Consider the following 57,671-nt stretch of genomic DNA (forward strand, 5'->3'; position numbering starts at 1 on the left):
CTCTTCCATGAGTTTTTCTGTTGGGAGATCATCAATGTGGCTATGTATATACAGGTAAAGCTCAAGCCATTTACTGTTTATCATGCGGTTTTATTGTCCATACTAAAATATCAGGAGGATTTTTCAGTATAAACAAGGTGGTTAAAAGGTATAAAATACCCCAAAATAGGTAGTATTTATCCCTTTATCAATAATTATGATTTTGATCAAAAGATGATGGTTACTTCTTCAGCAGGGCGTCGTGATATTTTATCTCGTTTCCTATAACGAAGTAGATAAAGTAAAGCCCTTAGCATGATACGCGTAAGGGCTTTTATAAAGTTATTCGTTACTAGGTAGCTAGGTATTAACTCTCAGGTAACCATGTTTGCTCTGAAACAATCTTTTGATTTTTGAACGTCAATTGTTCTACTTTATCGCCGTTATTATTCCAATGAGTGACTGAACCATCTTTAATTTTACCGTTATCATAATTGGCTTGGGTCGCTTTTTTTCCGTTAGCATAGTAGCTAGTGTATTGACCGTCTTTTTGGCCGTCATCATAGCTGATGGTTAAGTTTTTCTCGCCATTGTCATACCAACGAGTTGCCTGACCATCTAGCTGATTATTCTTATAAGTAAATTCAGTTTTCTTTTGACCATTAGCATACCAAGTCTGCATGTGGCCATTTAATTTGCCGTCTTTGTAATTAAGAGTCGACGCCATTTGACCGTTTGGATACCAATTACTTTCAGTACCAATCTCTAAGCCTTTATTGAATTGTGCTTTAGTTGAGATTTGTCCATTATCGTATTTTTGAACGAATGCCCCTGTGTATGGGCTTTCTTGGTTAACTTGATAAGCTACGCCATTACGCATTTGTAAATAATCAACAGTACTGTCTTTTGGTGCTGTTGCTGCGTAACTGGCACCAGACACTGCACTTAGAGCAAGTAGAACAGGAATATATTTCTTCATAGTGGTACCTCATTTTTCGCTAACATTTCATATGAACGGCTATGGTTTTGGCTTATATCGCTCTCATCATTTTTATTATTTTGATGTTTAAAGCTAAGCTGGTATTCAATATTCCACTTATTTTTAGTAATGTCAGTATCGAATTTGGTAGTCATAATTTTCATTTATGAGGTGTTAATTTAGGGAACTTTTCGTGCTTCTTGGGGTAGTACTAGTGGTTTTGTTTCACAAAGTCTAAGAAGGTTCTGTCGGCTTTAGATAGGTAACCGTTCTTTCTCCATGCAATCGAAATATCAAGAAAAATAGGATCACTAAAAGGAATAGAGACAATATCGGGCTCGTTCTCGGTGGCCAGTTCTAACAAGGCACTAATGGCAAAGTCTCGTTTTACAATTTTCAGTATTACTGGTAATAGGTTGGTTTCAAAAGAGAAATTAGCGGTCAGTTTCTGTTGTTGGCAAATGGCATCTAACCTTTCTCTATGAAAATACCCTTGTTTAAACATGACTAATTCTTGAGAGAAAAACGCTTTAAATGACAGCGTTTCTTTTGTTGCAAATTCATGTTCAGGACTCACCACTGCAACCATTTGAGATCGTAATAAATGGTCAGAATCAAGGGCGTCAGGTAAGTTTCTTACTTGAGTAATCCCAAGATCTATCTCCCCATCAAGTAACATTTTTTGAATTGATTGAGCCCCTGCTTCTACCATGGTGAGTTTTAATTTTGGGTATCGGCTTTTAAAGGCCATCAGTACATCTGGAAAGTAATAGGTTCCCATTATGCTAGGTACCCCCAATCGAACTTCGCCTTTTTCTAATCCTCTTAATTCCTTCATGGCAAGGGTCGCATCATCCAATTGTTGAAGAATGAGCTTAGCGTGAATGAGCAACGTTTCACCTTCATGAGTTAACGCTATCTTTCGATCATTACGGCGGAACAAATCGAGTTCTAATTCGTTTTCTAACTTTTTGATGGCAACGCTTAGTGCTGGCTGAGCAATATGGAGGGAATGAGCAGCGTGAGTGATGTTTTTATGCTCTGCAACTGCGACAAAGTATTTCAATAATCGTGTATCCATGAATTAATCACCATAACTAAAAACTATCAAATCGATAATTATTATATATTTTCATTATTTCAATGAACTTGCTACTGTTTTGGTATTGTTTTCCTGATGATGATCACTGAGATGATTGAGTTTCGTAGTAAAGCCTATTACCAAGTAAGTGCCGCATTAGCATTCGGCTCATTTTTAGTTTTTTGTAATTTGTACTTGTTCCAACCAATGTTGCCAGTATTAGCATTGCATTTCTCGGTGTCTGCAACACAGATTAATTGGTTATTAGCCGCAGGGACATTTACTTTAGCCTTAATGTTACTTCCTTGGGCTATTACATCGGAAATAATAGGCCGTCGTAAAGTTCTTTTTATCAGCCTTTTTTTATTACCTGCTATTGGATTAACGTCCTTACTGACTGATGATTTAACGCTATTGATAATTAGTCGTGGGTTAATGGGCATGGCGTTAGCTGGTTTTACTGCGGTGGCTGTCGCTTATATGGCTGAAGAGTTTTCAGCTAAAGCGTTTAGTCATGCTATTGGGGCTTACATTAGTGCTAATTCATTAGGTGGGATCTCTGGGCGTATTTTTGGCGGTATGCTTACGGATCATTTTGATTGGCAAACGGCGGTGGTTTGCATGGCAATACTTAGTTTGATTGGGGCGATTGTCGTGGCTTTAGTATTACCGAAACAAGAACAACCTAGCGTGCCGAGTGCATCATTATCTCAATATCATAGAATTATTTTTCAGCATTTAAGAAACAAGAAGATATTTTTTGCGATGCTTATTGGTGGTGTTAATTTTGCTCTGTTTGTCAATTTGTACACTGTAACGGGTTTTCGATTAGTGAGTGAACCTTATTTTTTACCCATTAGCATCGCTTCAATGATCTTCTTATGTTATCTCTCTGGTACGGTTAGTTCTCGTTTAGTGGGAATATGGAATCACCACTTTACCCCTGTGCTAGGTATGTTTTTTGGTACGTTGATTAGTTTATTAGGAATGCTGGTAGCAAGCAGTGATTCTTTAGTTGTCATTTTGATAGGCTTAAATATATTAAGCTTTGGTTCGTTTTTTACGCATTCATTAGCGTATGGCTGGGTGAGTCAGCAGGCGGATAATGCTAAATCAACAGCAACGGCTTTATATCTTGTTCATTATTATATTAGTGGCAGTTTGGGTGGTTTTTATTTAACGTATTGTTGGCAGCATGGAGGGTGGGATTTAGTCATGTTAGGGTCAAGTTTGTTGTATGGTGCGGTGTTCCTATTTTGCTGGCGCTTGTATCGTTACACCCATACTAATAGGGTATGGGTGTAACGGATGTTTATCGGCTAAATACTTGATATCCATTTTTACCTGAACGCTTAATGTAGTACATCGCTTCATCGGCGTTATGCATTAAGTCGTTGATATTTGAGCCATGTTCAGGATAGAAAGCAACACCGATACTGGTGTTCAACATATGTTGTTCGCCATCAAGTTTTAATGGTTGGTGAGATAAATATAAATAGGCCTCAACTTGTGAAATGATGTCTTTTGTATCTTCTACATTATAAATAAGTATGGCAAACTCATCACCGCCAATACGAGAAACATAAGCATTAATGGAGAATGCATATTCTAGGTTTTTAGAGACCGCTTTTAATGCGAGATCACCAACACTGTGGCCAAAGCTGTCATTTAAATCTTTGAACCCATCAAGATCTATATAGATTAACGCTAATTTTGAACCTGTACGCCGTGCATCTTGTATTTTCCAATGGAATAGTTTTTTGAAATATCCACGGTTAATCAGCCCCGTTAAACTATCATGGTGAGCCAGTTTTCTTATTTCATTATGATCTATGCTCTTTTTAAGCTGCAATCGAGCGATAACATAGGACATTGAGAATGAAAAGAAGACCATGCTGATTAAAATATAGATATCATTGGTCGATGTTTTTTCTAATGGCCACTGGTTTGAATACGGAGAGTACGTAATTAAACGCCAGCACGTATCATTTTTTATAATATGAATGTCTTTGAATGAATCAAGATTCTTAGGGTAAGAGAAAACAGAATCAAACGTTAATACCCCGGAGTCTAGAGCGAACTGCCCCTTTTTGTGTGTGTTTACACAATTAAATTCTTTGGGGAAAATATCTGAAAACGTTTGATTTTTACGTGTAGGGAACATAAACCCAAATTCAAGTTCTGGTCTTTTGTCATAAAATAGGAAGTAATTATTACTATTTATTAACATGTGATGGTCTTTGTTATTTAGATTAAATATTTTTAAGCCATCAAGAAGATGTTTTGCTAAATAGTTAAGAATCACAATGCCACGTTTATGACCGTTTTTATCGTATACAGGTGTGCTCAACCTTATCATCGGTTTATGTGGAAGCTCAATTTTATTGTGTTCAATGTTTAAATCAAGAATGGATATATAGACATCGCTATCGTGTAATTTTAAGCTGTCTTTGAAATAATAACGGTCTGCTTTATTTTGAAGTTGCTCCTTTGGAACAACAGATGGAACGCCATTATTATAGTTAATACGGATGATTTCGTTTCCTTTTAAATCAAGGTAACGAAGTTGATCATAAAGACCTTTACGCAAACTGAGGGCCATTGCATTTAACTCGGCCAATTCGGTCATTTCTTTATTATTTTTGTCATAAGCTTGGTTAATTTCGATAAAGTCAGATAGTAATAAAAGGTCTTGCCCAATACTATTTAATGTCATTGAAATATATTTTTTCTGAGCAGCAACAACGGCTTTTTGTTCATACTTTATTTTATTAAGAGATGTTTCATTTTCAGAGTATTTATAAAAATAGAATACAGAAAGTAGGATGATAAACATCAATAAGGACAAAAGAAGAAAGTTAGGCCAAAAAAGGTATTTATTAGGCTTATTTAATTTCATTATTCTATTCACTTATAAATATAAAAATAAGGTAGTGGTATATAGGTCATTATGAATGAGACATCACTAAATTGTACAAGGAAACTATAAAGGGAGACTTTACCACTCAATAAGCATTTATATCAATATTTTAGAATCGGAAATAGCATCAAAAATTATAATCGTGGTAAGGAATGTTTAAATAACTGAAAGGTTGTTACAGCGTTGGTACAACTGTAACAATATTGGCTATTGATTTCATTGTTAATAACGGTTGTGTATATTTATTGCATATTTTATTTATTATATTAGGTTGACAAAAAATATGTTGAAATTAATCATTTGATTAAATTTTCGGTGGCATAGGATAATTAATACTGACGTATTCAGGCTCTTCTATTCCAGCTTCTTGGTTTAATACGCGTGTTAGCACGAAATAGTAGTTAGCGAGTACATTGGCAAAACGAGGTAGGGTTTCTGGTATCTTTTTTGTGGTTAATTTATCTATTTGAACCAAAGTACGAACCACTTTTTTACTTAAGCTACGACATTGGTGCAGTTGAATTACGGGACCGGTTCCTCTTGGAAGAACAAAGCGTTTTCCTTTATCTTCAACTTGTTTTTTAAACGCGATCATTTCAGCGAGCAGTTCTTGTACGTCTTCTTCAAAAATACCGCATTTACCACGAATTGACCCATTTAAATGAAAGATCTTTGGCTGTAAACGCTCTAGAGATCCTCTTACTTGAACGTGAGTGATTTGAGAAAGTGCTAAACCAGTATAGGCACATAGCTCATCGGTTAGGATCTCAAAATCACACAGTGGACTGTCTTCAAAAATAAAAGGGTATGAAAGCTCACCAACCACACCAGATGCTTTTAGTGCCATAATTAAATCACTTAGTTATCAATAAAGAGTGAACGTACTTTATCACGTATTATCTAGGATTGATTATCCTTTTCTTGGCTTAGTAGCTGTAAAATGTTGTCGTGATTTTTATTCGTCATTTCAAGAGATAGGGCTGAATTTTCGATTGCTTTTGCCATGGTTGAAATATTGGTAGTCGCTTGTAATAAGGTATTTTGTAACGGGCGAAGAATAAACCAATAGAAGCAGGCAATAATCGCGACCAAGGCAAGGACAACGATAGCGAGTAATAAAATGACTTTAAAAGTTAGGTCATCAAAAAATTGTGCACTGGTTGTAGAAAGGGTTTCTTTTGATTCTTTTAAAAAAGTGGGTAACGATTGAAGTGAATCAGATGAAACATCGACAAGGTTATTGATGTTTTCTATTGTTTTATGAATGTTTTGTTGTTGCTCTGGAGTGAGGTTTCTATTTTGTGCGATGAGCTCAAGAGAGTCAGCCATTTTTAGCATTGCTTGTGCGCCTTGTTCGGCAGATTGCTCAATGCCTTTGATATCAATCATGGCGTTAATCGTCACAAGAGGTTGAGTGGTGACGGGTTCTTCTGTATTTGCAAAACTAGCAGAAGTGAACATGGCTATCAGAAACAGCAACGAGTATTTCATTTTTAATCCTTTAAATAAAACATCCTATATAGGGTTACTATAGAAAAAAATGGCTTCTATTACCATTGCTTAACGCTAAGAAAACAAATGCTTTCAAGGTATAAAGATAGAATATATAGCGACAGCGAAGTACAATACCGCATCTTCGGAATACGGTGAAAGTCCGTAACGGGCGCGCCACTGTAAGAGTATATTAAGTACTTAAGTCAGATACGAAGAGCAAGGCTTACAATGAAGTAAGCCATTTTATTAGGTACGCGATTTACAGGAGTTGCCATGCATTGGCCTGCGTTTAAGCATTTTTTTATCTTATCTTTACTTGTTTCATTTCCGTCAATGGCTGAAACGGTATATCCGTTGGCTTTAATTGATGGTTTAGGAAAGCAAGTCATTATCGAAAAAGAACCTAAAAAGATTTCTTCTAAAACCCTTTTTACTGATGCGGTGTTATTAGAGTTAGTCGATGAACATTCGCTATCAAGCCTCACGGATTTAGCCAGTAACCCTAATTACTCTGCGGTAAAAGACATTCTTCCAAAGTCTGTTCCCTTATTGGCTCTAAATGTTGAAATGATCATTGCGAATCGTCCTGATATTGTTTTTGCTGCCAATTGGAGTGATGCGTCAAAATTGGCGATAATTGAAAGTGCAGGCATTCCGGTTTATCGAATTCAAACCCCAAAAACGATTGCTGAGATCGAAGCTGAGATATTACGTGTTGGTGAAATAGTTAATAAAAGCGAAGCGGCTGAAAAAGTCATTACTAAAATGAAGGCACGGTTAGCTCAAGATGTGGTTAAACCGAAACAAAGATTAACGGCACTCGATTATAACCCTTGGGGTACTTCTAGCGGGCAAGATTCCACATGGGATGAAGTATTAGAACAAGCGGGTCTAGATAATGCGATTGAAGGATTAGTGAGTGATAAATACGGACAAGTGCCAGTATCAAAAGAAATGGTGATTGTGATTAATCCTGATGTGTTATTTATTCCTGCCTGGGTTTATGGTGATGACAATGGAGCAGAGCATTTTAGACAAGAAGTTATGTCTGATCCGTCATTGCAATCGGTCACTGCGATTAAAGAAGGGCGTGTGTATCAAATGCCTCATGTATTAAGAAGCGTTTATAGTCAGTACATTATTGATGCTGTTCTTTTTGTTAATCATTCTGCGTATAAGAAACTCTAATGCCTTTTTATCGTTTAACATCATTTCAAATTATTATCTCAGTCAGTCTGTTTATTGGTCTTTTTTTGGCTTACCTCAGCCTTGGAGCAGTGCATATCCCAGTTTTCGATATATTGGCGATGTTTAAGAGTTACTTACTTAATGGTAGCGAACTCGCAGCAAAAGAATACCCATTAGCTTCTGCGATTGTAATGCACATTCGCTTACCTAGAGCGTGTGCCGCTATTCTGGCTGGTGGTGCATTGGCGTTGGCGGGAGCTTGTACTCAGGGCTTATTTAAAAATCCATTAGCCAGTCCTGATGTACTAGGTGTGAGCTCTGGCAGTAGTTTTGGGGCGGTCATCGCTATTGTATCTGGCTTCTCGTTTATGAACCCGATGTGGTTACCTATTTTTACTACGGTGGGGGCATTAGCGGCATCAGCATTTATTTATGTGCTTGCATCTCGTCATTCATCCTCTCAAATCTTGTTTTTAATCTTAACGGGTTTGGCGCTTTCTAGTTTATTGGGTGGCGCTCGAATGGGCTTGTTATTAATGGCGCAACAATACGAAGTCAGCCAATTTGTCTTTTGGGCAATGGGTGGTTTAGATGGGCGTATGTGGCAACATTTATTATGGCCAACCCCTGTTATTATCATCGTTTCAATTTTGCTCTTAAAAGAGAGCCGCGCCTTAAATTTATTAGCATTAGGTGAAGAAAGCGCGCACGGTATGGGGCTTAATGTAAAGCAGACCCGATTCAAATTATTGATGTTCGCTACTTTGTTAACGGCAATGTCGATAGCGATAGCCGGACCAATTGGTTTTATTGGTTTGATGGTGCCACATTTAGTGCGTTTATTGGTTGGGCCTACGCATGAAAAGCTGTTGCCGTTCTCTGCCATTTTTGGTGTTATTTTCTTGCTCGTATGTGATTTGTTAGGCCGTTGGATTATTGCGCCAAATGAGTTGAAAGCGGGGATCATTACCTCGTTTATCGGTGGTTGTTACTTTATCGGTTTGATTATTCGATTCCAAAGAAAAGGGCGTTTAGCATGAGTAAGATGAATTCAAAAGAAGCGCTACTAAACGTATTAAACCTCAGCTATCAAGTCGGCTCTAAAACGCTATTAAAAGGCATTTCGTTTTCAGTGAATGCAGGAGAGTTAGTTGGGATTATTGGCCCTAATGGCGCCGGTAAAAGCACCTTGATGAAATGCATCAGTGGCTTTCAAACGTATTCACAGGGTGACATTTTAATTAAAGGTGAATCGTTATCGAGCCTTTCTCATATAGAACGTGCATTAAGCATGAGTTATTTACCCCAATACAGTGAAGCTGCATTTCCATTTAGCGTGATGGAAACCATTGGGTTAGGGTTTCATGCAAAGCAACAGAAAGAACTTATTTCTAAAGCCGTGATTAAAGAACAAAGCCAAGCTGCCTTAGAAAGAGTCGGGATTGGGCATTTAAGCTCTAGAACCGTGACAGACTTATCTGGCGGAGAAAAACAGCTAGTGCATTTTGCGCGATCATTAGTGCAAGGAACGCCATTAATGCTGCTTGATGAGCCAACCGCCAGTTTGGATATTGGCCATGAATCTCAGTTAATGAATGTACTCCATAAAGAGTGCAAAAATGGAAAATCCGCCTTGGTTGCGATTCATAATCTAAATACCGCCGCCGAGTTTTGTGATCGTCTAATCTTGGTTAACCAAGGTGAAGTGATGGCAGAAGGTAAACCTAATGATGTGCTGTGTGAAGAGAATATTCGAGCTTTATATCAAGATTTAGTGATGGTGTCTCACCATGCGGTGACAGGGAATACGATAGTGTCGCCGTATAAAAAATAATTCAATATTTAGATAGTAACTATAAAAAATCCAGAACCTCGTTTGAGAGCTCTGGATTTTTTTGTTTATTGGTTAGATGAAATTATTCACACGGTGGTGCCATGTGAATTAACGCCAAGCCACCTAAAGAAGTTTCACGGTATTTTCGATTCATGTCTTTACCTGTTTGGTACATGGTATCAATCACTTTATCTAGCGAGATTAAACACTTACTTGTGCGCTTTAAGGCCATACGAGACGCGTTAATTGCTTTCATTGAACCCATTGCATTACGCTCGATACAAGGCACCTGAACGAGGCCTCCAATCGGGTCACACGTCATGCCCAATGAGTGTTCCATTGCAATCTCTGCCGCCATACAAATCTGTTCATTACTGCCACCGCGAAGCGCAGTTAAGCCTGCTGCTGCCATTGAGGATGAAACGCCGACTTCACCCTGGCAACCCACCTCAGCACCAGAAATCGACGCATTGGTTTTGTATAAAATACCAATCGCGCCAGATACCGCTAAGAAGTCTTTTAATTGCTTGGTGTCTAGCTCTTTAATGAAACGATGGTAATACATCAATACACCAGGAATAACCCCCGCCGCGCCATTGGTTGGAGAAGTAACAACTTGTCCACCAGCGGCGTTTTCTTCACTTACTGCAAAAGCAAATAAATTAATCCAATCCATGATCTCCATTGGGTCGTTTTCAATAGAGGCATTTGCTTCCAGTTTTTTTAATAATGCAGGTGCACGGCGGACCACGTTTAAGCCGCCATCAAGAATGCCTTCGGTTTGAAAACCACGTTCCATACACAATGACATTACTTTCCAGATTTGATCTGCTTTCGCATCAATCGCTTCCATTGGTTGGAAGGCTACTTCATTACGTAGTACAAAAGCGCCTAAACTTAATCCTTGAACTTCTGCTTTTTCTAGCATTTCATCCGCTGATTTGAATGGGAATTCAACCTCAACATTAGTGGTGCTTTTTCCATTCGTTAATTCATCTGCGGTTGCAATAAAACCACCACCCACAGAGTAATAAGTTTCGATGGCAAGCTGTTGGCCTGCCGCATCAAAGATTGAAATCGTCATGCCATTTTCGTGCAATGGCAAGTTGGTTTTATGAAAAAGCATATCAGTTTCATAATCAAAAATGATTTCATGATCACCGGCAACGGTAAGTACTTTGTCTTCAATGGCTTTTTTCATCGCCAAATTTGCGCTAGTAATCTTGATGGTGTCAGGGCGGTTGCCTAATAAGCCTAAAATAGTCGCGCGATCGGTGTGGTGGCCGATACCCGTCAGCGAGAGCGACCCATATAAATCAACTTGAACACGAGAAACTTGCGCTAAATGTGGCTGAATAAGTTGGGTGAAGTTGTATCCAGCAATCATAGGACCATTTGTGTGTGAGCTTGATGGCCCAACGCCAATTTTGTAGATATCAAAGATAGACAGCATAAGACATTACCTATTTTAGAGTTGCAAAACCAGGAATATAAATGTGTGAGCGGCATTTACAGGCATTGCTATTATAATTATTAAGTTTAGTTGTTTTGTAGATTTGTGCTGATACCAATTGAATTTCGTTAGTTGGTATCAAAATTAAAAATCCCAAGTACACATAATGATAACTCGGGATTAATGAGGCGGAAAGTAACACGAATATGGAAGGACAAATACCCCAAAAAAGAAGGGGTAAAGGGTTTATTGATTACTTAATCGCTAGGCCTTTGTTATTCAAGTACCCCTTGATATGAGGGCGTGACTCTTGTGACAACTTGCCTGTGATTTGTTCTGACCATGAACTTTGTTTTTGATTACTGCTACGTGTTGCATAGTATGTCGACATGATGTCGTCGTATTCATGGATTTTTCTTTTATCTAATGGCTGATATGTATTTTCATGAACAATGACATCAGGACTTAGACGTGGTTTCTTTTGTGGTGTTTGAGCGGGATGGCCTAAACACATACCAAAGAGAACTGCCGTGTAATTTGGCAACTCAAGTAAATTATCGACTTCTTGCGCATGAGTACGTAAACCCCCAATATACACGCCACCGAGGTTCATTGATTCTGCCGCTAATAAGCAATTTTGAGCCATGATCCCTGCATCAACAGCTCCAATCAGGGTTAGTTCTGTATATTCCGCTTTTACTTCTGAGTTCATTTCATGGTGACGTTGAAAATCAATACAAAAGACCAAAAACTCCGCAGCGCCTTCCACATAAGGTTGCCCACCAGAGAGTTCAACCAGTGCTTTACGTTTCGCTATATCAGTAACACGAATAATCGAATTTACTTGAAGTAAGCTAGAAGAAGAGGCTGCAATACCGGCACTGATGATGGTATCTAATTGTTCTTTAGAGATAGGTTCGTTAGTGAAAGAACGAATAGATCGGTGGTTTAAAATCGTATCGATAACTGGGTTCATAAATAGTCCATCATTAAATAAAGAGTATAAAAAGCTAATTATAGCGTGATTAGTTACCTCTATTATTAACACAATGTTATATCAAAAAAAAAGCCTTGCTAGGAGCTGCAAGGCTTTTGATTATAGGGATTTTGATATTAATCAGTCATTAGTAGCAACTGTTTTTGGGTTAGCCCCATTTTTTGACGCATTTACAAGTAGAATACCAACACTTAATACGATTGAACCACATAGAAGGAAGAGTAGTCGACCTGTTGGTTCGTTTGGAATTAATGCCATCGCTAAGATACCAAAACCTGCGGTGCTGATAAGCTTACCAAGCATAGAGCGTTGTTTTGTATCTAAGTTTTGTTGTTCTTCACCTTCAGCAACAAGCGGTGTGTTCCAGTTAGTAAACAATGTATCAACTTCTTTCTCACGCTCAGCTGATAAAGGTTTATAGAAGAACTGCGTCGCTAAGAAGAAGCCACCAGTGAAGACTACGTGTGCAGCTAAGCTTAAGCCAACTTTAAGATCTGCCCATTCACGGCCAGTTAGATTCTGCTCTAGACCAAATAGGTGCTCAATATCTCCTGCTTGTAGAGAAATACCGAAGATGTAAGAAACAAAACCACCGACAATCAATGTAGTCCAAGCTGACCAATCTGGTGTTTTACGAACAATCATACCTAGGAAGATTGGAATAAGCATAGGGAAACCAATTAACGCACCCACGTTCATTACAATATCAAATAGGCTCAAGTGACGTAACGAGTTAATGTATAGGCCAATCGCAATAATGATTATACCCATTAGAATCGTCGTTAGCTTACTTACAATAACGAGCTCTTTTTGCTCTGCATTCTTACGAAGAACAGGGCTGTAGAAGTTCATTACGAAAATACCAGCGTTACGATTTAAACCTGAATCCATAGAAGACATCGTTGCTGCAAACATCGCTGACATTAATAGACCAACCATCCCTGCTGGCATCACGTTTTGTACGAATGCTAAATAAGCTGCATCACCGGCTTTATCGCCCATTGACGCGTACTCTAATGCAAAATCAGGCATAAATGCACTTACATACCAAGGTGGAAGGAACCAAATAAGAGGACCAACAACCATTAGGATGCAAGCAAGACCAGCGGCTTTACGAGCATTTTCACTGTCTTTAGCACATAAGTAACGGTAAGCATTGATACTGTTATTCATTACACCGAATTGTTTTACAAAGATGAAGACAACCCATAGTACGAATACACTTACGTAGTTGAGGTTATTCCCCAACATGAAGTCACCTTGGAAGTTATCGACAATATTTGTGATACCACCACCGTGAAAGTAAGCGGCAACAGCACAGGTAATCGTCACTGCCATGATAACTAACATTTGCATGAAGTCAGAAGCAACAACGGCCCAAGAACCCCCCGTTACCGACATGATTACTAATACAACACCGGTAAAGATGATGGTTGTTTCCATTGGGATGTTAAATACAGCAGCAACAAAGATGGCTAAACCATTTAGCCAAATACCCGCAGATATTAAGCTGTCTGGCATACCGAACCATGTAAAGAATTGCTCTGAAGTTTTACCAAAACGCTGTCTGATTGCTTCAATTGCAGTCACAACACGTAGTTGACGGAACTTTGGAGCGAAGTACATGTAGTTCATGAAATAACCAAATGCATTGGCTAAGAACAGAATTACAATAACAAAACCATCGGAGAAAGCGCGTCCTGCGGCTCCAGTAAACGTCCATGCTGAGAATTGTGTCATGAAAGCGGTTGCACCAACCATCCACCATAACATTTTGCCGCCCCCTCTAAAGTAATCACTAGTAGAGGTTGTAAACTTTCTAAACATCCAACCAATTGCGATTAAGAAGAAGAAGTAGGCGAGAACAACAAGAGTATCGATAGTCATTTTTTTCAGCCCTTTAAGTATCATAATTAACTGATATCTAGATTACCTTGTTTAAATTTTATTTGTACTACAATATGTCTTTATCGTGATCTGAAACGTATGTTTTTTAATGTTAATAAATGAATAATCTTATGATTTAATATTATCATAATAATTTCAATTACTTAGGGTCTATCTTTATTTTGGATAAATACTTGCTTTTAATTTATATAGTAATACAAATGGGTGATGTCCTATTTTTATAAATTAAAGAGTTTGATGTAAGTATGAAGAGTAGAAAATGGGTAAGATAAAATAAGCAGAATAGTTTACGGAGGTAATATAACAAAAGCGAGCCATTGGCTCGCCTGATAAATAGTAAGAATTTGTTAATTTTTTATTAGTTTACACGAGCAACAGCATCACGCACTAATTCACCTAATTCTTCCCATTTTCCTTCGTCAATTAGGTTTGTTGGGACCATCCAAGTGCCACCACAAGCTAAAACAGCAGGAATAGAAAGGTAGTCATCAATATTTTTTAAACTTACGCCACCAGTAGGCATAAATTGCACAGGATAAACCGCGGTTAATGCTTTAAGCATAGCGACACCACCTGATGCTTCGGCAGGGAAGAATTTCAGTGTACGCAAGCCCATGTCCATTGCTTGCTCAACCAAGCTTGGGTTATTTACACCAGGTACGATAGGCATCTTTTTATCTAAACAATACTGGACTGTACGTGGGTTGAAACCAGGACTAACAATAAAGTCCACACCCGCTTCAATTGCTTGGTCAACTTGTTCATTGGTTAAGATCGTACCAGCCCCAATCAGCATTTCAGGGAACTCATCACGCATAGCACGGATGGCTTCTGCTGCACAGGGTGTTCTAAACGTGATTTCTGCGCATGGCATGCCATTTTCAACTAATGCACGGCCAAGAGGGATGGCATCTTCCGCTTTATTGATTGCAATTACAGGGATAACTTTAAGACTTGCTAGTTGTTCATTTAAGGTTGTCATGATTACACTCTCATGTTGAATTTGATTAACGACACGCACCTAAATCTGAATACTTATTTAGGTAACGCATTAAAAATTATAAAGATAAATCAGGCATGGCATCACTTGGAATGATGGCGCCTTTATATTGGATCACAGTGCCAGCCACAACGTGTCCTGCATACGCCGCTTCAAGCGCGTTGCCGCCACAAAAACGTTTTGCTAAAAAGCCTGCACTGAATGAATCACCAGCGGCTGTTGTATCAATGATTGTTTCTTTCTCTACAGGGTAAGGGGCTACATAATTTGCTTTATCGTTTTGTACGACTAAACAATCCTTACTTCCTCGTTTAATAATGAGTTCATTAACACCCGATTTTGACGTTCTTTCAATGCACTGCTCAAGATGTTCATCACCGTAAAGGGCTTGTTCATCTTCAAAAGTAAGTAATGCAGTGTCTGTAAGCGCTAATATTTTTAAATACCATGACACGGCTTCAGATTGGTCGCTCCAAAGTTTAGGTCGGTAATTATTATCAAACAGAATTTTTCCGCCTTGAGCTTTATATTGCTCTAAAAATGCCAACAGTACGTGACGTCCGTTATCAGTGAGGATAGCGATAGAGATCCCACTGAGATAAATAGCCTCAAAAGAAAAAAGGCGATCTAAAAGCTGTGCAGTATTTTCTTGGTCGAACAGATATTTAGCTGCGGCATCGTTACGCCAATAATGGAAAGTGCGCTCACCCGTATCATCGGTTTCGATGTAATACAGACCAGGCTGTTTGCTATTTAACTGAGTAACAAGATCCGTATTGATCCCTTCGGCGTTCCACTTTTCTAGCATATCAAGACTAAAAGGATCATTGCCTAATGCCGTTACATAACTGACATTAACGCCTTTGCTTTTGGTTAAGCGCGATAAATAAAGCGCCGTATTTAATGTATCACCACCGAATGTTTGTTTAAGCCCATTTTCGTTTTTCTGTAGCTCAACCATGCACTCGCCAATGATCGCTATGTTTAATGATGTCATATGCTTACCTTAGCAACTGAGGTTGCGCTAGTGGTTATTTTAAGAAATCTTCGCGTGCTGGTGAAAACATATCAAGTAAAATACTGTCTTGTTCAAGGGCGACGGCACCATGAATAAAATGTTTAGGAGCAATATAAGCATCACCCGCAGTAAGTACATGCTTCACGCCATCAACTTCAGCTTCAAAACTACCACTAACGACATAACCAATTTGGTCATGGATTTCATGAGAGTGAGGAGCACCGATAGCACCTTTATCAAAGCATAAATGAACAGCCATTAGTTCATCTGTATAGCCGACAATTTTGCGTTTGATGCCGCCACCTAGTTCTTCCCACGGGTTTTCTTGTAATTTAAAAAAATTATTCATAACGCTTCTCCTAATGAAGGTATCAACTAAATTTATTGTTTCGATGGGAAGAACTATAAGCTAATAATTTAATTTGTAATACAATATAGTTTATTTTGTGTGATGTGAATCAAATAAGAATTTACTTACTCTCGATTTTTACGATTATTTAATGACCTGTTACAAAATTCATATCATTTAAAATCAGTTGTTTATATTGTTTTGTGTGATTGTCATCATTGTTTGATAACGCTAAGGTGTTACTAAAGCTAATATTGTATTACTTTATATGAAGTTTGATAATTTAGTTAACGTATAGAAATTAGATACTCTTTATTGAGATTGAGGGTGAAAAAGAATATGACTACACAACCAATTTTACTTACGGATGCCGAAATAGAGCAACTTCATCTAGAAGTTGGGCGTTCTACTTTAATGGGTAACACCATTGAAGCGCATAAAAAAGATGTTGATGCATTTATGCAGCTTCCGTTAGATGTTCCTGGTCACGGAGAGGCGGGTGGTTACGAACATAATCGCCACAAACAAAACTACACTTATATGAACCTTGCTGGCCGTTTGTTTCTTGTCACTAAAGATGAGAAATACGCCAATTTCGTGAAAGCGTTATTAGCAATTTATGCAGATAAATACCTAACATTTGACTTCCATGTACAAAAAAACACAAATCCAACGGGTCGTTTGTTTCACCAAATCTTAAATGAACATTGTTGGTTACTATTTACTAGCCTTGCTTATTCTTGTGTTGCATCAACCATGACAGAAGAAGAGCGAAATACGGTTGTAGAGCGTATCTTTGAGCCAATGCTTGATATGTTTACCGTTAAATACGCACACGACTTTGACCGTATTCATAACCACGGTATTTGGGCGGTAGCTGCTGTCGGTATCTGTGGTTTAGCAATTGGTAAGCGTGAATATTTAGATATGTCAGTTTATGGCATTGAACGTAACGAAACTGGCGGTTTCTTAGCGCAAATATCTGAATTGTTTGCTCCTTCTGGTTATTACATGGAAGGGCCTTATTACCATCGTTACGCGATTCGTCCAACGTGTGTATTTGCTGAGGTTATCCACCGTCATATGCCTGAAGTTGATATTTATAACTTCAAAGGGCAAGTGATTGGCAATACAGTACAAGCAATGCTTTCAACCGCATACCCAAATGGTGAGTTCCCTGCATTAAATGACTCATCTCGTACTATGGGTATCACGGACATGGGCGTTCAGGTGGCAGTGAGTGTTTACAGCAAGCACTATGAACTTGATGAAAATATCTTAGGCATGGCAAAAATACAAGACCGTGTTTGGATGCACGCTTGTGGTTTAGAATTATCAAAAGCGTATGAAAAAGCGTCAGAAAATCATGATATTAATATGCCTTTCTGGCCGAGTGTTGAGCTAAATGAAGGCCCAGATGGTCACTTTGGCGCACAAGGCTTTATCCGTATGCAGGATAAAAAAGGCGATGTATCTCAACTTGTTATGAATTACGGTCAACATGGTATGGGTCATGGTAATTTTGATACGTTGGGTATTACCTTCTTTAATCGCGGTCAAGAAGTGTTGCGTGAATATGGTTTTTGTCGTTGGGTAAACGTAGAGCCTAAATTTGGCGGTCGTTACCTTGATGAAAACAAATCGTACGCTCGTCAAACCATTGCTCATAATGCAGTTACCGTTGATGAGCAATGCCAAAACCACTTTGATGTTGAACGTGCAGATAAAGTACATGGCTTACCTCACTTTTTTAAAGTAGAAGATCCAAGTATTAATGGTATGAGCGCATTTGCTAATGATCATTATGATGGTCTTGATATGCAACGCAGCGTCTTTATGTTGAAGCTTGATGAACTTGAATCGCCACTGTTGCTTGATCTTTATCGCGTTGTTGGTGAAGGAGAGCATCAATACGATTACTCTCACCAGTATGAAGGTCAGATAGTACGTACTAACTTTGAGTATCAAGCAAACAAAGAGCTGAATACGTTAGGCAGTGATTTTGGTTACCAACACTTGTGGAATGTGGCAAGCGGTGCAGTAAGCGATACTGCTCTGGTTAGTTGGCTACAAAACAATACTTACTACACATGGTTAGGCACAAGCTCGAATGCTAACAATGAAGTGATTTTTACTCGTACCGGTGCGAATGATCCAAGCTTTAACTTGCGCAGTGAACCCGCGTTTATTCTTCGTAGTAAAGGTCCATCAACGTTATTTGCATCAGTGCTAGAAACACACGGCTATTTCAACGAAGAATTTGAGCAATCTGTTAATGCTCGCGGCGTGGTAAAAAATATTCAGGTTATTGGTCACACAGTAGTAGGGTCGGTTGTTGAAATTCAGACAGAACACTCTAATGTAACGGTGATGATAAGTAATCAGTTTGGTGCAACAGAGAATACCGCGCACACCGTAGAATTAAATGGAAAATCATACAGTTGGACAGGCTTCTATTCGCTAGAAACGTCTTCATTAGAAAAAAATACGATTAAGCAGGAGAAATAATAATGAGCTATCAACCACTTTTACTGAATTTTGATGAAGCCGCTGAGCTTCGTAAAGAACTTGGCAAGGATAGCCTGTTAGGAAAAGCCCTTACTCGTGATATGAAACAAACAGATGCTTACATGGCAGAAGTAGGTATTGAAGTTCCGGGTCACGGCGAAGGTGGTGGTTACGAACATAACCGTCATAAGCAAAACTACATCCATATGGATCTTGCTGGTCGTTTGTTTTTGATTACAGAAGAAAGTAAATATCGTGATTACATTGTTGATATGCTAACGGCGTATGCAACGGTGTACCCAACGCTTGAAAGCAATGTTAGCCTTGATTCTAATCCTCCAGGTAAACTGTTCCACCAGACATTGAATGAAAATATGTGGATGCTTTATGCCTCTTGTGCGTACAGCTGTATTTACCACACGATTTCAGAAGAACAAAAGCGCTTAATCGAAGATGATCTTCTAAAGCAAATGATTGAAATGTTCGTCGTAACTTACGCGCACGATTTCGATATCGTACACAACCATGGTCTATGGGCGGTTGCAGCGGTTGGTATTTGTGGTTACGCAATCAATGACCAAGAATCAGTAGATAAAGCGTTATATGGTTTGAAAATGGACAAAGTGAGTGGTGGCTTCTTAGCACAACTTGACCAACTGTTTTCGCCTGATGGTTACTACATGGAAGGTCCTTATTACCACCGTTTCTCACTGCGTCCAATTTACTTGTTTGCTGAAGCGATTGAACGTCGTCAGCCTGAAATTGGTATTTATGAATTTAATGATTCAGTGATTAAAACGACATCTTACTCTGTCTTTAAAACGGCATTCCCTGACGGAACATTACCAGCACTGAACGATTCATCGAAAACGATTTCTATCAACGATGAAGGCGTTATCATGGCAACATCGGTGTGTTATCACCGTTATGAGCAAACAGAAACGTTACTTGGAATGGCTGATCACCAACAAGATGTTTGGGTTCATAGTTCAGGTCAAACATTATCAAATGCGGTTGAACAGGCTGATGAAATCAAACCATTTAACTGGGGTAGCTTATTTGTTACTGATGGCCCAGAAGGTGAAAAAGGCGGCGTAAGCATTCTTCGTCACCGTGATGAAAAAGACGACGATACCATGGCGTTAATTTGGTTTGGTCAGCACGGTTCTGATCACCAATACCATTCAGCGTTAGATCACGGTCACTACGATGGTTTACACCTAAGTGTGTTTAACCGTGGTCATGAAGTCTTGCATGATTACGGCTTTGGTCGTTGGGTAAACGTAGAGCCTAAATTTGGTGGTCGTTATATCCCTGAAAATAAAACCTATTGTAAGCAGACAGTTGCTCACAACACTGTAACGGTTGATCAGAAAACACAGAACAATTTTGATACCGCGCTGGCAGAATCAAAGTTTGGTCAGAAGCATTTCTTTATTGCAGATGATCAATCGCTGCAAGGCATGAGCGGCACGATTTCTGATTACTATACTGGCGTAGATATGCAACGCAGTATCATCCTTGCGGATCTCCCTGAGTTTGAAAAGCCATTGGTGATTGATGTGTACCGCATTGAAGCAGATGCAGAGCATGACTATGATTTACCTGTTCACCATTCAGGCCAAATCATCCGTACCGATTTCGATTACCAAGTTGAAAGCACATTGAGACCTTTGGGCGAAGATAATGGGTATCAGCACCTATGGAACGTAGGCTCAGGTAAAGTAGAAGGCAGTTCTTTAGTCAGCTGGTTACATGACAGCAGCTACTACAGCTTAGTAACAAGTGCAGTAGAGGGTAGTGAGGTGATTTTTGCTCGTACTGGCGCAAATGATCCTGACTTTAACTTAAAGAGTGAGCCTGCATTGATTTTACGCCAATCAGGCCAAAATCACGTATTTGCATCCGTATTAGAAACACATGGTTACTTTAACGAATCTATTGAAGCGTCTGTTGGTGCTCGTGGGTTAGTAAAAGCAGTTTCAGTGGTGGGTCACAACGCTATTGGTACCGTTATTCGCATTGAAACGACTTCTGGCAATACTTACCATTACGGTATTTCAAACCAAGCTGAAGACGCACAGCAAGCGCTGCATTCGGTTGAATTTGGTGGCAATACATACACATGGAATGGATCGTTCGCTCAGCTTTAATATAAACGAATGATTTAATTTGTAGATTGGGAAATAAGACCAAACCGGATACTTTCGCATAGAGTATTCGGTTTTTTTTATGGATGACACAATTTTCATATCCCTATGTTAATAAGTAATACAATTGTGTGTATTTTTCTGCTGTTATGGTCACTAATAAGTTTATGAACCCTTCGTGATTGGCTTGGTTTTCTGAAAAAACAAACGACAAAGAGTAAATTTAGATACGTGCATTGAAACTATTTAGTAGTTTTAACACCTTATAATTAGGTGCTTTTTGAGTATAAATGTCTCTGTTTTATTGGCGTGAGTGATAAATTATAGGCGCGTCATCACACTTCATAACTAACAATGCAATGATCAATTAAAAACGGTTGATTAAATATAAATGGGTGGATATTATAATAGGTATATAATCATACAATAACATATTTGGAGTTACACATGACTAAACCAGTAATTGGTTTCATTGGCCTAGGTCTTATGGGCGGCAACATGGTAGAAAATCTACAAACTCGCGGCTACCACGTAAACGTAATGGATCTTAGCGAAGAAGCGATGGCTCGCGTTACAGCTCGCGGTAATGCAACAGCGTTTACTTCTGCAAAAGAATTAGCAGCAGCAAGTGATATCGTTGAGTTTTGTCTTACTACTTCTGCCGTTGTTGAAAAAATTGTTTACGGTGAAGAGGGTGTTCTTGCTGGTATCAAAGAAGGGTCAGTATTAATTGACTTCGGTACTTCTATTCCTGCTTCTACTAAGAAAATTGGTGCAGCACTTGCTGAGAAAGGCGCAGGCATGATCGATGCTCCTTTAGGTCGTACACCTGCACACGCTAAAGATGGTCTTTTAAACATCATGGCAGCTGGCGATATGGATACGTTCAATAAAGTTAAACCACTCCTTGAAGAGCAAGGCGAAAACGTATTCCACCTAGGTACTCTGGGTTCAGGTCACGTGACTAAGCTTGTAAACAACTTTATGGGCATGACAACCGTTGCAACGATGTCTCAAGCATTTGCTGTTGCTAAGCTTGCTGGTGTTGATGGTCAACAACTGTTTGACATTATGTCGGCAGGCCCATCTAATTCACCATTCATGCAGTTCTGTAAGTTCTACGCAGTAGATGGCGAAGAGAAATTAGGTTTCTCTGTTGCAAACGCAAATAAAGATCTTGGTTATTTCCTTGCGCTTTGTGAAGAGTTAGGTACTGAGTCTCTAATCGCTCAAGGTACAGCTGCAAACCTACAAGCCGCTGTTGATGCTGGCCTTGGTCAAAACGACGTACCAGTTATCTTTGACTACTTTACTAAATTAGAGAAGTAATCTAGATAAATATATTAAAGATGATATCTCGCTGATGGTTATCTTGAAAAGTCGTGATTGAAAGTAAGCGGAAAGATAAAATAAGAAGCTGGTTTATAATCAGAAGGACATGCTCTTAAGTCCAGAAAACGGCCTATTAAATTTTAGAACACTCGATGGAAACGTCGAGTGTTTTTTTATGCCTGTAGAAAAAGGGGAGTGAGTAATAATTACTTATAGGGCACTCCTATTTCAAGATATGCCCTAAACGAAAATGATAAGTTAAATAATTATTATGGCTGTGGTTGGTTCAAGTAAATACTCATTTGTCCACCCCATGTACTAATTACATCGACATCTCCATCGTTGTCAATGTCACCCGTTAAAAGTTGTTCAGACGATTTTTTTTCATCTATTAACGTAGGAGTTCCGAAATCAGCTAGACCATCATTAACATATAAATGTATCTGATTTACAGAAGAAGAGTTTACCTTCAAGTTTGCTGCCATGATGATATCTGTACTGCCATCACCGTTTACATCTGCTAATGCTAATGTTTCGTTATTATCAGGTTTATTAAAACTGTGGGTCGCGTCTGTAAAGTTGCCAGCACCATTGTTTAGTAAAAGTCTATGTCGCTCATGATCATATGATGTTTCGGAATAGAAAAACAAATCCTGACTGCCATCGTTATTAAAGTCGTCACTGAGCAAAGTGCCTCTATTTGCTCCTAGTGATACACTTCCATCCTTAGTAAATTCTCCCTTTCCGTTATTTATCCAATTGTCCTTGGCTACAATATCAGGGTATTTATCTCCGTTAATATCAGAAATAACAAATGGCTTATCGGTTGATGTATCAATCACATATTGGAGTACTGAAAACAGCCCTTTAGAATCATTTTTAAATACTTTGGCACTACTTCGATCAATCTTAACAACAAGGTCTAAATCACCGTCACCATCAAAATCAGAGAATTGAGCTAACTTTTTAGAGGCAGAACCATCGTCTTTACCTAAGATAATTTCTTGTCCTGCTGTAAATTTCCCTTTGCCATCGTTATAAAAAAACTGATGTGCATTTCCTGCGGTATATTTTCCTAAAGTAATGAGGTCATTGTCCCCATCACCGTCGATATCAGCAGCAATTACAGCTTCAGATATATGATTAAGTGCAATGGCAGTATCCATGACGGTGAAATTACCTTTGCCGTCATTTAATGCCAATATCATCTCTTTTCTGTTGCGTTGAGGAGCTACATAGTCAAGATCGCCATCGCCATCTAGATCTGTTAATACGCCTAATTCACTCCAGCCATGGGTGATAGTAATCTCTGGTTGAGCAACAAAATGTCCTTTACCGATATTTGGTGATTCTTTTAAATAGAGTACTTTGTTGACTACATCCAATGGGTTCATGTCAATTTTGTCAGATGCTGACAATGGAGAACTTTCCGCTTTTATGTCATGTAGGCCAGGAGTTAAGTTAACTTTAATTGAGCCTGTATTATATGTATCGCCAGTTAAACCAATGAGTTTGTCATTTACATAGACTTTTATACCGAGCGCTGGCTGTAGATCTTCATCTAAGACATTCAGCATCAAAGTGCCTAATATACGGCCAGTAATAATACTTTCGCGTTTGAGTTCAAGTTTACAACCTAAGGTTTGATTTTGTTCAGTACTAATATCAGTATTACAGCTTGCAAAGGGTGTAGTATTGTACCCTTCAGTTGCATCATTGATATTATGGAACGTAAGATAGGCAGTAACTTGTTTTTGACCTCCGGTTTCAAACAAATCGCTTGCGGTATAAATCCCATTTTCTTCTTGAACGATTAATACTTTTTCTTGCACTGGCACATTATGGCCACCAAGACGAACGATCAATGCTAACTCTTCTGCTGAATTGACTTCATTAATAACTTCGGCGGGAATGGTAAAGGTAAACGTTCCCTGATCTTTTAATGGAGTTAGGTTTATATTTACGTCAGCTTGAAGAGGGATAATGTCCATTTTAGCGTCTTCGCCTTCGACAAAGTTCACCGTATTATCTTCTTCTTCGGTTTTTCCTACCATCATATCACCATCATAAAGATGCATTGATAATTGATATTCACCAGGTTCAACATTCATGATCAATTCAGCAATACCAGTCTCTTTATTGATACTGTAAACAGCCTCGTCGTTACCATTAATAGATAAACCAAATTGTGGAGTATTTAACCCAGCAAGATCTTCTGCAGGCCAAGAAAACTTCAACGTAGATACATATGAAATCTGTTCGAAATCGTTAATGGTATCACCTAAATTAGGCAGTAAGATGAAATCAACTTCAGGGCTTTCACCGTCAATAATATCTACGCCTAAAGCCTTCGCCATATATTGGCTTAGCTTAACGTCTTTTGTTGTTAATAGTAGGATGAAATCATAGCTACCTGGTTTTAATGTTAGAGATCGATGAGAAATAGTTTCCACATTTCCATCGCTATCTATCTTTTGGGTAACAGGCCAATCAAACTTATGCTTTTCTTTCGTTAGAAGATTAGTTACTTCCAGAATTCCATCATAGCTTATTGCTGTATTCAAATTTTGAGACTGGCTTTGAATGTTATTCTGCTCTAATGAGGAATAACTTACGGCAACGTGCTCTGATGATGGCTTCTCTATTGTTTGTTGATAGGTTGCAGCAAATGTACTGTTCACCACCAATGGAGCATCCCCTTTAGATGCACTATCTTCGGTGCTATCTCCGCCGCCACAGCCAATTAGTGATAAACTAAGTAATGCGCCGCCTAGCCATTTCTTTCTAATTTTATACATAAGAACTCTTAACAAATATATATTAATAACAATCGATTGCGATGATATAGCATCGCGTTCGCAATAGGCGGTGAGATTAACACAGCTGTAACCCAAAAGAGGCATTTTATTTTTCTAGTTGTTGAATATAAAGGATAAATCTAGTATCTGTCGTTTTTTGTATATTTAATCATCGGCTGTGATTATATTTGAACTCATGATCTAAAAATGGCCAGTATTGATAATTCTGGCCATGAGTAATAAAGCAAAGGGAGGGGAATTAGAGCAGTGTATAAATAGAACTCAGTTCTACGCTATCAATCGTACATGAGCTTACTGGCTTTTTGTAAATCAAATTCTTTTAATGATTTTCTTGCTAGGTGTCGAAACGGATACGCTTTAACGACTTCTTCAAGAGGCTGTATCGCAAATGCCCAAAATATCGAACCATCAAAACCAAAAATAACCAATGCACAAAGCGGGATAGAGATAATCCATTGCCCTGTGAAATTAATTTTAAACACATCCGTTGTCTTTCCTAACGCCCTTAATACATGACCATGAACGGTGTTGTAACCCCTTGCTATGGGTAAGAAAATATAAAGTGGAGCAATGATGATAAGAGCGTCATAAGTGGACGGATCTAAGTCAGGGTAAATATCCGCAATAACAAGGCTAAGCCCTGCGAAGAATAAAGCACAAATAAACGACATACCAACGGCAACATCTATGCTTGTATTTACATTTTTCGTCAGTTCGTCCATTTTTTTAGAACCAATGGCTTGGCTAATTGTAATGGCTGATGAATGTGCCCACGCGGTAATAAATTGCGTACCAGCACGTAACCATGGCATCACTAAAGTAATCGCAACATAAGCATTAATATTAAGTTGAGAATAAAGTAATTGATAAATTGTCGCACCAATCGACAACATAGTTACATTGGCTGCAACAGGGAATATCTCAATAAAATGGTTCCGAATATTGGTAATAAATGCTGTTTTTGTCGTATTGATTTTTATGGAAACATTAGAGTCATAATATACGCATAAGGCTAAGTAAATGAGTCGAATTGTAATAGCAATTAAACTGCCTAACGCAGCCCCTTCAACCCCAATCCCCCCAAATGATGAAACGCCGTGGATCAAAACATAAGATAAAACCGCATTAATAGGCAGTTCAATTAAATAGCCTTTGAAAGGAACATTAGTTCTTCCTAATCCATTAAATAAGGCAATGATCACTTGAGTTAACGCCGTAAAAATCACCAAGTATTTTGAGAAATCAAGATAACTACTGATCTGTAAATGGAGAGATGTATCTTCGGTTAAGGAGTGAAGCAGTGGCTGTTCAAAGAAGGTAAGTAAAATCAAAAATAACAAGGCAACGACAGTGTTTATAGTAAGGCCAGCCCAAAACGCTTTGGATAGTGATGTTTTTACGCCTGATCCTACAGCTCGGCTTAATACCAATTGTGTCCCGTTGGCTAAAGCCATTTGAATACCAAGGATAAATGCGATTATCGTTGTTGCAATACCCATTGCTGCGAGGGGGATTTCACCTAAAGGGGAGACAAGCAAGGTATCGATCATTAGCATTGATTGCATGAGTAATGCGTTAAAAGCTAAAGGCCAAGCGAGCGAAAAATTCTTTTTGATGTAGGATTGGGAAGACAAAATAATACCTTCTGATAATGGTAATCCCCTAACTAATAGGGGAGTTGAGTGTTAGGCAGTTAGTTTTAATTGAGCTAATTTTTGGTTTTCATCATCTAATAAAATGCGGGAACAAGTTCGAGCTTGATTCGCATTTCCTGACATGATTGCATCATAAATAGCTTTATGCTCATCTAAGCAAAAACGGCCGCCTTCTGCTGAGTGGTCGATGAATTGTTTAAAAATGGTAGATAGAATCTTGCCAAATGGGATATAAAATTGATTGCCCGTTGAGAGGAATATAGTCTGATGAAAAAGATGATCGTTAATGGTCCACTCTTCGTAGTCGAAATTATTTGCAGCAAGAGACATCTTTTGAAATAAGACTGACAGCGTTTTTCGCTGTTCCACCGTCGCATTGGTCGCAGCTAAGGCACAGGCTTCGGGTTCTATGGCTTTACGTAGCCCGAGGAACTGAGAAAGGAAAGGTTTAGTGTCTTCTAAGTCTTGAATCCAATCGAGTAGCTGAGGATCCAAGAAATGCCATTGTGAGCGTGGTTGAATACGAGTACCTACTTTAGGTTTTGATTCAATTAAGCCTTTAGCTGACAATAATTTGGTTGATTCTCTAAGTGCGGTTCTACTTACGCCAAAAATCTTACAAAGATCCATTTCGCAAGGTAATTTTTCGTTTTCTTTAATGTCACCAGATAAGATCTTACGAGCGATTTGCCTCGCTACTTGGACATGAATACGGCAGCTTGAATCATCCACCAATGAAAATATTGACATGTACACCACCTGAAATTTAAATATGAAGCATAAGAAAGCCAGCTAAATTGGGCTTTAGGTTTATTTGTACATACGCTTAATTGAACGTTGCACACTTAATAAGTGATTAGTTATTATTGTTATGGGTTATTATAATACAATACTACCTTGCATATTCAATGATGTTATAAGAAAAACGGATGGTTGAAGGGAATAAATGACTAAGTTAAGATTTTTTTGTGATATTGCTCATACAAATGAGGAGTGTTTGTATTGATAAATGAATGAATTGAGTTCCTAAGATCTTAGAGTTTAAGGGAGTTCACGTTCTTATTGTACTTATTTGGAGCATTATAAATTCGGTGCTATAGTAAGGTATAAATAATACATATTAATGAATTGAAGTGAAAATATGTCAGATGCTTTTAAAGTAATCTCAGGCTCAAAACGCAGCCTACACGTCCAAGTTGCTCGTGAGATCGCCCGTGGAATTTTATCAGGTAAATTACCACAAGGTTCAATTATTCCTGGCGAAATGGCGTTATGTGAGCAGTTTGGAGTTAGCCGCACGGCATTAAGGGAAGCGGTAAAACTTCTTACATCAAAAGGGTTATTAGAGTCTCGACCAAAAATTGGTACTCGAGTTGTTGATCGTGCTTATTGGAACTTCTTAGACCCACAGTTAATCGAATGGATGGATGGATTAACCGATGTTGATCAATTTTGCTTTCAATTCTTAGGGTTGCGTCGTGCTATAGAGCCAGAAGCGTGTGCATTGGCTGCAACATTTGCAACGGCAGAGCAACGTATTGAACTTTCTTCAATTTTCCAAACAATGGTTGAAGTATCTGAAGCGGAAGAGTTTGTTCAAGAGGATTGGACATCTATTGATACGAAGTTTCATAGTTTAATTTTTAATGCAACAGGCAACGATTTCTACCTGCCTTTTGGCAATATCCTTACAACAATGTTTGTAAATTTTATTGTTCATTCTTCGGAGGAAGGAAGTACTTGCATTAATGAACACCGTCAAATTTATGAAGCAATTATGGCAGGCAATAGCGACAAAGCACGTCAAGCTTCAGCAAATCATCTGCAAGAATCAAAACATCGATTGGTATAAAAGATAGAACTATTTATTAAAAAGCATACTTAGGTATGCTTTTTTTATGCTTAAATAAATTGTGCTTCTCCTTATAGGTTATATAATAATACTAATTAAATCACGGAGAGTATTATTATGCCTCAATCCCTATTGCCAAATATCATCCAATTTATTGGTCAAATAGACCCTTTTGACAAAATACCAAAAGGAGCGTTACGAGAATTGGCGGCACATATTCAAATCACTTACTTAAGTAAGGGTGAAGTGGTTGAGATGTGTGAAATCGGGAAAGAAAAATCGCTTTATATCATTCGAACCGGTTCTATGGAGCAGAGAAAATCGGATGGAGTTTTACGAGCCAGATTAGGGTCGGAAGATTTGTTTGGTTTTACTTTCCTTAATTCTGATATGGATAACGAGCAAGGGTATAAAGCCACTGCAATAGATAATACGCTGTTGTACATTATTCCTCATTCAGCACTGCAAGTATTGTTTAAAACTTACCCTGCTTGTGCCGAGCATTTTGCGTCCCAAGCGCAAGTTCGTCTGAAATCGGCACTTGATGTGGTCTGGTCAAACAAAGAGAAAGGGCTGTTTATTCGCAAGGTGGAAGATATTGCGAGTGGTCGAGTTGCGGTCGTGACGTCAGATCAAAGTATTCAGCAAGTTGCCCATGAAATGCGCATTGTACATCGAACGTCGTGTGCCGTTATTTATGAAGATGACAAGATCATTGGCTTAATTACGGACAGAGACATGACCAAAAGAGTGATCGCTCATGGTGTGTCGTATGATCGTCCAATACGTGATGTGATGACGCATTCGCCATTAACCATTAAGCCTGATGATTTGGTTCTGCATGCGGCATCGGCAATGATGCAATTTAATATACGTAACTTACCCGTAGTAAAAGACAATAAAGTGGTGGGGCTGTTAACCACCTCTCATCTGGTTCAAAATCACCGTGTTCAGGCTATTTTCTTAATCGAAAAAATAAAATACGCAGGCAGCATAAAATCATTGGCGAGTTTTACGCCTGAGCGCCAAGCGATTTTTGAAGCGTTAGTCGAAGGTAAAGTGTCTCCAGAAATCATTGGTAAAGTAATGACGATGATTATGGATGCATATACTCGTCGAATTATTCAAATAGCGATGGATAAATTAGGCCCTCCGCCGTGTGATTTCTCATGGATCGTTGCAGGTTCTCACGCTCGAAATGAAGTGCATATGTTGTCTGATCAAGACAGTGCGATTGTGCTTGCAGATGATGCGACAGAAAATGATCGAATTTACTTTAAGCATTTAGCGATGATTGTGACGAATGGGCTAGACAGTTGTGATTACCCATTGTGTCCAGGAAAATTCATGGCCGCCACACCGAAATGGTGTCAGCCACTGAATGTATGGAAACACTATTATAAAAAATGGGTCGCGAATCCAGAATACGAACGATTGTTGAACATCAGTGTATTTTTAGAGATCCGCACTGTTTATGGCAACAGTGAATTTGAATCGATATTAAGGGATGAGCTGCACCGTAACATCCGTAATAATCGTGAATTTTTGAGTACCTTAGTCAGAGATGCGATTAATACGAATCCGCCATTAGGTATCTTCAATAGTTTGGTATTAGAAAAATCAGGCGAGAACAAGAAAACACTGAACGTAAAAAAATATGCGATTAATTTGGTCATTGATCTTGCTCGAATTTACGGATTAGCGGTGGAGTGTGACCTGTCTGCTACGGATGAACGTTTTGCAGCGGCGAACGAGAAAGGTATGCTGAGTGATGATGCGTTTAAAAATATTTTGGGTGCATACGAATTTATACTGTCATATCGCTTTAGTCACCAATTAGAAGCGCTCAAAAGAGGTGAAGAACCGAACAATAATATTGATCCAAACAGCTTTGGCAGTTTTGAGCGCAAACATTTAAAAGATGCATTTAGAATTATTGCAGATCTTCAAGAGGGCGCAAAAGTACGCTTTGGGAGCAGATAATGAAGGCGTTATTAACGTATTTTCACCCTTTAGAGGGGATAAAGAGAAAGCGAAAAAAATACATAAATACGGTTAATCTACCTAAAATGTTACGTTGCTTGGTTGAAGAGCCTTGTCCTGAAATTCATGATTTAGCTAAAAATAGTAACTACATTGTCCTTGATTTAGAAACAACTGGATTAGACAGTGAAAGCGATTTGATTTTATCTATGGGTTGGGTTGATGTCATAAACAATAAGATTGATTTAGCTTCCGCGCAGCATTTGTATTTGACGAATGATTCTCAGATAAAACCAGAAACGGTAATTATTAATCATATAACACCACAAATGTTAGAGAAAGGTGCTTCAATTCATGATGCTATGGCTACGTTTTTTGAAGCGGCAAAAGGAAAAGTGATCGTTGCTCATGCTTGTGTGATGGAGCGTAACTTTATTAACCATTATCTATTTCAAACTTATGGATTACGAGAATTACCGCTACTTTGGTTAGATACGCTATGTATTGAAAAGAAATTAGCGAATGCGATCAGTAATCATGAAGATATAGATTTAACACTGTCCGTAACTCGGTCTCGATATGGTTTGCCTGAATATAATGCCCATAATGCACTAGCTGATGCCGTTTCTACTGCTGAACTGCTATTGGCTCAACAAAAAAGAGTAACACCAAATTCAAATGTTTCAATTGGGTTGATGTATAAGCTAAGTATGTAGTGTATTGAAATAATATGCTAAATGAATAAAGCCAGCAGTTATGCTGGCTTTATTTTTTAAAAGAGAGATTAGTAACTATAAGTTAACCCAACACGGCTTCTTAGTTCTCTAGTTGCACTGCTTGATGATGTGCTCACATCTCCGAATTCTACGTAAGGTTGCCATTGTCCCATAATGTGACGGATACTGGCATTCAATTCATAATTTGTGTCGTCATTATCATAGATGTTGTAGCCATCTGCTTTGTAGTAGTTGGCTTCTACACCAAAACGCCAATTTTCAGTTTTATAGTTAACATTGGCAGTTAGACGATGGCGGCGTTGATTCTCTAAGTTACGGTATTGAGGGTCTAGGTTACCGTCTGGATCCAGAATCGGAGTACCATCATCATTAATATAATCCGTTGTATGAGTATTTTGTATCATGTCATAACGGTAACGACCACTTAAACTCAACCCATCAACACTGTCTAAATCATAAGTTAAACGGACTTGTGGTTTAAAAGTAACACCAGAAGAACGACCTTCGATAGGCATTCCTGGTTGTAATGTTAGGTTATCACTTAATTTATAGCGGTAACCAAGATCTAACTCCCAACCATTATTCTTCAAATCTTCAAGAAAATCACCGTCTTCACCTTTGAACTTTAGCTCGCCAGAAAAATAAAAATCGCCAATGCTATTCCCCATTTTTACACGAGTTGCATGTTGTTCTGTGTGGCTCTTGTATTCATGTCGAATATCAAGTGAAGCTGCAGAAACAGAGCTTGCTGCAATTATTGATGTAATCGCTAAGGCTACTTTACTGTGTTTTTTCATTATTTCATTCCACAAGTTAAGGATAATTATAAATTTAGATTTTGTTTAATTCGAGTCGATCTATACTTTGTGTCAGTCATACTTCAGAACTGACATAAGAGGAAAGTAACAAGATATAAGGGTCATTATTTATGGTTCCAATCTAACGAGTCCTTATTAAATAATACAAATATAATACATTGTTTTGATCTCTTGGATCTGTGAATTGACTCCACTTATCAATTAAAAATCATCTCATGGTTTTAGGTGAAAATTTATATGTGAATTATCTATTTGATTTTAATTGGTTTAATATATTTTCTTACATTTATAAATTTTCAAAAATGTGCGTTGTAGCATGAAATTAAAATACAGCACTTTAAAATTATTTGTAATACATTATTATATTTCGTGGTTAAGGGTGATAAACATAATGATGGTGTAATGAAGAGAGTTCATAGGATCTATTATTAGTGTAAACCGATTAAGCTAAAGATTATTAAGGTGTTAAATTAACGTATTAATAGTTGCTCACAACGATTCTAATTATATATCCATGCCTTTGATTAAGAGGCAGGAAACGGTAGTGGCTGAAACTACCCTTGCGTTCATGTTGTACAGGCGGCATGAGCGTATTTTTTTGCCTAAAATTTGAATATTGAGTTCAATGAAGAAAGAAGTGCCGGTTAGATATGGCGTCTCTTTATTATCGGTGAGATTAGTGGAGTCCCATTTGAAACGGTTAATCTTGATCACCCGATAGCGACTTACGAAGTATCAATAAACACGTTCACATTTAGGTTAATCGCTTTTAGTTCATTATAAGCAGAGCATAATTGATTGGATTTAATATTAGCAAGTGTGATCAAGATTCAGAATTACATGGATGAAAAGAGGTCGTAGTCTCATTAATTCAATCAACTCTTTTATTTGTATTATAAGATGATGTAATGTTTATTTGAAGTTAACGTTGATGTTGAGATTAAACACATTGTTCATCATAATTTTTTGGTCTCGATTTCAATTGAAAATACTGCTCCTGTAATATAATAATGGATTTAATATGAAACGAATTATTTTAAAAAGCTTGCTAGCTTCTTCTATCTTATTTGCTGTTGGTTGTACGAGTACCGGATCTCCGACAGTTGACTTTCCTAATAATAAAGAAACGGGTGAGGCAATCCTAACCCCTGTCGCTATTACTGCTAGTAGTCATGATGGCAACGGTCCAGAGCGACTATTTGATCAAGATATTACGTCTCGTTGGTCTGCAAATGGTGTCGGTGAATGGGCAATGCTTGATTATGGTTCAGTGATCGAGATTGATGCAATTCAAGCCTCATTTAGTAAAGGTAATGAACGCCAGTCTAAGTTCGACCTTTTGGTTAGTGTTGATGGTGACAATTGGACAACGATCTTAGAGGGGCAGCTAAGTTCGGGCAAAGCTATAGGTCTAGAGCGTTTTCAGTTTCAGCCTGTGCAAGCACGCTATGTAAAATACGTTGGTCACGGCAATACCAAAAATAGCTGGAACTCAGTAACAGAACTGGCCGCTGTGAATTGTGGCATTAATGCCTGCCCAGTCAGCCACATTATTACTGATGACGTAGTTGATGCTGAGTTAGTTTTAATTGCAGAAATGAATGCAGCAAATAAAGCACTTAAAGAAGCTCGTAAAGACTTACGTAAAGGCGACTTCGGAGCTCCTGCTGTTTATCCATGCGATACAACGGTGAAGTGTAATACTCGCAGTCCATTACCAGTACCAACCAATCTACCAACAACACCACTTGCAGGTAACGCTCCAAGTGAAAACTTTGATTTAACGACTTGGTACCTATCCCAACCGTTTGATCATGATAAAAATGGTAAGCCAGATGATGTCTCTGAGTGGAACTTAGCAAATGGTTACGAGCACCCCGAATTATTTTATACAGCTGATGATGGTGGTTTGGTTTTCAAAACGTTCGTGAAGGGAACTCGTACTTCTAAAAACACGAAGTATGCACGCACAGAAATGCGAGAAATGCTACGCCGCGGTGATCAGTCAATTTCGACGAAAGGGGTTAACGCGAATAATTGGGTATTTAGTTCATCACCGACTGAAGACCTGAAAGCGGCTGGTGGTATTGATGGTGTTTTAGAAGCAACACTTAAAATTGATCACACAACAACAACAGGTGATGCGCATGAAGTAGGCCGCTTTATCATTGGTCAGATCCACGATAAAGATGATGAACCAATTCGCCTTTACTACCGCAAGTTACCAAACCACTCAACAGGAACGGTTTATTTTGCTCATGAAAACACAAATGAAGGTACCGATAATTACTTTAATTTAGTGGGTGATATGACGGGTGATATTGGTGATAAAGGCATTGCCCTTGGTGAAAAATTTAGCTATAAAATTGATGTTAAAGGCAACACCATGACAGTTACTTTGATGCGAGAAGGCAAAGATGATGTTGTACAAGTTGTTGATATGAGTGAGAGCGGTTACGATCAAGGCGGTCGTTACATGTACTTTAAAGCGGGTGTTTATAACCAAAACATCAACGGCGAATTAGATGACTATGCACAGGCTACTTTCTACAAAATTAAAACATCACATGATAAATACCAAGATTAATTAAGTGTCATAACTTATTTATAACGTTATAAAACTAAAGCCTCTTTCTCGTTGAGTTGGAGGTTTTTTTTGTCGGTTATCTCTACATTCCAATCAATTTAGGCAGCATTAGGTCGTTCTTTTTATGACGCAGCTCATTTAGCTAAACTCATTGATAAAGAAGCAGACAGTACCTATTAATGATAATTAGGGATAGTGACAAGTTTAGGTGACGAATAAGCATTAAAATACTTAGGGAGTGCTTTTGTTCAGGAATGAAGGAGGGAGTATGTCACTAGGCGTTATTGATTGGTGCGTTTGGTGATACAGTCGCTAATGAGATAAAAAATGCCGTCGTAATGACGGCATTTAATCAGTAAAAAATGAAGGTGTTTTATTTCGCTGTGTTAAGTGGATCTTGAGCAACTACAGCAGAAAATGTGCTTGAATTGTATGGCGAGGTACTTAAATCTTCACCAATTGTACGTGCGTCAAAGTCATCATTGAAGACTTCTATCGTACCTGAGTCATCTGAATACACTTCATAATTATCAACGAATAAGGTGGTGTTTGCCATATTGCTATTTGATGAGAACTTAACTGTGGTTGCGGTTACTTCAACTCCTGGTGTGATGTTCTGTGAATGATAAGGACCATATTCGGTACCATCGATGTTCACTGAATAAGTACCAACGTCAGTAGTAGATGAGGTATCCCAAGACATCTCTATATCAATCCAGGTATCTGGGGTAAATGTTGCCACTTGTTCAGCTTCACCGCGCAGCGTTATTTTACCTTCATCGATTTTTAATTCACCAATTAAAGAACTGGTTGAATTTTTGGTATCAAAGAGTGCGACATAAGCCGATTCAGTTTCAGTAGCATCATAATACATAGATAGTTTATGCGTTCCGGTAGTCATACCTGAATCAAACTTATAACGAAGTTCACCGGTGTCACCTGTATCTTGATCGGTAATTGCGGCAACTTTGTTATCTGTTGGGTCAGTGGGATCTGTTGGGATATTATCACTACCGATGACGGTCGCTTCAGAACTGTTGTTATTATAAGGCTTACTATTCAATATTTTACCTGCTGAATAGCCATCAAAACTATCTTCAAAGACTAACGTTTCAATGCCACTGTCGCTTGAATAAATTTTTAGGTTATCGGCAATAAGCTCATAGTTATTGGTGCTTCCATTGTCACCTAGTCTTAATGCGATAATTTCAACAGGGCTATTTTCAGGAATTTCATCAGCTAAGTATGAGTACTCGGCGTCATTTACTTTGAAAGTAAAGACATTGGTATCCCAAGTAACGTCAATCTTTAAGGTTTCACCTTCTACATAGCTGCCATCAATTGGGTTTAAAGCTTTTGCGTTGTCACGATATTTAATAACACCGCCCTCTAAAGCAATTTCACCATGTAAGTTAGTCGTAGATGTACCTGTGGTATAAAATGAGACATACGCGTTTTTACTGTTGCTATCACCAATTGAATCCTCATCGGCTTGGTAAATCAAATCTACGGTTAATTTACCTGAGGTAATGTTTGTAATATCGTTGTCTGACAACTTCAGCCTTAACTCTCCGGTATCTGTTGTTAAGGTATCTACGATTTGTACTTGGTTGTTTATACCTGATTCTTCATTTGCTCTTGTTACTGCGTCACTCACGGAAGGATTTCCAGTCTCATCAGAACCTGTCAGGATCCCTTCTGATGCGGTATCAACGCTTAATGTCCCATTCGTTACAGAGTAAGCGCCTGACACATTAGTACTGGTCGAAGTATCTGTCCCGTAATAAGTAAATATAATCGTTTTAGAATCCACATCTTCTGTATAAGTGGTTGTTTTTATTTCGTAGGTGCCTGAAACGGTATCATCGAAGTAATATTTTTGTGTTCCATCAGCAAAAATATAAATATTAGGTAAGTCAGTTGACACGACATTAGAGAATGCGCTTATCGCGGTTGCTGATCCAATTTGCCATAGGCCACCATTTAATGCTGACGCAGGGGTTCCTGGTTCGACTGACGTTTCTGGTGGAATAGGTAAACCATCGCTATTACAACCAAATAAGAAGCCAGTGGAAAGAGCGACAGCGATAGCTATTTTAGAAATCTTCATAATAAACTCTCTTGTACGTTATATTTTTCAGACAAAAGATTTAGGAGTACGCCTTCAGCGTGAATGAATAAAATTTAGCCCTACACTTACGCAGGGCTAGCATCAATCTAATGTCTATTAAGGTGATTAGAATGAGTAAGAAACACCTACACGATATTTAGCTTCACGATCACTTGATGTCGAGCTAATGTCAGACGACCATAGTTCTGCGTAAGGCTTCCAAGATTCGAATTTGTAGCTGACTTTTATACCTGCATCCCATTCCCAATCTTTACTATCATATAGAAGTACGTTATCTAGAGATTTTACGTAGTTTGCTTCATAAGCAAGAGCGAGTTTAGGTAGAGATTTTATTTTATAAGAACCAGTAAGCGTCACTTTCGATTTTTGTGCTGACTCTAGACGTTCACCCGTTTCAGAATCTGTATCACCAAACATATTATAATTACGGAAATCAGCATATTCATGACGGTAACGTAAAGCTGTTGTTAACCCCATCTCAGCTTTGTAACCGACTCGTAATTGTGGTTTATAGGTAATTTTTTTCATTTTCCAGTCGCCATCATTAGCATTAGGCTCATCAAAATCTAATGCGATAGGCATACCTATTTGTAAATACCAATGGTTGTCGATTTTGTAGGTCGCCGTATTATCCATCTCCATACCGTATATGTATAAGTTGCCATTGTAGAAGCTGTTACTGTTTGCACTTTTAACTTCTCCATCATCGACATCATAGTAAGAATCATCGGTATGAAATTTAACCTCTAGACCTGTGGAGTGTTTCCACTTATCAGAAAGAGTAAAGCTCTCGCTTAATTTGACGCGGTGTTGATGGCGAGCATCGACAGATGACTTTTCCGTTTCTCCATTCTTTAGATAATCGGTTGCTGCTCGATATTCGTATCGATAATCCATTGTGGCTGCCGTGGCTGCACTTGCAAAAAGGGTTGAAGCAATAATGGCTGCAATTTTTGTAACAGAATTCATACCTTTGTCTCACTATTATTTATTTTTTGGGTGACTGCTTAGCACGCATTAATTAATGATATTGAATTAATGTATGACAAATATGTTACGAATTATTTTGTTAATTTTCTGTGATTCCAATCAAAAAGTTCATAGCAATTGCCGGTTTTATAACTAATTGCAATGGTTATCCCATTTTTTGTTGATGATTTTGTATTTATATTGATTGTGATCCCATTGATGAAATATTTGTATTTATTTATATTTAAATAATACAAATAATGATTAAATCGTTCCAAAAGAGACGTTTATTAACGAGCTTAAAAGGCGTGGTTAATGTTAATTAATAGTGTTTTTCTTTTTGAGGCGCTGTACCAATTTTTTATAAAGAGTGATTTCAATAAAACGGATTATCTATAAATAATATGCTTCAGCTTCAAGAGAGATTAAATAGCTTATAAATTACCGATTTTCTTTTAATTAATATAATTTCACACTGAGGAGGTAACTCAGTGCTTACTTAATACTAAGGATTGATGGATGTTTAAAAAAAATATATTGGCAGTTGCTTTGTTAGCGGCAGTTCCAATGGTGTCATTTGCAAATAATGGAGTATCGAATCCAGTTCCTGCGGATAAATTTGATATGCGCAATTGGAAGATTACAATTCCTTCAGATATCAACGAAGATGGCCGCGTTGATGAAATTGAAGGCGTGGCAATGATGAGTTATTCGCATACGGACTTCTTCTATTTAAATGCTGATGGTCATGTTGTATTCGAAGTTCATAACAAAGCGGTAACGACAAAAAACTCTAAAAATGCACGTTCAGAATTGCGTCAAATGGCTCGTGGTGCAGATTTCTCTATTGATACACATGATAATTTGAATAACTGGGCACTTTCAAGTCATCCTGATGCAAAAACATTTAGTGCTGTTGGTGGCATACTTGAAGCAACATTAAAAGTTAACCATGTTTCTGAGAATGCTAAATACCCAGAAAGATATCCAGCATACTCAGTCGTGGTTGGTCAGATCCATGCAGAAAAAGATAATGCTCAAATTAAGGCTAAAACGGGTTACGGGCACGGTAATGAGCCGATTAAGATTTTCTATAAGAAGTTCCCAGGGCACAAAATGGGATCTGTCTTTTGGAACTATGAACGTAATCTAGATAAGAATGATCCAAACCGTATTGATATTGCTTATCCTGTGTGGGGGAACACTTGGGAAAACCCAGCAGAACCAGGGGATGCTGGCATTAAGCTTGGTGAAGAATTTAGTTATAAAATAGATGTTAAAGACACCATGATGTATTTAACATTTGAAACTGAACGACATGAAACGGTTACGTATGAAATTGACTTAAGTAAAGGTATTGATAACAAAGATTATCCAACAGGATACGCTAAAGATGCTTTTTATTTTAAAGCTGGCGCTTATGGTCAATGCAGTGTGAATGATTCGCATCCAGTTTGGGGGCCAGGTTGTTCTGGCACTGGAGATTTTGCGATTGATAAGAAAAATGGTGATTATAATAGTGTCACCTTCACTGAACTGAAGTTGAACGGTAAATAATTCGTCGGTATTAATTTATCTGTTGAGGTTCTTCAAACAGATAATCAGGTCACTTAGCTGAAAAGTTAAGTGGCCTTTTTTATGCTTAATTTTCTAACGAGGGCTTCTTTATATCAAAAAGAGATCGCTAATGATTTGCGTTATTTTTGTTTAGCGATAGTCAGCCATTATCTATAAATAGGAATAACATCTAAGATGTAACTCACCTATTGGTAATACAAAATGATCGTTGTGGTGCTTTGGTATATTTATATATAGCAGTAATTCAACCGATGAAAATGAGCTTTGTTCGTTAAATTACTTGAGTTTTGTACGGTTTTTTTATGTGTTTAGGTGTTTTTTATGTCTTTTTTGTAGTGATTTAGGTGTAAAAAAATCTGATGGTTTTATGAAATAGGTCACTTGTATGATTATATATTTATCAAATAAACAATCTCGATCACTAATTTGAGGTATCGTACTACAAATAGACCCCGTTAAAATGATACGGTTTTGTAACAAATCATTATTACAAAAGGTCAAAAGATGGAACTCAATACTCTGATCGTCGGTATCTACTTCTTATTTCTAATCGCAATTGGTTGGATGTTTAGAAAGTTTACTAGTACAACAAGTGACTACTTCCGCGGGGGCGGTAATATGCTTTGGTGGATGGTAGGTGCGACTGCATTTATGACCCAATTTAGTGCATGGACATTTACAGGAGCTGCAGGTAAAGCCTATAACGACGGTTTTGCCGTTGCGGTTATTTTCATTGCGAATGCCTTTGGTTACTTCATGAATTACGCATATTTTGCACCTAAATTCAGACAACTTCGTGTTGTAACAGTAATTGAAGCCATTCGAATGCGTTTTGGTGCAACTAATGAGCAAGTATTTACTTGGTCTTCAATGCCTAACAGTGTTGTGTCTGCGGGTGTATGGTTAAATGCACTGGCTATTATTGCATCGGGTATTTTTGGTTTCGATATGAACATGACTATCTGGGTTACTGGACTCGTAGTATTAGCAATGTCGGTAACGGGAGGCTCTTGGGCGGTTATTGCTTCGGATTTCATGCAAATGGTTATCATCATGGCGGTAACCGTTACTTGTGCCGTTGTTGCAGTGGTTCAAGCCGGTGGTGTGAGTGAGATTGTGACTAACTTCCCGGTACAGGAAGGTGGTTCTTTCCTTTGGGGCAACAACATTAACTACCTAAGCATCTTTACTATTTGGGCATTTTTCATTTTTGTTAAACAATTTTCTATTACAAATAATATGCTTAATTCATATCGTTACCTTGCAGCAAAAGATTCAAAGAATGCTAAAAAAGCAGCATTGCTTGCTTGTGTGCTAATGATGGGTGGTGTGTTTATCTGGTTTATGCCTTCTTGGTTCATTGCAGGTCAAGGTGTTGATCTAGCAGCGGCTTACCCAGAGGCGGGTAAAAAAGCGGGTGATTTTGCTTACCTATACTTTGTTGAAAAATACATGCCAGCAGGTATGGTTGGTCTATTAGTTGCGGCAATGTTTGCAGCAACCATGTCTTCAATGGATTCAGGTTTAAATCGTAACTCGGGTATTTTCGTTAAAAACTTCTACGAACCAATTATTCGTAAGGGACAAGCATCCGAGAAAGAGCTAGTTACCGTATCTAAGATCTCTTCTGCAGTATTCGGCTTTGCTATTATCCTTATCGCACAATTCATCAACTCACTTAAAGGACTAAGTCTGTTTGATACGATGATGTACGTAGGTGCTTTAATTGGTTTCCCTATGACAATTCCTGCTTTCCTTGGCTTCTTCATTAAGAAGACACCGGATTGGGCTGGTTGGGGGACACTTGTTGTTGGTGGTATTGTTTCTTATGTGGTTGGTTTTGTTATCAATGCAGAAATGGTATCGGCAGCCTTTGGTTTACAAGATATAACAAGTCGTGAATGGTCTGATGTTAAGGTGGCTATTGGTCTAATTGCTCACATCACATTAACTGGCGGCTTCTTCATGCTATCAACGTTGTTCTATAAACCGCTAACAGAAAAGCGTCAAGCCGATGTCGACAAGTTCTTTGGTAATTTATCGACGCCACTGGTCGCTGAATCTGAAGAGCAGAAGCAACTAGATAACAAACAGCGCCAAATGTTAGGTAAGTTAATCGCCGTTGCTGGTGTTGGTATCATGCTTATGGCATTACTGACGAACCCTATGTGGGGACGTTTAGTCTTTATTTTATGTGGTGTGATAGTTGGTGGTGTCGGTGTTCTACTGGTTAAAGCCGTTGATGACAAAGTAGAACAGCAGGTAATTACAGAATAATCTGCTTTTTATAAAAAAGAATATAAAGAACCAATCTTACATTACAGTGTAGGGTTGGTTTTTTTATTTTTACCCTTCAAATAATGATGGTTCGTATTAAAACCATTGCGATTAATACGCAAACCTTAGATTATTTTACATCAATAAATCATACAAAAGTGTTGTTTTTACTATAATTTGTTAGCAATACTTTCATTTATAATCAATTATTAACTGATTGTTATCATCTATTTATTTACTTTTATTTCAGTTTCTTACCGGTTTTTTTTACCGTAATTTACTCCTTTTTTTTCTATTCTCATTGCTATTAATTATAAAATTGTGAATTACATCACTTGTCTGATTATATAAGTTTCAAATTAACAGTTTCTATCACCATTTTGAATTATTGTAGTACAAATGTTTTTATTGCTATCTATAATCAGCTTCAATAAAAACATAATTACAAAAAGGTCAAAAAGATGGAACTTAATACTCTTATCGTAGGTGTCTATTTCTTATTCTTAATTGCAATAGGTTGGATGTTTAGAAAGTTTACAAGTACAACGAGTGACTATTTCCGCGGGGGCGGCAATATGCTGTGGTGGATGGTTGGTGCAACTGCATTTATGACGCAGTTCAGTGCTTGGACATTTACCGGTGCAGCAGGTAAAGCGTTTACTGATGGTTTTGCGGTAGCAATTATTTTTATTGCGAATGCATTTGGTTATTTGATGAACTATTTATACTTTGCGCCTAAATTCCGTCAACTTCGCGTTGTGACGGTAATCGAGGCAATTCGTATGCGTTTTGGTAAAGTGAATGAGCAAGTGTTTACTTGGTCTGGTATGCCAAACAGCCTGATCTCGGCAGGAATATGGTTGAATGGACTTGCCATTATTGCTTCTGGAATTTTTGGTTTTGATATGACTACAACAATTATCTTAACAGGGTTAGTTGTATTGGTTATGTCGGTAACTGGTGGTTCTTGGGCTGTAATCGCCTCTGATTTTATGCAGATGGTTATCATTATGGCAGTAACTGTCACTTGTGCGGTTGTTGCGATTTATCATGGTGGTGGCGTAACAAATATTGTTGAAAATTTCCCAACAGACTCGTTTATTACTGGTGGTAACTTAAACTACCTGAGTATTTTTGGTATTTGGGCTGTATTTATTTTCTTGAAGCAGTTCAGTATCAACAATAACATGTTGAATTCGTACCGTTATCTTGCTGCTAAAGATTCTAACAATGCTCGTAAAGCGGCGTTACTTGCTTGTATTCTAATGTCTATTGGACCGGTTATTTGGTTCATGCCTAGCTGGTTTCTTGCCGGTCAGGGTGTTGATCTTGCTGCTCACTATCCAGAGGCAGGAAGTAAAGCGGCTGATTTTGCATATCTTTACTTTGTTGAAAAATATATGCCGGTTGGTATGGTTGGTTTACTTATTGCAGCAATGTTTGCAGCAACGATGTCATCAATGGATTCAGGGCTTAACCGCAACTCTGGTATTTTTGTTAAAAACTTTTATGAAATCATTCTTCGACCTCAAGCGTCTGAGAAGGAGTTAGTATTAGTGTCGAAAATATCATCAACCGTATTTGGTTTAGTGATTATTTTAGTCGCGTTATTTATTAACTCGCTAAAAGAGCTGAGTTTGTTTGATACCATGATGTATGTAGGTGCATTGATTGGTTTCCCAATGACGATCCCCGCTTTCCTTGGCTTCTTTATCCGCAAAACGCCTGATTGGGCAGGGTGGGGAACCTTAGTGGTTGGTGGTATTGTGTCTTACTTTGTTGGTTTTGTTGTTACGGCAGAGATGGTTCAAAACGTATTTGGATTAAATGAATTAACCAGTCGTGAATGGGCTGACTTAAAAGTTGCGATTGGTCTGATTTCTCATATGATATTTACTGGTGGGTTCTTCTTACTATCAACACTATTCTACAAACCTCTAGCAGCACATCGTGAAAAAGACGTAGATAAGTTCTTTGAAAACCTAGCGACACCATTGGTTTCTGAGAGTGCAGAACAGAAAATATTAGATAATAAACAACGCCGTATGCTTGGTTCATTAATCGCAGTCGCTGGTGTTGGTGTGATGGCAATGTTTACATTACCAAACCCATTATGGGGCCGTATGGTGTTTGTATTCTGTGGCCTTATTGTCTTTAGCGTTGGTTTATTGCTGGTTAAAGCGGTTGATGACAAGCTGGAGAAACAGGTAATTACAGAATAAATTTTCTTTTAAATAAGATATAAAAAAACCAATCGAACAATACGTTCGGTTGGTTTTTATCTATTTATGGCTTATTACTATAATACTAACCCGCTACATACCGAAGAAAGTACTTACGGCTAATCCTAAGAAAATCACAGCAGTAATACGATGAATTAAAGTCAGTGGTAATTTATGGGCAGAAAACTTACCAATTAATACGACTGGCACGTTCGCTAATAGCATGCCTATCGTTGTACCAATAATAACCCAATGTAAAGCATCGGCATTTTGAGCCCCTAAGATCGACGTGGCAATTTGAGTTTTATCTCCAATCTCAGCAATAAAGAAAGCGATAAAACTTGCAATAAATGGACCTCTGCTTGAGATGCTTTCATCTTCGTCTAACTTGTCTGGGATCAGCACCCAGCCAGCCATCGCAACAAAACTTATAATGAGAGCCCACTTTAAGGTTTCAGGTGTTAGATAATCGGCAACAACAACGCCTAAATAAGCGGCTAAAGCATGGTTTAAAATGGTCGCAAAAAAGATGGCGGCAATAATAGGGATTGGTTTTCGGTATCTACTGGCTAGTAGTAAAGAGAGGAGTTGGGTTTTATCACCGATTTCAGCTAGTGCGACGGTGGTTATTGATATTGCTAATACACTCATGACATTACTCACTTGGGCGGGATTATAATTATAAGATCCATAGAAAAACCTCACGCCCACCCAATGGTTCGTGATGTTAATCTAAGGTCTTGCCGAACAAGCTGCTCATGCTTGTCTCGCACACCATGGTGATTTTGCACCAATTATGTTGATGTACGAACTCTCTGTTTATTTTTGATAATTAAAACGAGAAAGCGGGCTACTCCCCAAAGAGTAAGGGCGTTATAGTAGGGGAATAATCACCTAGGTTCAAGTCAAGGTATTGTTAGAAAATGTAAATGTCGTAATTTAATGGATTAATTGCTTATATTTTTACGCATCTATTTAACTCGGTTCGTATTATAATTTGTGTTACACAATCGCTTTATTCATCAGGTATTATGGATCTTATACAGCTCTCTCGTATTAACTTTAAACAACTAACGGCTCTACATGTCATGCTATCAACTCATAGTGTTACGAAAAGTGCTGAGATTTTGTGTATGAGTCCATCAAGCGTGAGTAAAACATTATCTCAATTACGTTCTTTACTTGGTGATGAATTATTTTATCGAGATGGAACTCAGCTCATTCCTTCCCCATTTGCATTAAAAATTGGTTCAACCGTCCATCAAATTCTTAATAATATGAATGGATTACTAAATCAATCGGCTTTTGAACCAATGGCGTTTTCGGGTAAATTCTCCCTTTCTATGCGTGAGAGTACCTTTGAAATATTCTCTTCTATCATTAGTGATATTTTATCGACTCAAGCGCCTAATTCTCGTGTTGAAATTCATTCTAAAGAGCAATTAGGGTTTGATGCTTTATTAAATGGCCAAGTTGATGTCATTTTGTTACCTCACGATAGAAGTCAGCCACCAACGACAGAAAAGCAATTAGTGTGGGAAACCGTACTTGATGATGAGATGGTTTGCTTGATGGGCGTAGGTCACCCGTTAGTTGATAAAGAACTAAGCGTTGAAGACTACTTAGCCTATAAGCATGTTGGTATTTTTGATAAAGAGCTAAATGTGCCTTATTTTGAACAGTGCTTAAGTCAGCAATTTACACCGAGAGAGGTTGTTATTTCAGTGGCTGATTTTGGCAGTGCTGCGATTCTTTGTCATCAAACTGAATTTTTATTTACTTGTTCTAAAAGATGGGCTGAAACGGCAAAGCAAGCTCAAGGATTAGTTATTAAAGCGTTGCCTTTTGATTATGGTCAGGTTGCTTATAGCATGGTTTATAACAAATTAAGTTTGAATGATCAGTCGCTAAATTGGTTATGTGAGCGTATGAAAAAGCCAAATAATGTTACTATCTGATCCTCAACCAACATGAGCATTGTCATTACTATTTTTAGGCGTCATTTATCAAGGTATTTAAATGGATTTCACAAAAGAAAAGATAACAGCTGAGCATTCCCTAGAACGAATTTACCCAAAACAGCTGAATCAAGATGAAAAAAGTCATCAAGATGTATTAGATATTCATTTAGAACGCTATGAATTTGCCTCAACGCAGTTACGTGGAACTCATATTTTAGACATAGCTTGTGGTTGTGGCTATGGCACGGCTTTAATGGCTGAGGCCCATCCCGATAAACAATTTGTGGGTGTTGATGTTGATCCTCTAGCAGTCGAGTACGCGAGAGAGCATTATCAAGCGGATAACTTACGCTATGAATGCGGTAATGGGATGGATTTCCAACTTTTTCTTAGTGGTAACAGATACCAACAGTTTGACACCATTATTAGCTTAGAAACGATTGAGCACGTACCTGAGCCTCAAAAAATGGTAACGCATTTATTAACTCAATTGAGTAAAGAAGGGGTTATGATCGCGTCTGTTCCGACAACACCAACGGTTGATGGTAATCCGCATCATTTACATGATTTCACGGTTGCCTCTTTTTACCGTTTGTTTTCACAATCAAATTATCAAGCGGGTGAAACGTTTGAGCAGATCCAATATTGGGAATTTAAAGGGCTGTTTTCGAAAAAAGAATCGAAAGAAAACCGCTCTCAAGGCGTGGGGCGAAATATCGTAAAACACTATGTTAAAAAGCCAAGTGCGTTGTTCTTTAGAGTGCATTCAATATTAACGAAAGGGCTAAACAATCGTTATCTCACAGCTGTTTTTTCTAAATAAAGAAAATAAATAGCCAACCTCTAGAAGAAGAGGTTGGCTATTTATTATTAGGATTCTTTTATTCTAAATCTTCGCCATTACTAGCGATGACTTTTTTATACCAGTAAAAGGATTTTTTAGGCATTCTATCTAATGAACCATTACCTAAATTATCTCGGTCAACATAGATAAAACCATATCTTTTGCTCATTTCACCCGTCGAAGCCGCGACTAAATCAATGCTTCCCCATGGGGTGTAGCCCATTAATGGAACGCCATCAGAAATTGCATCCTTCATCGCTTTAATATGTTCTTTAAGATAGTTAATGCGATAGTCGTCGTTTATCTCGCCGTTTTCATCAATTGTGTCTACCGCACCTAATCCATTCTCTACTAGGAATAATGGCTTTTGATAACGGTCATACAAAGTATTCATGGTGATACGTAATCCAACAGGGTCAATCACCCAGCCCCAATCACTTGCTTCTAAGTGAGGGTTCTTGATGGATTTAACTACATTGGCTTCACTGGTATTGTTATCGTTCATATCCGCAGAGGCACAACGAGAAGCGTAATAACTGAATGAGATGAAATCGACCGTATTCTTTAAGATCTTACGATCTTCATCAGTGATATCGATAATCACATTTTTATCATCAAAGACCTTTTGAGCATAAGATGGGTAGTAACCACGCGACTGAACATCAATAAAAAACAGGTTTTCTCTGTCTTTTTGCATTGCGGTTAATACGTCTTCTGGTTTGCATGAGTATGGGTAAAAATTCCCCCCGGCTAACATACAACCCACTTGGTTTTGTGGGTTAATGTCATGTGCGATGCGCGTAACTAATGCACTAGCAACTAACTCATGGTGCGCAGCTTGATATTTAACTTGTTCTTTATTTTCTCCTTCTTTGAAAAGAATACCTGCCCCTGAAAATGGGCTGTGCAGTAAGATATTAATTTCGTTGAAAGTAAGCCAATGTTTTACTAATCCATCAAATTCAGTAAAACAGGTTTTTGCATAGCGTTCAAAAAATGAAATCATTTCTCTGCTGCGCCAAGAACCGTATTCTTTGACTAAATGCATAGGAACATCGAAGTGGCAAAGTGTTACTAAAGGTTCAATACCGTACTTTTTACATTCTAAAAAGAGATCACGATAAAAACGAATGCCTTCTTGGTTTGGCTCTAACTCGTCACCTTTAGGGAAAATACGACTCCATGCAATAGAGGTTCTAAATACTTTGAATCCCATTTGGGCAAGTAGAGCGATATCGTCTTTATAGCGATGGTAAAAATCGATGGCTTGGTGGCTAGGGTAATATTCAGATTCATCCAATGAGACATTTTCCAATAAACCTAATTTTGTTGCCATACGATTTTCACCGTAAGGGATCATATCGACCGTGGTTAATCCCTTCCCACCTTCTAAGTGTGCGCCTTCTGCTTGGTTTGCAGCAATAGCTCCGCCCCATAAAAAGTCTTTAGGAAATACATTATTAGACATTTTGTTATCCTTTAAATAGCAAAGTACTAAATAGAATTGGCACTTTGATTTTATGATATAAATTGGTTTATCAGTTACGCGGTTTCAGGTTTTGTATTGATGTTAGCTGGCGTAGTTTCGTTCTGAACTTCTTTCTGCTCAATGTCAGTTTCATCTTCCGGTATATCTTTGAAACCAATAATTAACGTTAGAGCAAAGGAGAGGACGACAGAAAGCACCATTATCCCAAATACCCATACGATACTCATCGGATTATCAACATCGAAAAACTGTACACTGGTGAATAATCCTGGAGCAGCCATTGAATGACTAAATAATCCGGCCATTCCCGCCAAGGCACCACAAATGAACCCACTGATGACACTTGCAATTAATGGCGTCTTCAATCGAACCGCAACACCATAAAGTGCTGGCTCTGAAATGCCCGCTAAGATGGCAGACGCTGCAGCAGCTAATGAAGTTTGGCGTAATTCACTGTTTTTAGTTTTGTAAGCAACCGCAAGTGATGAACCACCAAGAGATAAGTTTGCGCCAATTTCTGATGGCATAACCATACCTTCACGACCTGTTTCTGCTATCGTTTGGATAATTGTCGGTGTAAATACTCGATGCATACCAGTAAGAACAAGCAGAGGCCAAATTGCACCCATAATCGCTACGGCTAACCAACCAAGTGTGTCATGAACGGTATAAACAATTGCTGAGATACCTGTACCAATCCAAATGCCAACAGGGCCAATCACAACAATAGCGATAGGTGCAGCAATAAGGACAATTAACATTGGTTTAAGGAAGTTTTTAGTTACCGCGGGGGTAATACTATCAACCCAACGTTCAATGTAAGAAAGCACCCATGTCATGCATAATACTGGGATAACCGTATAGGTGTATTTTACGGCAAGGACAGGAACGCCAAAGAAGGTTGCTTCGACACCGTTTGCTGCTTGTGCCATTAGGTCGACAAAAGCAGGGTGAACAAGCACGCCCGCAATCGCAATGGCTAATGACATGTTAGTTTTAAATTTAATAGAGGCAGAAGCGGCAACCATAATTGGTAAGAAGAAGAAAGCACCGTCGCCTATGGTATTTAAAATAATAAGGGTTGAATCTGTTTTTTCAAATACTCCAGCCATTAGGAGGATCATGCCTAATAGTTTTACCATTGAGCCTCCGATGATCGCAGGGATCAGTGGAGACATGGTACCAATTAAGGCATCTAAAATTTTTGCACCAATGACTTTTGGTGTCAGCTTTACTTTAGTCGTCTCGATATCTTCTTGACCACTTAAATTACAAAGCGCAGTCACTTCTTTAAATACGTAAGAGACAGTATTGCCAATAATCACTTGGCATTTATCACTGTTATGAACAACACCCATTACGCCTTTTATTGCTTTTAGGGAAGTAACATCAATCAAACTTTCGTCTTTTACAACAAAGCGTAATCGTGTCATACAGTGAGTTACTGCGATAACGTTGTGTGAACCACCGAGTTTTTCAACGACGGATTGTGCAGTAGCGCCATAATTCTTTGACATGCTTAACTCCAAGTTTACTTTCCATGTGTGAGAACAGACGAACGAATCATTGATTAAATAACCAACAGAGTACTCATCGCTCGCCTTGTTATTGTTTTGTTTTTGTCAGAATTTAATTATTTACGTCTTTTACTAGCTGAGTTAAACCTTTCCAATCACCGTTGTTGATCATGGCATTTGGCACCATCCATGTTCCACCACAAGCGACAACAGAGGGTAAAGCAAGATAATCAGAAACATTCGTTGGACTAATGCCGCCGGTTGGCATAAAGCTGACAGGATAAACTGCAGATAAAGCTTTTAGCATCGATAGGCCACCAGAAGGTTCCGCAGGAAAGAATTTGACGGTTTTTAATCCTAAAGACATTGCTTGTTCAACTAAGCTTGGATTATTAACTCCTGGGATAATAGGAATGTTTTTCTCTTGGCAGTAAGTCACCGTGGTTGGGTTCAAACCTGGACTGACAATGAAATCAGCACCCGCATCGATAGCGTCATCAACTTGTTGGGTTGTTAATACTGTACCGGCACCAATCAACAGTGTTGGGTATGCTTCTCTCATTAAACGAATAGATTCAACAGCAGCCTCGGTTCTGAAGGTTATTTCAGCACAAGGTAATCCATTTTCTATAAGCACTTTAGCAAGTGGTACCGCATTATTTTTATCTTCAATTGCGATAACTGGAACGATTTTGATTTCTTTTAATTGCTGTTCGATGGTTTGCATTTTTTATTCCTTAATTGGTCGAAGCTTGAAGAAAATAGTTTCACAAACCTCTAAGTTACGGGTAACATGTTACCAATAACATTTAGGAAATAAACTAAATTCTTCACGATGTTTGAAAAGTGAGATCTAGCTCAAAAAAACTTAGGGAGTAAAAATGTCAGGAAAAAGCATCATTATTATGGGTGTCTCAGGCTGTGGTAAAAGCACGATTGGTGAATTGCTGGCAACACGAATTTCAGCGAAATTTATCGATGGGGATGACTTACACCCAAAAGCGAATATTTTAAAAATGTCACGTGGTGAGCCATTGAGCGATGAAGATCGCTTGCCTTGGTTGGAGCGAGTACGTGATGCGGCATTTAGCATTGAAAGTAAAAACGAAACAGGTGTAATTGTTTGCTCATCATTGAAAAAAAGCTATCGCGATAAAATCCGAGAAGGGAATAAAAACGTCAGTTTTGTTTTTCTGGATGGAAGTATTGAACTTATCTTATACAGAATGTCTTTTCGCTCTGGTCATTTCATGAAAGAGAATATGGTGAAAAGTCAGTTTGATATTTTAGAGAGACCTGAGAGTGAAAAAAACGTTATTACCATAAATATTGATGCGACGCTGAATGACATTATTGAAAAAACAGTTTTAGAATTAGAAAGCCTTTCTCGCTTTAGCAACCTAGGTAATACACAACAAAATAAGGTAGTAGCATGACTCACTCAACCATCTTAGCGGTAACGAAACGAATCCAAGAACGAAGTGTTGATAGTCGTCAGGCTTTTTTGAATAAAATTGAAGAACAAGAAAAGGCGGGTAAAGGTCGAGCTCAAATGTCTTGTGGTAATTTAGCACATGCAGTTGCTTCTTCTTGTTCTAGTGAAAAGTCGACGATATTGAATTTAACACACGCAAACGTTGCGATTATTACTGCATACAACGACATGCTAAGTGCACATCAAACATATAAAGACTATCCTGATCAAATTAAATCAACACTAAATGAGCACGGTCATACCGCACAAATCGCGGGTGGCGTTCCTGCTATGTGCGATGGTGTAACTCAAGGTCAAGCAGGCATGGATATGTCTCTTTTCTCTCGTGATTTAATTGCTCAATCTACCGCGTTTTCGTTAAGCCATAATGTATTTGATGCGACATTACTGCTTGGGATTTGTGACAAGATAGCCCCAGGACAGTTAATGGGGGCACTAAGTTATGCTCATTTACCGACGGCATTTATTCCTGCAGGACCAATGTCTACTGGTATCACCAATGAAGAAAAAGTCGATGTTCGACAAAAATTTGTAGCGGGCAAAGTCGGGCAAGATGCGTTGCAGCAAATGGAATGTAATGCTTATCACTCTTCTGGAACTTGTACTTTTTATGGAACCGCAAATACAAATCAGCTTGTATTTGAAGCGATGGGGCTAATGTTGTCAGGTTCTGCTTTTGTTCATCCAGAATCGCCACTTCGTGCGGCATTAACTGATTATGCATCAGTACGTTTGGCATCAATGACTGCTGATACCCCATCGTATAGACCGTTAAAAAAAGTGTTTACAGAGAAGAGTTTAGTGAATGGCTTAATTGCATTATTAGCCTCTGGTGGCAGTACAAATCACAGCATTCATATGATTGCCATCGCTCGTGCAGCAGGTTTTATTTTAACGTGGGAAGATTTAAGCAACTTGTCTGATATTGTTCCACTTTTAGTGAAGGTTTATCCAAACGGGCCAGCTGATATTAATGAATTTCAAGTCGCTGGCGGTGTTCCTGCACTAATGAAGCGTCTGCATGAAAGTGAATTATTGCACACTGATGTGACTCCTGCTTTTGGTGATTTCAATCAACAGTTAATGACACCGACGTTAGTTGATGGGCAGCTCGAATGGATGGATGTCACGGGCAGTGCAAACCCTGCTGTGATTGCATCAAGTGGTACACAATTTCAATCTACTGGTGGAACAAAAGTGCTACACGGCAATTTAGGTAGCGCAGTGATTAAAGTGTCTGCTGTGGCAAAAGAATACCGATTTATAGAAGCGCCAGCGAAAGTATTTACTTCACAACATGATGTGGAGGCAGCGTACAAAAAAGGCCTGTTAAATCAAGATTGTATTATTGTCGTGACCCACAATGGACCCGCAGCGAATGGAATGCCTGAGCTACATAAGCTAATGCCTATTTTGGGAAATATTCAGAAAGACGGTTATAAAGTTGCCTTGGTTACTGATGGTCGATTATCTGGCGCGTCAGGCAAAATTCCAGCGGCTATCCATATTTCTCCTGAAGCCCTACGTGGTGGTGTGATTGGACTGATTCAAGAAGGAGATATTGTTCGTCTTGACAGTGAAAATGGAAAGTTAGATTTATTAACCTCGTATGATGGGCGTCAACCTATGGTCATTGATACGGAAAAAGAGCAGGTCACGTGGGGACGAGATATATTCAAAATTATGCGAGACAATGTTTCGAGTGCAGAAGAAGGCGCTTCATTCTTGTATTAATAGATTGGCTTAATATCTAAGGAGCAGGAATAAAGCGCAATAGAGAAAGCTGAAATTACAAGCTTTCTCCTTGTGTAATCGTAAAGCCCAGATCAAACACTTTTTGTTCTGGGCTTTTTCCTGCCAGAGAATCTAGCAGTAATTGTGCACTTTTCTCTCCAATAGCATATAAAGGCGTATCTACGCTGGTTAGTTTTGGTGACATTGCTTGGCCTATGTCTAATGAGTTATATCCAACGATACTAATTTGTTGTGGTACTGGGATTTTTCTTTCTTGGCAAGCCATGATTGTTCCGATAGCAATATCGTCATTAGTACAGAAGATCCCATCTACAGTAGGGTGTATGTTTAATGTTTGTTCAAGAAGTTTTTGACCTAAGGTAAAGCTTGAGTGAGCTTCGGTTAGGATGTGGATTGGCTCAAATCCAGCTTCTGTAATCGCTTTATCGTAACCATTCATACGTAGTTGTGTTCGGGTATCCAGTCGGGCACCAAAGTAGACGATGTGTTTTTTCCCTTTATTGAGCATAGATTTAATGACAGTATAAGCCGCTAATTCGTGATCTAATCCGACAGCAATATCAATTGGGTTTTCAGGTAACTCCATCGCTTCGATAATTGGTATGCCAGCGGTTTTTATCATTTGTAATGTACGCGGAGTATGCTCTGAACTGGTTAAAATAAGTCCATCTACCTGATAAGAAAGTAGGGCCGCTATCTTGTTTTCTTCAATATCTTTGCTGTAACTAAAGTGGGCAATTAAGGTTTCATAACCACAAGCATTGGTTACCGCTTCAATACCTTGTGTAAAATTAGCAAATACTTGGTTTGATAAAGAAGGTAGCAATACACCAATCGCTTTACTTGAGGCTTTTGAAAGCATTGCTGGGGCACGGTTTTGAATGTATCCAAGCTCTTCAACAACGGCTCTTATTTTGACTCGCGTTGGCTCTGCAACTGAACTAGGATCTCGCATATAGCGGCTGACCGTCATTTTGGTGATGCCGATTCTGTCTGCAATATCTTGTAAAGTTGGGCGTGATTTTCTAATCTCAGTAGTCATAATAAGCCTTAGTTAATGTTACAGTAACATTATAGCTGAGGCTTTCTTTATGAATCAATGCTTTGTTTGGGTAATAGATTATTGGCGTGATGATGAATTGTTTTTTAAACAAAAAAGGTTCTGCATAATTAGTGACAGAACCTATTTTGAATCGATTAACGCTTATTTAATATATTGAGGCATATAAAGTAAGAACTTCTTATATATTTCATCTTGATAAGCTTTTTTATTGTCATTTGTTTCTAAACCTTGTAATAGTTTAGTGAGTAGCTCTGATTGTTCTTTTGACCTGATTTTCTCTGGAATAGCAGCCAATAGTGGCGCAAGATTATCTGGCGTTACCCCTTCAACAGAAGAGTTATATATCCACTCGTTTCCATTCGCCGCAGGGATTAAGAAATCAATTCCTTTTATTAATGTGGCGTTGTTTTTACTCTCATACTCCCACATAGAAAGGCCTACTTTTTCTGCAATAATTGCAGTGCTAGTAATCGCTTCTAAGTTAAATGTACTATAAAAATAAGAACGTGTACGTTCAAGTTCATGAGGTTGAGCGCCCATTGAATCAAATTGCTGTGAGAATATAATCTCAGCGTTTTTAACGGCTTGCTTAGTTTGCTTTGTATCGCCTAAGTAATAAGAAACGGCAGCAACTTGATATTCATACCATGAGCCATGATTGTTGGTTTGCTTTGCGCCTTCTTTTCCAAGATCACTCGTGGTTAACCAAGCTAAATATTGTGTTAACCAAACATTCATTTTTGTATCGTCTTCTTCAGACCAATATTTAGAATCAGAGAACATTGTGATGGCATCTAAGACTCGTTGGGGGATGATACGACCATCTAAAATACCTGAGCGACGACCTTTATTGTTTCCCGGAACGCTTTGAGCGAACTCTAAATTAGGATTCATTAATGTGTTTTCATCTAAAAACCAAGTACGAATTAGACTGACGCCTTTCTTTGCATATTGATCCTCACCTGAAAAATAATAAGCGAGAGCTAGTGCTTGTATACTTTTAGTTGTTAATTCGATTCTTTGTTTATCGACATCGTTATTTTGAGTGCTTGGATTTGTTTGTCCATCTTTTCTAATCCATGGCAGTTCGTCTGATTTTGATTCATCGGGCCACCAATAGCGACTGATACTTAAATAGTCATGCTTATCACCTGTTGGAGGGGATATTTTTTTGTCCATGACAGTTGGATTTTGAAGTGTTAATAATGAATCTGCAAGTGTGAGTAATTGATTGTAAGCAAGTGTACTTTCTGCATGAGCCGTTTTATTGTTAAGTGCCTCTTTTGCGTTGCTTAATGATTCTTCGTCAAAGTTAACAAATGATTGGGCAAGAAGGTTTGCTGAAAATAAAACTGGACACAGGGTTACTAAGAGTTTTGTTTGGAGTTTCATTTAATATCCTTAAGTTAAATTCTTCGAAATAATCTTATTTTAATATTGTATTATTTAATGTGATTGGCTTCTAATTAGAGATTAAATGTTGCTCAATAGCAGGGTAGTTTTCTTAGCTATGGTAGAAGTTGGAATCGAGATCTAATTTATGCGAACTATATTATAAAAGAACAGCTTTAATTTTATCACCACCACTGAGGCTTTCTTTATGAATCAATGGTTTGTTTAGGTATAAACCGATGGGGTGATAACTGGTCGCCCCAATTTAGTAATTAACTTGGCCTCAAATTCTTCCATTTGTACTTTGCTGCATTTATCCCATGCCAAGGCTTCACCAATTACACCATGATGTTGAAAAGCATTTAAGCGGATAGTTACGTGCTCTGGCAGTGTTTTTAAATATTCACTAACAGCATCGATCTCACTCAATAAATCGGTTTTATTCGGAATATACAATAAACGAACTTCGTGTAATTTTCCGTATTGAGCCAATAAATTAATAGAGTGCAATACTCGGTGGTTTTCTCTGCCGACCAACCATAAATGTGTGTCATTTTGCCATGCTTTTAAATCAATCATTGTGCCATCAAGATAAGGTAAAACTTTGTTCCATCCTTGCTCTGATAAACTGCCATTGCTGTCAATAAAACAGGTAAGGTGACCTAATGATTCTTCTGATTTTATAGCTTTAAAGTATTCAATAATAAACGGCAATTGTAGAGTTGCTTCACCACCCGAAATAGTAACGCCACTTAAAAATGGAGCGTATTTTTTCGTGAGTTCGAGCAGCTTTTCTACCGAATATGTCGTTATTTTTGGATTTGATTTACTTGGACAGACATCAATGCATTTATCACATTGAGTACACAGCGCTTCATTCCAAATTACTTTTCTACTTGGTGAATCATCAAAGGTTAATGCCCCTGTCGGACAAGGCTCAACGCAATCACCACAATGATCACAGTGATTAATGGTATGAGGGTTATGACAAGTAATACAATCGTAATTACAGCCTTGTAGAAAGATCACAAGGCGGTTGCCAGGGCCATCAACACAAGAAAAGGTCAGCACTTTGCTGACCATTCCTGTTTTATCATAGTTGATGGTATCGCTGCTTAATGGGGAAGCGTTTACCATAATATGAACTATTCTGCGTACGTTGGGGTAATTTCTAGCGCGGCAACACGAGGTTTACGTTCTAAAATACCCGTATTTTTAGCCGCTTCAGCTCCTAAGAATGTCGTATTTGTACGAGAACCTTCATCGTCAAATTTTGCAATGTCAGACAGTTTGATCATGTAACCTGTAACTCGTACCAAATCGTTTGACGCAACGTTTGCTGTAAATTCACGGTAGCCAGATTGAAGCGCCCCTTTTGCTAAATTAAACATCGCTTCTGGGTTTGATTTAACGGTTTCATCAATCGTTAAAATATCACTGATACCTGACGTATAGTATTGATGATGCCCAGCAGTTGCTTGCACATAAGAGACTGGATCAGGTTCTGTGCCGTAAGGAATACGAACACCAGGAGTTACATCAAGATCTAAACTGATCCCACCTTGAGCATGAAGCAATGCTTTTTTGTGATAGCCGTATTTAACATCAGTTGCTGCCACAATTTCAGAAAGCTGTTTTGAAATGGCATGACCTAACAGATTTGCAACGTCATCATGACCGTATTTTGCATTAATACCGTCTCTTTCCAGCAAAATATTAACCGCTTCAGCCATACCGTAAATACCGAACATTGGTGCAAATCGGTCTTCATTAATTAGACCTTCTTTTGTTAGGAAGCCTTCAAAGAAGTTAGATTTTTCATGTAAGAACTCGCTGCGAGTGTCCATTAAACCAAACATTACTTTGCAGTAATATGGTAGAACGTTCTCAATAAAATCGGCTTTATTTTGTGCTTTTTTAGCCGCTTCTTTTAAGTTCATACGAACTAATGTGTTTGACCCACCAGCAAGCGGCAGAGAGTTGTAGCAACTAACAATACCAAAGCCTGTATTGTTATACGCTTTTGCGTGAACAGGGTAGTTAGCAATGTGCGGTTTGCTGCATTCACAAATGTTTGATGCCGCTTGGCGAAGTAAATCGTCTGGTGTAACGTCAGCATCATACATAAAGGTTAGATTAGGTGCGATTTGTTTTAATTCAGCATCAACACGCAAGATAGTACGGCAAATGATGTTATCTGTTGGACCAATATTTACATGCATAAATGCATCAGGAAGGGTGCGATCAAGCATGATCCAGAAACGTTTTAGTTTTTGGTAAATATCTTCATCACTAAGAGATCCAACAAAAGGCATAAGCACTGTATCAAGTTGGCCA

General features: G+C 38.3%; 44 protein-coding genes and 2 riboswitches (2 of these 46 cut by a window edge). Of the genes, 18 read left to right on the forward strand and 26 right to left on the reverse strand.

Going from position 1 to position 57,671, the window contains the following annotated elements:
• The 3 genes from A6E03_RS05255 to A6E03_RS05265 form a co-directional block, all read right to left on the reverse strand.
• Positions 1-84, reverse strand: the start of a protein-coding gene (locus A6E03_RS05255) for a tetratricopeptide repeat protein (RefSeq protein WP_065600318.1). 1,023 nt of this gene lie to the left of the window's left edge; only the first 84 of its 1,107 coding nucleotides appear in the window; it begins with the start codon at positions 82-84; its stop codon lies beyond the left edge, outside the window.
• A gap of 262 nt (positions 85-346) precedes the next feature.
• Complete coding sequence (locus tag A6E03_RS05260) at positions 347-958, reverse strand: toxin-antitoxin system YwqK family antitoxin (protein ID WP_065600319.1); 612 nt, start codon at positions 956-958, stop codon at positions 347-349.
• A 211-nt stretch (positions 959-1,169) separates the two neighbouring features.
• Positions 1,170-2,039 (reverse strand): LysR family transcriptional regulator, encoded by an 870-nt coding sequence (locus A6E03_RS05265; protein WP_065591911.1) that lies wholly within the window; start codon positions 2,037-2,039, stop codon positions 1,170-1,172.
• A gap of 111 nt (positions 2,040-2,150) precedes the next feature.
• On the opposite strand from A6E03_RS05265, the gene A6E03_RS05270 reads away from it, so the two are divergent.
• Positions 2,151-3,344, forward strand: a complete 1,194-nt coding sequence (locus A6E03_RS05270; RefSeq protein WP_255310584.1) for an MFS transporter — start codon at positions 2,151-2,153, stop codon at positions 3,342-3,344.
• A 7-nt stretch (positions 3,345-3,351) separates the two neighbouring features.
• On the opposite strand, the gene A6E03_RS05275 is transcribed toward A6E03_RS05270, so the two are convergent.
• The 3 genes from A6E03_RS05275 to A6E03_RS05285 form a co-directional block, all read right to left on the reverse strand.
• A complete protein-coding gene (locus tag A6E03_RS05275; protein WP_141677225.1) occupies positions 3,352-4,938 on the reverse strand; it encodes a sensor domain-containing diguanylate cyclase in 1,587 nt (528 codons plus the stop codon).
• Positions 4,939-5,263: 325 nt separating this feature from the next.
• On the reverse strand, positions 5,264-5,806 hold the full coding sequence (locus tag A6E03_RS05280; protein WP_065591909.1) for a cobalamin adenosyltransferase: 543 nt from the start codon (positions 5,804-5,806) through the stop codon (positions 5,264-5,266).
• Between the two features lie 53 nt (positions 5,807-5,859).
• Positions 5,860-6,450 carry a hypothetical protein gene (locus A6E03_RS05285; protein WP_065600321.1) on the reverse strand — a complete coding sequence of 197 codons (591 nt, stop codon included), beginning with the start codon at positions 6,448-6,450 and terminating at the stop codon, positions 5,860-5,862.
• Positions 6,451-6,597: 147 nt separating this feature from the next.
• Positions 6,598-6,664, forward strand: a riboswitch (cobalamin riboswitch).
• 62 nt (positions 6,665-6,726) lie between these two features.
• Here A6E03_RS05285 and A6E03_RS05290 point away from each other — a divergent pair.
• Genes A6E03_RS05290 through A6E03_RS05300 form a run of 3 tightly spaced genes read left to right on the forward strand, consistent with a single transcriptional unit; the run spans position 6,727 to position 9,475 of the window.
• A complete protein-coding gene (locus A6E03_RS05290; protein WP_065600322.1) occupies positions 6,727-7,641 on the forward strand; it encodes an ABC transporter substrate-binding protein in 915 nt (304 codons plus the stop codon).
• Positions 7,641-8,681 carry an iron ABC transporter permease gene (locus A6E03_RS05295; protein ID WP_065600323.1) on the forward strand — a complete coding sequence of 347 codons (1,041 nt, stop codon included), beginning with the start codon at positions 7,641-7,643 and terminating at the stop codon, positions 8,679-8,681. Before A6E03_RS05290 ends, A6E03_RS05295 begins: the two co-directional genes overlap by 1 nt.
• Positions 8,678-9,475, forward strand: coding sequence for an ABC transporter ATP-binding protein (locus A6E03_RS05300; RefSeq protein ID WP_255310585.1), 798 nt, complete (start codon positions 8,678-8,680; stop codon positions 9,473-9,475). Before A6E03_RS05295 ends, A6E03_RS05300 begins: the two co-directional genes overlap by 4 nt.
• Positions 9,476-9,557: 82 nt before the next feature.
• Here A6E03_RS05300 and A6E03_RS05305 read toward each other — a convergent pair whose 3' ends face one another.
• The 6 genes from A6E03_RS05305 to A6E03_RS05330 all read right to left on the reverse strand — a co-directional run bounded on the left by A6E03_RS05305 (position 9,558) and on the right by A6E03_RS05330 (position 16,200).
• On the reverse strand, positions 9,558-10,928 hold the full coding sequence (locus A6E03_RS05305) for an L-serine ammonia-lyase (protein ID WP_065591905.1): 1,371 nt from the start codon (positions 10,926-10,928) through the stop codon (positions 9,558-9,560).
• A gap of 253 nt (positions 10,929-11,181) precedes the next feature.
• On the reverse strand, positions 11,182-11,904 hold the full coding sequence (gene nfsA, locus A6E03_RS05310; RefSeq protein WP_065591904.1) for an oxygen-insensitive NADPH nitroreductase: 723 nt from the start codon (positions 11,902-11,904) through the stop codon (positions 11,182-11,184).
• Between the two features lie 141 nt (positions 11,905-12,045).
• Positions 12,046-13,812 (reverse strand): transporter, encoded by a 1,767-nt coding sequence (locus tag A6E03_RS05315; protein ID WP_065600465.1) that lies wholly within the window; start codon positions 13,810-13,812, stop codon positions 12,046-12,048.
• Between the two features lie 379 nt (positions 13,813-14,191).
• Complete coding sequence (locus tag A6E03_RS05320) at positions 14,192-14,815, reverse strand: bifunctional 4-hydroxy-2-oxoglutarate aldolase/2-dehydro-3-deoxy-phosphogluconate aldolase (RefSeq protein WP_065591903.1); 624 nt, start codon at positions 14,813-14,815, stop codon at positions 14,192-14,194.
• A gap of 76 nt (positions 14,816-14,891) precedes the next feature.
• The gene (locus tag A6E03_RS05325; protein WP_065591902.1) at positions 14,892-15,830 is read right to left on the reverse strand and encodes a sugar kinase; all 939 of its coding nucleotides are present in this window, start codon (positions 15,828-15,830) and stop codon (positions 14,892-14,894) included.
• A 34-nt stretch (positions 15,831-15,864) separates the two neighbouring features.
• Positions 15,865-16,200, reverse strand: coding sequence for a cupin domain-containing protein (locus A6E03_RS05330; RefSeq protein ID WP_060993237.1), 336 nt, complete (start codon positions 16,198-16,200; stop codon positions 15,865-15,867).
• Positions 16,201-16,539: 339 nt separating this feature from the next.
• Between A6E03_RS05330 and A6E03_RS05335 the strand changes: the two genes are divergently transcribed.
• From A6E03_RS05335 to A6E03_RS05345, 3 genes are all read left to right on the forward strand, one after another.
• Positions 16,540-18,708, forward strand: a complete 2,169-nt coding sequence (locus A6E03_RS05335; RefSeq protein WP_065600324.1) for a heparinase II/III family protein — start codon at positions 16,540-16,542, stop codon at positions 18,706-18,708.
• A 2-nt stretch (positions 18,709-18,710) separates the two neighbouring features.
• A complete protein-coding gene (locus tag A6E03_RS05340) occupies positions 18,711-20,861 on the forward strand; it encodes a heparinase II/III family protein (protein WP_065600325.1) in 2,151 nt (716 codons plus the stop codon).
• A gap of 444 nt (positions 20,862-21,305) precedes the next feature.
• Positions 21,306-22,187: an NAD(P)-dependent oxidoreductase gene (locus A6E03_RS05345; RefSeq protein ID WP_065591899.1), complete on the forward strand. Its 882-nt coding sequence runs from the start codon at positions 21,306-21,308 to the stop codon at positions 22,185-22,187.
• Between the two features lie 272 nt (positions 22,188-22,459).
• On the opposite strand, the gene A6E03_RS05350 is transcribed toward A6E03_RS05345, so the two are convergent.
• The 3 genes from A6E03_RS05350 to A6E03_RS05360 form a co-directional block, all read right to left on the reverse strand.
• Positions 22,460-24,988 carry a VCBS repeat-containing protein gene (locus A6E03_RS05350; protein WP_065591898.1) on the reverse strand — a complete coding sequence of 843 codons (2,529 nt, stop codon included), beginning with the start codon at positions 24,986-24,988 and terminating at the stop codon, positions 22,460-22,462.
• A gap of 296 nt (positions 24,989-25,284) precedes the next feature.
• On the reverse strand, positions 25,285-26,625 hold the full coding sequence (locus A6E03_RS05355) for an MATE family efflux transporter (RefSeq protein WP_255310602.1): 1,341 nt from the start codon (positions 26,623-26,625) through the stop codon (positions 25,285-25,287).
• Between the two features lie 69 nt (positions 26,626-26,694).
• The gene (locus tag A6E03_RS05360) at positions 26,695-27,414 is read right to left on the reverse strand and encodes a FadR/GntR family transcriptional regulator (RefSeq protein ID WP_065591896.1); all 720 of its coding nucleotides are present in this window, start codon (positions 27,412-27,414) and stop codon (positions 26,695-26,697) included.
• Between the two features lie 391 nt (positions 27,415-27,805).
• On the opposite strand from A6E03_RS05360, the gene A6E03_RS05365 reads away from it, so the two are divergent.
• From A6E03_RS05365 to A6E03_RS05375, 3 genes are all read left to right on the forward strand, one after another.
• Positions 27,806-28,516 carry a FadR/GntR family transcriptional regulator gene (locus A6E03_RS05365; protein WP_065600327.1) on the forward strand — a complete coding sequence of 237 codons (711 nt, stop codon included), beginning with the start codon at positions 27,806-27,808 and terminating at the stop codon, positions 28,514-28,516.
• Positions 28,517-28,633: 117 nt separating this feature from the next.
• A complete protein-coding gene (locus A6E03_RS05370; RefSeq protein WP_065600328.1) occupies positions 28,634-30,499 on the forward strand; it encodes a DUF294 nucleotidyltransferase-like domain-containing protein in 1,866 nt (621 codons plus the stop codon).
• A complete protein-coding gene (locus A6E03_RS05375; protein ID WP_065600329.1) occupies positions 30,499-31,215 on the forward strand; it encodes a 3'-5' exonuclease in 717 nt (238 codons plus the stop codon). The genes A6E03_RS05370 and A6E03_RS05375 overlap by 1 nt, the downstream gene beginning before the upstream one ends.
• A gap of 68 nt (positions 31,216-31,283) precedes the next feature.
• On the opposite strand, the gene A6E03_RS05380 is transcribed toward A6E03_RS05375, so the two are convergent.
• Positions 31,284-32,033, reverse strand: coding sequence for an oligogalacturonate-specific porin KdgM family protein (locus tag A6E03_RS05380; RefSeq protein ID WP_065591892.1), 750 nt, complete (start codon positions 32,031-32,033; stop codon positions 31,284-31,286).
• 1,042 nt (positions 32,034-33,075) lie between these two features.
• Between A6E03_RS05380 and A6E03_RS05385 the strand changes: the two genes are divergently transcribed.
• The gene (locus tag A6E03_RS05385) at positions 33,076-34,641 is read left to right on the forward strand and encodes a polysaccharide lyase family 7 protein (RefSeq protein WP_065600330.1); all 1,566 of its coding nucleotides are present in this window, start codon (positions 33,076-33,078) and stop codon (positions 34,639-34,641) included.
• A 373-nt stretch (positions 34,642-35,014) separates the two neighbouring features.
• Here A6E03_RS05385 and A6E03_RS05390 read toward each other — a convergent pair whose 3' ends face one another.
• Both A6E03_RS05390 and A6E03_RS05395 read right to left on the reverse strand, forming a co-directional pair.
• The gene (locus A6E03_RS05390) at positions 35,015-36,751 is read right to left on the reverse strand and encodes a hypothetical protein (protein ID WP_065591890.1); all 1,737 of its coding nucleotides are present in this window, start codon (positions 36,749-36,751) and stop codon (positions 35,015-35,017) included.
• Positions 36,752-36,877: 126 nt separating this feature from the next.
• A complete protein-coding gene (locus tag A6E03_RS05395; RefSeq protein WP_065591889.1) occupies positions 36,878-37,741 on the reverse strand; it encodes an oligogalacturonate-specific porin KdgM family protein in 864 nt (287 codons plus the stop codon).
• A 519-nt stretch (positions 37,742-38,260) separates the two neighbouring features.
• Here A6E03_RS05395 and A6E03_RS05400 point away from each other — a divergent pair.
• The 3 genes from A6E03_RS05400 to A6E03_RS05410 all read left to right on the forward strand — a co-directional run bounded on the left by A6E03_RS05400 (position 38,261) and on the right by A6E03_RS05410 (position 43,818).
• Positions 38,261-39,298 (forward strand): polysaccharide lyase family 7 protein, encoded by a 1,038-nt coding sequence (locus tag A6E03_RS05400; protein WP_065591888.1) that lies wholly within the window; start codon positions 38,261-38,263, stop codon positions 39,296-39,298.
• 525 nt (positions 39,299-39,823) lie between these two features.
• Complete coding sequence (locus tag A6E03_RS05405) at positions 39,824-41,596, forward strand: transporter (RefSeq protein WP_065591887.1); 1,773 nt, start codon at positions 39,824-39,826, stop codon at positions 41,594-41,596.
• Between the two features lie 461 nt (positions 41,597-42,057).
• Positions 42,058-43,818 carry a transporter gene (locus A6E03_RS05410; RefSeq protein ID WP_065600331.1) on the forward strand — a complete coding sequence of 587 codons (1,761 nt, stop codon included), beginning with the start codon at positions 42,058-42,060 and terminating at the stop codon, positions 43,816-43,818.
• Positions 43,819-43,911: 93 nt separating this feature from the next.
• Here A6E03_RS05410 and A6E03_RS05415 read toward each other — a convergent pair whose 3' ends face one another.
• Positions 43,912-44,469, reverse strand: a complete 558-nt coding sequence (locus A6E03_RS05415) for a TMEM165/GDT1 family protein (RefSeq protein ID WP_065591885.1) — start codon at positions 44,467-44,469, stop codon at positions 43,912-43,914.
• Between the two features lie 95 nt (positions 44,470-44,564).
• Positions 44,565-44,689: riboswitch (yybP-ykoY riboswitch) on the reverse strand.
• A gap of 160 nt (positions 44,690-44,849) precedes the next feature.
• On the opposite strand from A6E03_RS05415, the gene A6E03_RS05420 reads away from it, so the two are divergent.
• Positions 44,850-45,776 (forward strand): LysR family transcriptional regulator, encoded by a 927-nt coding sequence (locus tag A6E03_RS05420; RefSeq protein WP_065591884.1) that lies wholly within the window; start codon positions 44,850-44,852, stop codon positions 45,774-45,776.
• A 61-nt stretch (positions 45,777-45,837) separates the two neighbouring features.
• Positions 45,838-46,602, forward strand: a complete 765-nt coding sequence (locus A6E03_RS05425) for a bifunctional 2-polyprenyl-6-hydroxyphenol methylase/3-demethylubiquinol 3-O-methyltransferase UbiG (protein ID WP_065600332.1) — start codon at positions 45,838-45,840, stop codon at positions 46,600-46,602.
• A 58-nt stretch (positions 46,603-46,660) separates the two neighbouring features.
• Here A6E03_RS05425 and A6E03_RS05430 read toward each other — a convergent pair whose 3' ends face one another.
• From A6E03_RS05430 to A6E03_RS05440, 3 genes are all read right to left on the reverse strand, one after another.
• Positions 46,661-48,091, reverse strand: coding sequence for a 6-phospho-beta-glucosidase (locus A6E03_RS05430; protein ID WP_065600333.1), 1,431 nt, complete (start codon positions 48,089-48,091; stop codon positions 46,661-46,663).
• Positions 48,092-48,165: 74 nt separating this feature from the next.
• Entirely contained in the window at positions 48,166-49,629 is a 1,464-nt protein-coding gene (gene ascF / locus A6E03_RS05435) for a PTS cellobiose/arbutin/salicin transporter subunit IIBC (protein ID WP_065591881.1), read from the reverse strand.
• A 112-nt stretch (positions 49,630-49,741) separates the two neighbouring features.
• On the reverse strand, positions 49,742-50,356 hold the full coding sequence (locus A6E03_RS05440; protein ID WP_060993255.1) for a bifunctional 4-hydroxy-2-oxoglutarate aldolase/2-dehydro-3-deoxy-phosphogluconate aldolase: 615 nt from the start codon (positions 50,354-50,356) through the stop codon (positions 49,742-49,744).
• Positions 50,357-50,510: 154 nt separating this feature from the next.
• Here A6E03_RS05440 and A6E03_RS05445 point away from each other — a divergent pair, with 154 nt between their 5' ends.
• Together A6E03_RS05445 and edd are read left to right on the forward strand one after the other, a co-directional pair.
• A complete protein-coding gene (locus tag A6E03_RS05445) occupies positions 50,511-51,065 on the forward strand; it encodes a gluconokinase (RefSeq protein WP_065600334.1) in 555 nt (184 codons plus the stop codon).
• Positions 51,062-52,858, forward strand: a complete 1,797-nt coding sequence (gene edd, locus A6E03_RS05450) for a phosphogluconate dehydratase (RefSeq protein ID WP_065600335.1) — start codon at positions 51,062-51,064, stop codon at positions 52,856-52,858. The genes A6E03_RS05445 and edd overlap by 4 nt, the downstream gene beginning before the upstream one ends.
• A 55-nt stretch (positions 52,859-52,913) precedes the next feature.
• Here the strand turns inward: edd and A6E03_RS05455 are convergent, their stop codons facing one another.
• From A6E03_RS05455 to A6E03_RS05470, 4 genes are all read right to left on the reverse strand, one after another.
• Entirely contained in the window at positions 52,914-53,921 is a 1,008-nt protein-coding gene (locus A6E03_RS05455; RefSeq protein WP_065600336.1) for a substrate-binding domain-containing protein, read from the reverse strand.
• A gap of 162 nt (positions 53,922-54,083) precedes the next feature.
• Positions 54,084-55,334, reverse strand: coding sequence for an alginate lyase family protein (locus tag A6E03_RS05460; protein WP_065600337.1), 1,251 nt, complete (start codon positions 55,332-55,334; stop codon positions 54,084-54,086).
• Between the two features lie 225 nt (positions 55,335-55,559).
• Complete coding sequence (locus A6E03_RS05465) at positions 55,560-56,471, reverse strand: YjjW family glycine radical enzyme activase (RefSeq protein WP_065600338.1); 912 nt, start codon at positions 56,469-56,471, stop codon at positions 55,560-55,562.
• 8 nt (positions 56,472-56,479) lie between these two features.
• On the reverse strand, positions 56,480-57,671 hold the 3' portion of the coding sequence (locus A6E03_RS05470; RefSeq protein ID WP_065600339.1) for a YjjI family glycine radical enzyme. It continues 335 nt past the right edge of the window; only the last 1,192 of its 1,527 coding nucleotides appear in the window; its start codon lies off the right edge, out of view; its stop codon occupies positions 56,480-56,482.

The organism is Aliivibrio sp. 1S128 (genome assembly GCF_001691065.1).
Classification (GTDB): domain Bacteria; phylum Pseudomonadota; class Gammaproteobacteria; order Enterobacterales; family Vibrionaceae; genus Aliivibrio.

Bases quoted from the DNA above. Each gene is read 5' to 3' on its own strand.
- A6E03_RS05260 (WP_065600319.1), bottom strand. From the start codon at position 958: ATGAAGAAATATATTCCTGTTCTACTTGCTCTAAGTGCAGTGTCTGGT.
- A6E03_RS05265 (WP_065591911.1), bottom strand. From the start codon at position 2,039: ATGGATACACGATTATTGAAATACTTTGTCGCAGTTGCAGAGCATAAA.
- A6E03_RS05270 (WP_255310584.1), top strand. From the start codon at position 2,151: ATGATTGAGTTTCGTAGTAAAGCCTATTACCAAGTAAGTGCCGCATTA.
- A6E03_RS05275 (WP_141677225.1), bottom strand. From the start codon at position 4,938: ATGAAATTAAATAAGCCTAATAAATACCTTTTTTGGCCTAACTTTCTT.
- A6E03_RS05280 (WP_065591909.1), bottom strand. From the start codon at position 5,806: ATGGCACTAAAAGCATCTGGTGTGGTTGGTGAGCTTTCATACCCTTTT.
- A6E03_RS05285 (WP_065600321.1), bottom strand. From the start codon at position 6,450: ATGAAATACTCGTTGCTGTTTCTGATAGCCATGTTCACTTCTGCTAGT.
- A6E03_RS05290 (WP_065600322.1), top strand. From the start codon at position 6,727: ATGCATTGGCCTGCGTTTAAGCATTTTTTTATCTTATCTTTACTTGTT.
- A6E03_RS05295 (WP_065600323.1), top strand. From the start codon at position 7,641: ATGCCTTTTTATCGTTTAACATCATTTCAAATTATTATCTCAGTCAGT.
- A6E03_RS05300 (WP_255310585.1), top strand. From the start codon at position 8,678: ATGAGTAAGATGAATTCAAAAGAAGCGCTACTAAACGTATTAAACCTC.
- A6E03_RS05305 (WP_065591905.1), bottom strand. From the start codon at position 10,928: ATGCTGTCTATCTTTGATATCTACAAAATTGGCGTTGGGCCATCAAGC.
- nfsA (WP_065591904.1), bottom strand. From the start codon at position 11,904: ATGAACCCAGTTATCGATACGATTTTAAACCACCGATCTATTCGTTCT.
- A6E03_RS05315 (WP_065600465.1), bottom strand. From the start codon at position 13,812: ATGACTATCGATACTCTTGTTGTTCTCGCCTACTTCTTCTTCTTAATC.
- A6E03_RS05320 (WP_065591903.1), bottom strand. From the start codon at position 14,815: ATGACAACCTTAAATGAACAACTAGCAAGTCTTAAAGTTATCCCTGTA.
- A6E03_RS05325 (WP_065591902.1), bottom strand. From the start codon at position 15,830: ATGACATCATTAAACATAGCGATCATTGGCGAGTGCATGGTTGAGCTA.
- A6E03_RS05330 (WP_060993237.1), bottom strand. From the start codon at position 16,200: ATGAATAATTTTTTTAAATTACAAGAAAACCCGTGGGAAGAACTAGGT.
- A6E03_RS05335 (WP_065600324.1), top strand. From the start codon at position 16,540: ATGACTACACAACCAATTTTACTTACGGATGCCGAAATAGAGCAACTT.
- A6E03_RS05340 (WP_065600325.1), top strand. From the start codon at position 18,711: ATGAGCTATCAACCACTTTTACTGAATTTTGATGAAGCCGCTGAGCTT.
- A6E03_RS05345 (WP_065591899.1), top strand. From the start codon at position 21,306: ATGACTAAACCAGTAATTGGTTTCATTGGCCTAGGTCTTATGGGCGGC.
- A6E03_RS05350 (WP_065591898.1), bottom strand. From the start codon at position 24,988: ATGTATAAAATTAGAAAGAAATGGCTAGGCGGCGCATTACTTAGTTTA.
- A6E03_RS05360 (WP_065591896.1), bottom strand. From the start codon at position 27,414: ATGTCAATATTTTCATTGGTGGATGATTCAAGCTGCCGTATTCATGTC.
- A6E03_RS05365 (WP_065600327.1), top strand. From the start codon at position 27,806: ATGTCAGATGCTTTTAAAGTAATCTCAGGCTCAAAACGCAGCCTACAC.
- A6E03_RS05370 (WP_065600328.1), top strand. From the start codon at position 28,634: ATGCCTCAATCCCTATTGCCAAATATCATCCAATTTATTGGTCAAATA.
- A6E03_RS05375 (WP_065600329.1), top strand. From the start codon at position 30,499: ATGAAGGCGTTATTAACGTATTTTCACCCTTTAGAGGGGATAAAGAGA.
- A6E03_RS05380 (WP_065591892.1), bottom strand. From the start codon at position 32,033: ATGAAAAAACACAGTAAAGTAGCCTTAGCGATTACATCAATAATTGCA.
- A6E03_RS05385 (WP_065600330.1), top strand. From the start codon at position 33,076: ATGAAACGAATTATTTTAAAAAGCTTGCTAGCTTCTTCTATCTTATTT.
- A6E03_RS05390 (WP_065591890.1), bottom strand. From the start codon at position 36,751: ATGAAGATTTCTAAAATAGCTATCGCTGTCGCTCTTTCCACTGGCTTC.
- A6E03_RS05395 (WP_065591889.1), bottom strand. From the start codon at position 37,741: ATGAATTCTGTTACAAAAATTGCAGCCATTATTGCTTCAACCCTTTTT.
- A6E03_RS05400 (WP_065591888.1), top strand. From the start codon at position 38,261: ATGTTTAAAAAAAATATATTGGCAGTTGCTTTGTTAGCGGCAGTTCCA.
- A6E03_RS05405 (WP_065591887.1), top strand. From the start codon at position 39,824: ATGGAACTCAATACTCTGATCGTCGGTATCTACTTCTTATTTCTAATC.
- A6E03_RS05410 (WP_065600331.1), top strand. From the start codon at position 42,058: ATGGAACTTAATACTCTTATCGTAGGTGTCTATTTCTTATTCTTAATT.
- A6E03_RS05415 (WP_065591885.1), bottom strand. From the start codon at position 44,469: ATGAGTGTATTAGCAATATCAATAACCACCGTCGCACTAGCTGAAATC.
- A6E03_RS05420 (WP_065591884.1), top strand. From the start codon at position 44,850: ATGGATCTTATACAGCTCTCTCGTATTAACTTTAAACAACTAACGGCT.
- A6E03_RS05425 (WP_065600332.1), top strand. From the start codon at position 45,838: ATGGATTTCACAAAAGAAAAGATAACAGCTGAGCATTCCCTAGAACGA.
- A6E03_RS05430 (WP_065600333.1), bottom strand. From the start codon at position 48,091: ATGTCTAATAATGTATTTCCTAAAGACTTTTTATGGGGCGGAGCTATT.
- ascF (WP_065591881.1), bottom strand. From the start codon at position 49,629: ATGTCAAAGAATTATGGCGCTACTGCACAATCCGTCGTTGAAAAACTC.
- A6E03_RS05440 (WP_060993255.1), bottom strand. From the start codon at position 50,356: ATGCAAACCATCGAACAGCAATTAAAAGAAATCAAAATCGTTCCAGTT.
- A6E03_RS05445 (WP_065600334.1), top strand. From the start codon at position 50,511: ATGTCAGGAAAAAGCATCATTATTATGGGTGTCTCAGGCTGTGGTAAA.
- edd (WP_065600335.1), top strand. From the start codon at position 51,062: ATGACTCACTCAACCATCTTAGCGGTAACGAAACGAATCCAAGAACGA.
- A6E03_RS05455 (WP_065600336.1), bottom strand. From the start codon at position 53,921: ATGACTACTGAGATTAGAAAATCACGCCCAACTTTACAAGATATTGCA.
- A6E03_RS05460 (WP_065600337.1), bottom strand. From the start codon at position 55,334: ATGAAACTCCAAACAAAACTCTTAGTAACCCTGTGTCCAGTTTTATTT.
- A6E03_RS05465 (WP_065600338.1), bottom strand. From the start codon at position 56,471: ATGGTAAACGCTTCCCCATTAAGCAGCGATACCATCAACTATGATAAA.